The 57,433-nt window shown below is 73.3% G+C and carries 46 protein-coding genes; 14 read left to right on the top strand and 32 right to left on the bottom strand.

What is annotated here, in order from left to right; genetic code table 11:
• Positions 1-126: 126 nt before the first annotated feature.
• The 10 genes from AC1UE4_RS19825 to AC1UE4_RS19780 form a co-directional block, all read right to left on the bottom strand.
• Positions 127-1,533, bottom strand: a complete 1,407-nt coding sequence (locus AC1UE4_RS19825; RefSeq protein ID WP_482919037.1) for an FAD-binding oxidoreductase — start codon at positions 1,531-1,533, stop codon at positions 127-129.
• Between the two features lie 36 nt (positions 1,534-1,569).
• Positions 1,570-4,785 carry an ATP-binding protein gene (locus AC1UE4_RS19820; RefSeq protein WP_482919036.1) on the bottom strand — a complete coding sequence of 1,072 codons (3,216 nt, stop codon included), beginning with the start codon at positions 4,783-4,785 and terminating at the stop codon, positions 1,570-1,572.
• 31 nt (positions 4,786-4,816) lie between these two features.
• A complete protein-coding gene (locus tag AC1UE4_RS19815) occupies positions 4,817-6,748 on the bottom strand; it encodes an alpha-amylase family glycosyl hydrolase (RefSeq protein ID WP_482919035.1) in 1,932 nt (643 codons plus the stop codon).
• Positions 6,745-8,880 carry a glycogen debranching protein GlgX gene (glgX, locus tag AC1UE4_RS19810; protein WP_482919034.1) on the bottom strand — a complete coding sequence of 712 codons (2,136 nt, stop codon included), beginning with the start codon at positions 8,878-8,880 and terminating at the stop codon, positions 6,745-6,747. The genes AC1UE4_RS19815 and glgX overlap by 4 nt, the downstream gene beginning before the upstream one ends.
• The gene (gene treZ, locus AC1UE4_RS19805; RefSeq protein ID WP_482919033.1) at positions 8,877-10,604 is read right to left on the bottom strand and encodes a malto-oligosyltrehalose trehalohydrolase; all 1,728 of its coding nucleotides are present in this window, start codon (positions 10,602-10,604) and stop codon (positions 8,877-8,879) included. The genes glgX and treZ overlap by 4 nt, the downstream gene beginning before the upstream one ends.
• 509 nt (positions 10,605-11,113) lie before the next feature.
• Positions 11,114-11,776, bottom strand: coding sequence for a DUF459 domain-containing protein (locus AC1UE4_RS19800; RefSeq protein ID WP_482919032.1), 663 nt, complete (start codon positions 11,774-11,776; stop codon positions 11,114-11,116).
• Between the two features lie 17 nt (positions 11,777-11,793).
• A complete protein-coding gene (gene glgB, locus AC1UE4_RS19795) occupies positions 11,794-13,968 on the bottom strand; it encodes a 1,4-alpha-glucan branching protein GlgB (protein WP_482919031.1) in 2,175 nt (724 codons plus the stop codon).
• A complete protein-coding gene (locus AC1UE4_RS19790) occupies positions 13,965-15,356 on the bottom strand; it encodes a maltokinase N-terminal cap-like domain-containing protein (protein ID WP_482919030.1) in 1,392 nt (463 codons plus the stop codon). The genes glgB and AC1UE4_RS19790 overlap by 4 nt, the downstream gene beginning before the upstream one ends.
• A complete protein-coding gene (treS, locus tag AC1UE4_RS19785) occupies positions 15,357-17,072 on the bottom strand; it encodes a maltose alpha-D-glucosyltransferase (RefSeq protein WP_482919057.1) in 1,716 nt (571 codons plus the stop codon). It lies immediately after the preceding gene.
• On the bottom strand, positions 17,069-19,012 hold the full coding sequence (locus AC1UE4_RS19780) for an alpha-1,4-glucan--maltose-1-phosphate maltosyltransferase (protein ID WP_482919029.1): 1,944 nt from the start codon (positions 19,010-19,012) through the stop codon (positions 17,069-17,071). Before AC1UE4_RS19780 ends, treS begins: the two co-directional genes overlap by 4 nt.
• 109 nt (positions 19,013-19,121) lie before the next feature.
• Here AC1UE4_RS19780 and AC1UE4_RS19775 point away from each other — a divergent pair, with 109 nt between their 5' ends.
• Positions 19,122-20,345, top strand: coding sequence for a 4-alpha-glucanotransferase (locus AC1UE4_RS19775; protein ID WP_482919028.1), 1,224 nt, complete (start codon positions 19,122-19,124; stop codon positions 20,343-20,345).
• Here AC1UE4_RS19775 and AC1UE4_RS19770 read toward each other — a convergent pair.
• A complete protein-coding gene (locus AC1UE4_RS19770) occupies positions 20,342-21,934 on the bottom strand; it encodes a choice-of-anchor Q domain-containing protein (RefSeq protein WP_482919027.1) in 1,593 nt (530 codons plus the stop codon). The genes AC1UE4_RS19775 and AC1UE4_RS19770 overlap by 4 nt on opposite strands.
• A 223-nt stretch (positions 21,935-22,157) precedes the next feature.
• Between AC1UE4_RS19770 and AC1UE4_RS19765 the strand changes: the two genes are divergently transcribed.
• Positions 22,158-23,357 (top strand): acyl-CoA dehydrogenase family protein, encoded by a 1,200-nt coding sequence (locus tag AC1UE4_RS19765; protein WP_482919056.1) that lies wholly within the window; start codon positions 22,158-22,160, stop codon positions 23,355-23,357.
• 101 nt (positions 23,358-23,458) lie between these two features.
• Positions 23,459-24,019, top strand: coding sequence for a hypothetical protein (locus tag AC1UE4_RS19760; RefSeq protein ID WP_482919026.1), 561 nt, complete (start codon positions 23,459-23,461; stop codon positions 24,017-24,019).
• A 68-nt stretch (positions 24,020-24,087) separates the two neighbouring features.
• Here AC1UE4_RS19760 and AC1UE4_RS19755 read toward each other — a convergent pair whose 3' ends face one another.
• Genes AC1UE4_RS19755 through AC1UE4_RS19745 form a run of 3 tightly spaced genes read right to left on the bottom strand, consistent with a single transcriptional unit; the run spans position 24,088 to position 27,703 of the window.
• Positions 24,088-24,750, bottom strand: coding sequence for a GDSL-type esterase/lipase family protein (locus AC1UE4_RS19755; RefSeq protein ID WP_482919025.1), 663 nt, complete (start codon positions 24,748-24,750; stop codon positions 24,088-24,090).
• Positions 24,747-26,765 (bottom strand): ABC-F family ATP-binding cassette domain-containing protein, encoded by a 2,019-nt coding sequence (locus AC1UE4_RS19750; RefSeq protein WP_482919024.1) that lies wholly within the window; start codon positions 26,763-26,765, stop codon positions 24,747-24,749. The genes AC1UE4_RS19755 and AC1UE4_RS19750 overlap by 4 nt, the downstream gene beginning before the upstream one ends.
• Positions 26,766-26,770: 5 nt before the next feature.
• Positions 26,771-27,703 carry a DMT family transporter gene (locus tag AC1UE4_RS19745; RefSeq protein ID WP_482919023.1) on the bottom strand — a complete coding sequence of 311 codons (933 nt, stop codon included), beginning with the start codon at positions 27,701-27,703 and terminating at the stop codon, positions 26,771-26,773.
• 78 nt (positions 27,704-27,781) lie between these two features.
• Between AC1UE4_RS19745 and AC1UE4_RS19740 the strand changes: the two genes are divergently transcribed.
• Positions 27,782-28,102, top strand: a complete 321-nt coding sequence (locus tag AC1UE4_RS19740; RefSeq protein ID WP_482919022.1) for an ArsR/SmtB family transcription factor — start codon at positions 27,782-27,784, stop codon at positions 28,100-28,102.
• Positions 28,081-29,454 (top strand): alpha/beta hydrolase, encoded by a 1,374-nt coding sequence (locus tag AC1UE4_RS19735; RefSeq protein ID WP_482919021.1) that lies wholly within the window; start codon positions 28,081-28,083, stop codon positions 29,452-29,454. Before AC1UE4_RS19740 ends, AC1UE4_RS19735 begins: the two co-directional genes overlap by 22 nt.
• Here the strand turns inward: AC1UE4_RS19735 and AC1UE4_RS19730 are convergent.
• The 3 genes from AC1UE4_RS19730 to AC1UE4_RS19720 are packed head-to-tail and all read right to left on the bottom strand — an operon-like array spanning position 29,423 to position 35,717.
• Positions 29,423-32,188: a helix-turn-helix transcriptional regulator gene (locus tag AC1UE4_RS19730; RefSeq protein WP_482919020.1), complete on the bottom strand. Its 2,766-nt coding sequence runs from the start codon at positions 32,186-32,188 to the stop codon at positions 29,423-29,425. The genes AC1UE4_RS19735 and AC1UE4_RS19730 overlap by 32 nt on opposite strands.
• 31 nt (positions 32,189-32,219) lie before the next feature.
• Positions 32,220-34,964: an ATP-binding protein gene (locus AC1UE4_RS19725; protein WP_482919019.1), complete on the bottom strand. Its 2,745-nt coding sequence runs from the start codon at positions 34,962-34,964 to the stop codon at positions 32,220-32,222.
• A gap of 36 nt (positions 34,965-35,000) precedes the next feature.
• Positions 35,001-35,717: an enoyl-CoA hydratase/isomerase family protein gene (locus tag AC1UE4_RS19720; protein ID WP_482919018.1), complete on the bottom strand. Its 717-nt coding sequence runs from the start codon at positions 35,715-35,717 to the stop codon at positions 35,001-35,003.
• Between AC1UE4_RS19720 and AC1UE4_RS19715 the strand changes: the two genes are divergently transcribed.
• Genes AC1UE4_RS19715 through AC1UE4_RS19700 form a run of 4 tightly spaced genes read left to right on the top strand, consistent with a single transcriptional unit; the run spans position 35,711 to position 39,369 of the window.
• Entirely contained in the window at positions 35,711-35,971 is a 261-nt protein-coding gene (locus AC1UE4_RS19715) for a hypothetical protein (RefSeq protein ID WP_482919017.1), read from the top strand. The genes AC1UE4_RS19720 and AC1UE4_RS19715 overlap by 7 nt on opposite strands.
• 48 nt (positions 35,972-36,019) lie before the next feature.
• Positions 36,020-36,778 carry a crotonase/enoyl-CoA hydratase family protein gene (locus tag AC1UE4_RS19710; protein ID WP_482919016.1) on the top strand — a complete coding sequence of 253 codons (759 nt, stop codon included), beginning with the start codon at positions 36,020-36,022 and terminating at the stop codon, positions 36,776-36,778.
• An 8-nt stretch (positions 36,779-36,786) separates the two neighbouring features.
• Positions 36,787-38,781 (top strand): SDR family oxidoreductase, encoded by a 1,995-nt coding sequence (locus AC1UE4_RS19705; protein WP_482919015.1) that lies wholly within the window; start codon positions 36,787-36,789, stop codon positions 38,779-38,781.
• A gap of 12 nt (positions 38,782-38,793) precedes the next feature.
• Complete coding sequence (locus tag AC1UE4_RS19700; protein WP_482919014.1) at positions 38,794-39,369, top strand: hypothetical protein; 576 nt, start codon at positions 38,794-38,796, stop codon at positions 39,367-39,369.
• A gap of 3 nt (positions 39,370-39,372) precedes the next feature.
• Here the strand turns inward: AC1UE4_RS19700 and AC1UE4_RS19695 are convergent, their stop codons facing one another.
• Positions 39,373-39,576, bottom strand: coding sequence for a hypothetical protein (locus AC1UE4_RS19695; protein ID WP_482919013.1), 204 nt, complete (start codon positions 39,574-39,576; stop codon positions 39,373-39,375).
• 146 nt (positions 39,577-39,722) lie between these two features.
• On the opposite strand from AC1UE4_RS19695, the gene AC1UE4_RS19690 reads away from it, so the two are divergent.
• Positions 39,723-40,868, top strand: coding sequence for a Calx-beta domain-containing protein (locus AC1UE4_RS19690; protein ID WP_482919012.1), 1,146 nt, complete (start codon positions 39,723-39,725; stop codon positions 40,866-40,868).
• Between the two features lie 47 nt (positions 40,869-40,915).
• On the opposite strand, the gene AC1UE4_RS19685 is transcribed toward AC1UE4_RS19690, so the two are convergent.
• The 8 genes from AC1UE4_RS19685 to AC1UE4_RS19650 form a co-directional block, all read right to left on the bottom strand.
• Positions 40,916-41,932, bottom strand: a complete 1,017-nt coding sequence (locus AC1UE4_RS19685) for a hypothetical protein (protein WP_482919011.1) — start codon at positions 41,930-41,932, stop codon at positions 40,916-40,918.
• Between the two features lie 105 nt (positions 41,933-42,037).
• Entirely contained in the window at positions 42,038-42,955 is a 918-nt protein-coding gene (locus AC1UE4_RS19680) for a hypothetical protein (RefSeq protein ID WP_482919010.1), read from the bottom strand.
• Positions 42,956-42,975: 20 nt separating this feature from the next.
• Positions 42,976-43,545, bottom strand: a complete 570-nt coding sequence (locus tag AC1UE4_RS19675) for a ferritin-like domain-containing protein (RefSeq protein WP_482919009.1) — start codon at positions 43,543-43,545, stop codon at positions 42,976-42,978.
• Entirely contained in the window at positions 43,542-44,159 is a 618-nt protein-coding gene (locus AC1UE4_RS19670; RefSeq protein WP_482919008.1) for a ferritin-like domain-containing protein, read from the bottom strand. Before AC1UE4_RS19670 ends, AC1UE4_RS19675 begins: the two co-directional genes overlap by 4 nt.
• Positions 44,160-44,209: 50 nt before the next feature.
• Positions 44,210-46,309 carry a polyphosphate kinase 1 gene (gene ppk1, locus AC1UE4_RS19665; RefSeq protein ID WP_482919007.1) on the bottom strand — a complete coding sequence of 700 codons (2,100 nt, stop codon included), beginning with the start codon at positions 46,307-46,309 and terminating at the stop codon, positions 44,210-44,212.
• On the bottom strand, positions 46,306-46,821 hold the full coding sequence (locus AC1UE4_RS19660; protein ID WP_482919006.1) for a CHAD domain-containing protein: 516 nt from the start codon (positions 46,819-46,821) through the stop codon (positions 46,306-46,308). The genes ppk1 and AC1UE4_RS19660 overlap by 4 nt, the downstream gene beginning before the upstream one ends.
• Positions 46,818-47,339 (bottom strand): CHAD domain-containing protein, encoded by a 522-nt coding sequence (locus AC1UE4_RS19655; RefSeq protein ID WP_482919005.1) that lies wholly within the window; start codon positions 47,337-47,339, stop codon positions 46,818-46,820. The genes AC1UE4_RS19660 and AC1UE4_RS19655 overlap by 4 nt, the downstream gene beginning before the upstream one ends.
• Positions 47,340-48,212, bottom strand: a complete 873-nt coding sequence (locus tag AC1UE4_RS19650) for a Ppx/GppA phosphatase family protein (protein WP_482919004.1) — start codon at positions 48,210-48,212, stop codon at positions 47,340-47,342.
• A gap of 18 nt (positions 48,213-48,230) precedes the next feature.
• On the opposite strand from AC1UE4_RS19650, the gene AC1UE4_RS19645 reads away from it, so the two are divergent.
• Complete coding sequence (locus tag AC1UE4_RS19645) at positions 48,231-49,103, top strand: ABC transporter ATP-binding protein (protein WP_482919003.1); 873 nt, start codon at positions 48,231-48,233, stop codon at positions 49,101-49,103.
• On the top strand, positions 49,096-49,827 hold the full coding sequence (locus AC1UE4_RS19640; protein ID WP_482919002.1) for an ABC transporter permease: 732 nt from the start codon (positions 49,096-49,098) through the stop codon (positions 49,825-49,827). Before AC1UE4_RS19645 ends, AC1UE4_RS19640 begins: the two co-directional genes overlap by 8 nt.
• On the opposite strand, the gene AC1UE4_RS19635 is transcribed toward AC1UE4_RS19640, so the two are convergent.
• The 4 genes from AC1UE4_RS19635 to AC1UE4_RS19620 form a co-directional block, all read right to left on the bottom strand.
• Entirely contained in the window at positions 49,824-50,501 is a 678-nt protein-coding gene (locus AC1UE4_RS19635; RefSeq protein ID WP_482919001.1) for a hypothetical protein, read from the bottom strand. The two genes, AC1UE4_RS19640 and AC1UE4_RS19635, sit on opposite strands and share 4 nt — an antisense overlap.
• Positions 50,498-50,953 (bottom strand): RNA polymerase sigma factor, encoded by a 456-nt coding sequence (locus tag AC1UE4_RS19630; protein WP_482919000.1) that lies wholly within the window; start codon positions 50,951-50,953, stop codon positions 50,498-50,500. The genes AC1UE4_RS19635 and AC1UE4_RS19630 overlap by 4 nt, the downstream gene beginning before the upstream one ends.
• Before the next feature lie 62 nt (positions 50,954-51,015).
• On the bottom strand, positions 51,016-51,516 hold the full coding sequence (locus AC1UE4_RS19625) for a plastocyanin/azurin family copper-binding protein (RefSeq protein ID WP_482918999.1): 501 nt from the start codon (positions 51,514-51,516) through the stop codon (positions 51,016-51,018).
• 70 nt (positions 51,517-51,586) lie between these two features.
• Entirely contained in the window at positions 51,587-52,666 is a 1,080-nt protein-coding gene (locus AC1UE4_RS19620; RefSeq protein ID WP_482918998.1) for an NAD(P)/FAD-dependent oxidoreductase, read from the bottom strand.
• Positions 52,667-52,698: 32 nt separating this feature from the next.
• Here AC1UE4_RS19620 and AC1UE4_RS19615 point away from each other — a divergent pair, with 32 nt between their 5' ends.
• Complete coding sequence (locus AC1UE4_RS19615; protein ID WP_482918997.1) at positions 52,699-53,328, top strand: response regulator; 630 nt, start codon at positions 52,699-52,701, stop codon at positions 53,326-53,328.
• Here AC1UE4_RS19615 and AC1UE4_RS19610 read toward each other — a convergent pair.
• A complete protein-coding gene (locus tag AC1UE4_RS19610) occupies positions 53,325-54,911 on the bottom strand; it encodes a sensor histidine kinase (protein ID WP_482918996.1) in 1,587 nt (528 codons plus the stop codon). The two genes, AC1UE4_RS19615 and AC1UE4_RS19610, sit on opposite strands and share 4 nt — an antisense overlap.
• A 26-nt stretch (positions 54,912-54,937) precedes the next feature.
• Here AC1UE4_RS19610 and AC1UE4_RS19605 point away from each other — a divergent pair, with 26 nt between their 5' ends.
• Positions 54,938-56,206: an FAD-dependent oxidoreductase gene (locus AC1UE4_RS19605; RefSeq protein WP_482918995.1), complete on the top strand. Its 1,269-nt coding sequence runs from the start codon at positions 54,938-54,940 to the stop codon at positions 56,204-56,206.
• A gap of 4 nt (positions 56,207-56,210) precedes the next feature.
• On the opposite strand, the gene AC1UE4_RS19600 is transcribed toward AC1UE4_RS19605, so the two are convergent.
• Positions 56,211-57,356 carry an FAD-dependent oxidoreductase gene (locus AC1UE4_RS19600; protein WP_482918994.1) on the bottom strand — a complete coding sequence of 382 codons (1,146 nt, stop codon included), beginning with the start codon at positions 57,354-57,356 and terminating at the stop codon, positions 56,211-56,213.
• Positions 57,357-57,433: the final 77 nt, after the last annotated feature.

The raw sequence follows: 57,433 nt of genomic DNA, 5'->3' as shown, positions 1-57,433 counted from the left end.
CCCCCCCTCTCCTCTCCTCGCCCCCCCCCCCCCCCCCCCCCCCCCCCACCGCGCGGCGGCGTGGGGCGTCTTCGGTCTGCTGACCTCCGCCGCCACGGTCAGCGTCGTCGGCTGACCGCCTCCGGCCTACTCCGGGACGACGTTCTGGTTGAGGTGGAACAGGTTCGCCGGGTCGTAGCGTCGCTTGAGCCGCGTGAGCCGTTCGTAGTTCGCGTCGCCGTACGACGCGCGCAGACGGCTGTCGGCCGCGTCGCCCATGAAGTTCACGAACGACCCCGCCCGGCTGACCGGCGCGAGCGAGCCGATCGTGCGCCGCGCCCAGCGGACGTCGTCCTCGAACCCCTCGGGGTCCGGCCGGCGGGCGACGACGTTGACGACGAACTGCGCCGAGCGGTCGCCGAACGCGGCGTCCGCGCCGCCCCGGGCCATGGCGCCGCCGAGGTGCTGCACGTGGATCTCCGACATCGGCGACGTCACCCGCTCGTGCCGGAGGACGAGCTGGGCCAGCGCCGCGTCGTCGATCCGGTCGATGTACGCCGCGCGGAAGTAGTTCTGCACGCCGCGGGGGTAGAGCCCGTCGAGCAGCCCCTGAAGGCCCTCGTACGGCAGGACGCCGATGAGGTCGGCGACCGGGTCGCCGAGCGCCTTGAGCGGCGCGAGCGCCTCGTGCCCGGCCTCGTGCTCGCCGGCGTGCGCCACGACGACCGCCACGATCGGCTTGCCGTGCGCGGACTCGGGGAGGAACGGCGCCGGCGGCGCCGTCGTCAGGTTCACGAGCGTGCTCACGTCGTCGGGCAGCGTCTTCACCCAGTCGCGGTAGAACGCAAGGACCTCCTCGGCGCGGCGGCCGTCGAAGAAGATCGGGCCGCCGAGGACCATGGGCCCGACCGAGTGCAGGGCGAACTCGAGCGACGTGACGACGCCGAAGTTGCCGCCGCCGCCGCGCAGGCCCCACAGCAGCTCCGAGTTCTCGTCCTCGTCGCAGTGGACGTGCCGCCCATCCGCGGTGACGACGTCGGCGCCGATGAGGTTGTCGCAGGCGAGGCCGTGCTTGCGCACGAGCCAGCCGATCCCTCCGCCGAGCGTCAGCCCCGCCACGCCCGTCGACGAGATGAGCCCGCCCGTCGTCGCCAGCCCGAACGCCTGCGTCTCGTGGTCGAAGTCCGCCCACGTCGCGCCGCCCTCGGCGATGGCGGTGCGGCGGACGGGGTCGACGCGGACGGCGTTCATCGGCGACAGGTCGATGACGATGCCGCCGTCGGTGGTCGAGAAGCCCGGGATCGAGTGGCCGCCGCCGCGGACCGCGACGTCGAGGTGCTCGCTCGAGGCGAAGTCGACCGCGCGCATGACGTCGCCGACGCCGGCGCAGCGCACGATGAGCGCCGGGCGCGCGTCGTGGGCGCCGTTCCAGATCGCCCGCGCCTCGTCGTAGTCGGGGTCGCCCGGGCGGACGAGCCGCCCGCGCAGGCTCTGCTCCAGCTCGGCGAGCGTCGCGTCGCCGAACACGTGATGGGTGGTGGGTTCCGTGGCCATGGGCCTCGCTCCTCAGCGGTGGGATGAACGACGCGCTCAACGGTGGCGAGCCCGGCTTAGCGAGCTCTTAGCCAGAGCTTGCTCGACCTCGAGCGCCCGTTCGAGACCCCACCGATCGCCCAGCGCAGCGAGCCGGTCGCGGGCGCGTGCCAGCGCCGCCGCCGCCTCGGCCGGGTCGGCGGCGCGCAGCTCCGCGATCCGCAGATCCGTCCATCCAGCGCAGCGGAAGAGCCGCTGCTGCTCGGCGCGCACGCGGCTGTCCTCCAGCAGCCGCACCGCACGGTCCGTGTCGCCGGCATCGGCGGCGAGGTGCCCGAGGTTGAGGCGCATGCCCATCTGGCCGGGCGCGTCGTCGTGCTGCTCGAACTGCGCGAGCGCGTCGGCGATCAGCTGGCGGCCCGCCGCTTCGTCACCGGCTCGTGCGACCAGCATCCCGAGGCCGGCGAGCGCCATCCCGGTCCCGCGCCGGTCGCCCAGCTCACGCCGGAGCGCCAGCGCCTCCTCGAGGTGCGCGCGCCCCCGATCGACGTCGCCCAGCGCCGGCGCGAGGTTGCCCAGCCGGCTGAGCGCGAACGCGGCGCCCGCTCGATCCCCGACCGCGCGGAACTGCTCCAGGCTCTCGCAGAGCAGCACCTGGCTGCGGCGCCGGCGCCGCTGCGCCCGCGCGACGTCGGCCCGCGCCGCGAGCACGTACCCGATGCCGCGTTCCGCGTCGACCCGCCGGAACACCTGGACGGTCTCCTCGAGCAGCATCCGCGGCGCGCCGCCCGGCCCCTCCGGCGCGACGAAGAGCCCGTTCGTGTGCACGGGGAAGAACGCGTTCCCGCCCTCCGCGGGCAGCGCGCGGAGGTGGCCGAGGCTCTCGGTCAGCGCCGCGTCGGCCTCCGCGAACTCCCCGCGCGACAGCGCCAGCACGCCGACGGCGTGGAGGACCGCGGCGACGACCTCGCCGTCGCCGAGCGCTCCGGCCAGCGCGAAGCTCTCCGCGTACAGGCGCGCAGCGTGGTCGAGCTCGCCGCGCTGGTACTCGTAGATCCCGTGCTCGGCGAGCGCGTGGGCGACGGCGGTCCGGTCGCCGAGCCCGCGGAAGATCGCGACGCGCTCCGCACCGAGCGCGCCGATCCCGGCGGTCCGGCCGAGGCGGACGTCCAGGCCGCACTTCGCACGCAGCGCCTCCGCCCGCAGCTCCGTCGGGGCGGGCGCCGCCGCGATCGCCGCGTCGAGCCACCGGCTGCCCTCGGCGAAGTGCCCGCCCGCCATCCACATCGGCGCGACGCTCGTGGCGAGCGCCAGCGCGGCGGGCGGGTCGTGCAGCAGCGCCCAGTGCAGCGCCGCGCGCACGTTGTCGTGGTCGCGTTCGAGCACCGCCGGATGGTCCGGATCGGCCGTCCGCGCGGCGCGCAGGCACCACGCGAGATGGCGCGCGTCGAGTGCCGCCTCCTCCCCCGCCTCCGCCAGCCGCTCGCGCGCGAACTGGCGCATCGGCTCGAGCAGCCGGTAGCGATAGCCGCGGCCGCAGTCCTCGACGTTGACGAGCGACTTGTCGACCAGGCGCCCGAGCAGGTCCGCGACGTCGCGCTGCGGCAGGTCGGCGCCGGCCGGCACCCGCTCGGCCGCCTCCAGCGCGAACGTCCCGGCGAAGGGAGCGAGCCGGCGGAAGAGCACCTGCTCGGTCGCGGTCAGCAGGTCGTGGCTCCAAACGAGCGTCGCCCGAAGGGTCTGCTGGCGGTCCAGCGCGGAGTGCCGCCCAGCGGTGAGCACGGCGAGCGAGTCGTCGATGCGCTCGGCGATCTGGGCGGGCGAGAGCGCGTTGACCCGCGCGGCGGCGAGCTCCAGCGCCAGCGGCATCCCGTCGAGCCGGCGGCAGATGGTCGCGACGGCGTCCGCGTTGTCGGCGGTCAGCGCGAACCCGGTCTGCACGTCGCGGGCACGGTCGCGGAACAGCCGGACCGCCTCCGAGTCCGGGTGGTCGTCGCTCGGCAGCTCGAGCGACGGCACGCGCCAGGTGACCTCGCCGGAGGCGCGCAGCGGCTCGCGGCTCGTGGCGAGGATCCTCAGGCCCGGGCAGCTGCCGAGCAGCCGCTCGACCATGACGGCGGCGGACGCGAGCAGGTGCTCGCAGTTGTCGAGGACGAGCAGCGCGTCCCAGCCGGCCAGCTGCGCGACGAGGCCGTCGAGCGCAGGCCGCTGCGCCGGCGCCGTGAGGCCCAGCGCGGCGAGCGTCACGGTCGGCACCAGCGCCGCGTCCCGGAGCGCCGCGAGCTCGACGACCCACACGCCGTCGGGGTGGCCGGCGAGGCGCGCTCGCGCCGCCTCCACCGCGAGCCGCGTCTTGCCGGCGCCGCCCGCGCCCGTCAAGGTCACGAGCCGGTGGCTGTCGAGCAGCCGGCCGACCTCCCGCAGCTCGCGGCCGCGCCCCACGAAGCTCGTCAGCGCCGCGGTCAGGTTGCTCCGCGGCGGCGCGCCCTCGCGGTCGCGAGGCCCGCCGTCCGCCGGCTCGTCGCCGCCGCCCGTCAGGAGCGTGCGGTAGAGCGCCGCGGTCTGAGGGTCCGGCGCCGCGGCGAGCTCGTCGTCGAGCGCCCGCCGCAGCTGGTGGTACTGCGCGAGCGCCTGCTGGCGGTGGCCGTCCGCGGCATGCAACCGCATCAGCGCGCGGTGCGCCGGCTCGTGCAGCGGATCGGCCGCCACCGCCGCCTGCAGCGCGTCGACGGCGCCGGCCGGATCGCCGGCGCGCTCGTGCAGCGCGGCGACGTCGACGAGCAGCCGCAGGTGCGCTTCGGCGAGCTCGTTCCGCCGCGGGGCGACCCATGCCTCGAAGCGGTCCTCGGGCAGCAGCTCCCCGTGGTGGAGCCCCATCGCGGCGAGGTGGTCGCCGAGCGCGCCGGTCCCGTGCGCCCGCGCGACCGCGGCCTCGAAGGCGTCGACGTCGACCTCCACGGGGCCGTCGGGGCACAGCAGGACCATGCCTTCGCGCAAGGGGAGCACGCTCGCCGCGTCCGCGCCGGCCGCGGCCAGCGCCCGCCGCGCGACGTAGAGCGCCTGGTGGAGGTTGTTCGCCGCCGCCTCGGGCTCGCGCTCCGGCCACAGCAGGTCCATGACGCCTTCGCGGTGCAGCCGCCGCCCCGGCGAGAGCGCGAGGAGCTTGACCAGGCTCTTCGCCTTGCGCAGCCGCCACGCAGCGGCGGGCACCTCGGTGTCGCCCACGAAGGCGGCGAAGCTGCCGAACAGCCGGATCCGGAGCGCGGAGTCCATCGAGGCTCCGGGCCAGCGTACGACCCGCGTGTCAGCGCACGACGAACGCGTACGGGCGACCGCCAGTCAGGTCGCCGACGCGCACGGCCTTGCCCCACGGCACCTCGATGTGCGCCCCCCGGCCGGCCTCGCGCAGCACGACGACCACGAGCACCTCGCCGCCGCGCACGAACGCGCAGACGTCGTCGCCCGCGTCGACCGGTTCGTACGAACCGGTGAACGCGCTCGGTCGGTCGCGGCGGATCTGCAGCGCCTCGACGACGAGCGCGAGCTTCTCCGCGTCGCGGCTTCCGTCCGCCCCGCCGGAGCGGACCGCGTCGAGCATCTCGCGGCGGCGGTCCCAGTCGACGGCGCGGCGGTTGTCGGGATCGACGAGCGACAGCGTCACGAGCTCGTCGCCCTGGTAGATGTCGGGCACGCCGGGGACGGTGAGCTTCAGCGCGGTCTGGGCGAGCGCGGAGCGGTGTCCGGCCTCGGCGACCTTCTCGGCGAACTCCGAGAAGCCCGGCAGCGACGGGACCTCCAGGGCGAAGTCCGCGACCATCCGCTCGTAGTCCTCGTCGGGCTCGATCCAGTTCGAGCTCAGCTTGCCCTCGCGCAGCGCCTTCTCGAAGTAGCCGCGCACGCGGTCCTCCGCGATCGGGTGCGCGCCGAGCATCGTCTGGAAGACGAAGAGCTGCTCGTGCTCGGCCGGCACGCCGTCGCCCGTGCGCAGCCACGACCGCGCCAGCGACACGAACTCGTCGGCCATCTCCGACAGCGCGCCGATGCGGGCGCGCACGTCGCCCGACCGCTTCGTGTCGTGCGTCTGGGTGACGAGCAGGTTGCGCGGGAAGCGCTCGAGCCGCTCGCGGTTCGCGGCGTGGAACTGCTCGATCGTGATGCCGAACCGCGACGGGTCGCCGCCGACGTCGTTCAGCGCCAGCAGCCGCACGTGGCGATAGAACGCGGTGTCCTCGACGCCCTTCGCCATGACCGGCGGCGTCGTCTGCTGGAAGCGCGTGATCCACTCGCCGGGCTTGCCCTCGTAGAGGTCGGGATGGCCGGCGTGCTCGAGCGCCTCGCGGTCCTCGGGGGACGCGCCGCCGTCGTAGGTCCGGTACACCGGCAGGGACGAGAGCAGCTCCGGCGTCCCCTCGACCGGGTGGATCCGGTTCAGCCAGTCGACCTCGCGCGAGAACGTCCCGGTCGCCTGCTCGAGCTTCGCCGCCGCCGCCAGCTCGCCGAACGGCCGCGGGTCGAGCGACGTCAGCGCCTCCTCGCCGCGGCGGTCGACGAACAGCGCCTGCACGTCGTTGAGGAACTCGTAGCCGACGGTGCCGTCGACGGGCCAGCTGCGCAGGTGCTCGGGTGGGTGGGTCTCCAATCCGAGGATCTTCTCCACCCAGATGTGCTCGACGCCCGCGTCGGCCAGCTGCCGCAGGTAGCCCGCCGGATCCGCGAGCCCGTCGGGGTGGTCGATCCGCAGCCCGTCGACGAGTCCCTCGCGGACGAGGGCGAGCGCGAGCCGGTGCGTCTCCTCGAAGACCTCCGGGTCCTCCTGCCGCACGCCGGCGAGGTGGTCGATGTCGAAGAAGCGCCGGTAGAAGCCGGTCGGCTCCCCCGTGCGGTCGTCGATCTCGAGGTCGAAGAACTTGCGCCGCAGCTGCTCGTCGGCCCACCAGCGGTTGCGGTCGTCGGTGGCCATGTGGTTCGGGACGATGTCGAGCACGATCCCGAGCCCCGCCTCGCGGGCGGCGGTGACCAGCGCCTTGAACGCGGGCTCGCCCCCGAGCTCCTCGGAGATCGCCGTCGGGTCGACGACGTCGTAGCCGTGCGTCGAGCCGGTCCGCGCCTGGAACGACGGCGGCAGGTACAGGTGCGAGACGCCGAGGTCGGCGAGGTACGGCACGAGCTCGCGTGCCTCGGCGAAGCCGAGCCCCGGCCCCAGCTGGAGCCGGTAGGTGCAGCGCAGCTCCGTCACGCGATGCGCTTGAGGAGCAGGAGCGAACGCGACATGACGGCCACCGGGCCGCCCGCGTCCTGCTCCTTGCCGCGCTGGCGCTCCTCACGGTCGGCGGTCGTCAGGTCCACGACCCACCTCTTCCCATACCGGCCGTCCGGCAAGACGAAGTCGACGTCCTCGTGGTACGCGTTCAGCAGCAGCAGGAACGAGTCGTCGGCGATGTGCTCGCCGTACTTCGTCACCTCCTGCAGCTCCTCGCCGTTGATGAAGACGCCGAGCGCGTAGGCGTCCTCGCGCTCCCAGTCGGCCTGCGACATCGCCTCGCCGTCGGGGCGGAACCACCAGACGTCGGGCAGGCCGCTGCCCTCGATCTCCTCGCCGCGCAGGAAGCGCGTGCGGCGGAAGACCGGGTGCTCGCGGCGCAGCGCGATGAGCCGCCGGGTGAAGCCGAGGATGTCCTCGTGCTGATCGGGCAGCGACCAGTCGAACCACGAGATGTCGCTGTCCTGGCACCACGCGTTGTTGTTGCCGCCCTGCGTCCGGCCCATCTCGTCGCCGCCGAGCAGCATCGGCGTGCCCATCGAGAGGAACAGCGTCGCCAGGAAGTTGCGCTGCTGGCGGGCGCGCAGCGTGAGGATGTTGTGGTCCTCCGTGTCGCCCTCCTCGCCGCAGTTCCAGGACCGGTTGTCGTCGGTCCCGTCGCGGTTGTCCTCCTTGTTGGCCTCGTTGTGCTTGCCGTTGTAGGAGACGAGGTCGCGCAGCGTGAAGCCGTCGTGGGCGGTGACGAAGTTGATCGAGGCGAACGGGGTGCGGCCGTCGTCCTCGTAGAGGTCGCTCGACCCCGTGAAGCGCGCCGCGAAGTCGGCGACCGGCGCGTGCCCGCGCCAGAAGTCGCGCACCGCGTCGCGGTACATCCCGTTCCACTCCGTCCACAGCACCGGGAAGTTGCCGACCTGGTAGCCGCCGGGCCCCACGTCCCAGGGCTCGGCGATGAGCTTGACCTGCGACAGCACCGGGTCCTGGTGGATGACGTCGAAGAACGCGCTCAGGCGGTCGACGTCGTAGAGCTCGCGCGCCAGCGCGCTCGCCAGGTCGAAGCGGAAGCCGTCGACGTGGCACTCGGTGACGAAGTAGCGCAGCGAGTCCATGATCAGCCGCAGCACGCTCGGCACGCGGGCGTCGAGCGTGTTGCCCGTGCCCGTGTAGTCCATGTAGTGGCGCAGGTCGTCGGGGACGAGCCGGTAGTACGAGCGGTTGTCGACGCCCTTGAACGACAGCATCGGGCCGAGGTGGTTGCCCTCCGCGGTGTGGTTGTAGACCACGTCGAGGATCACCTCGATGCCGGCGCGATGCAGCGCCTTGACCATGCCCTTGAACTCGCGGACCTGCTCGCCGCGCGTGCCCGTCGCCGCGTAGCCGGCGTGCGGCGCGAGGTAGCCGATCGACGAGTAGCCCCAGTAGTTCGTGAGGCCCTTGTCGTGCAGGAACTCCTCGTCGGCGATGTGGTGGATCGGCAGCAGCTCGACCGCGGTGACGCCGAGGTCGAGCAGGTGCTGGATCGCCTCGGGCGACGCGAGGCCGGCGTACGTGCCGCGCAGGTCCTCGCGCACGTGCGGGTGGAGCTTCGTGAAGCCCTTGACGTGGACCTCGTAGATGACGGTCTCCGACCACGGCCGGTTCAGCCGCTCGTCGCCCTCCCAGTCGAAGCCCTGGTCGACGACGACGGACTTCGGGATCGCCGGCGCGCTGTCGCCTTCGCGGTCCGGGTCGAGGTCGGCGTCGCCGAGGTCCTCTCCTTCGAGCGGGACGTACGGCAGCGCGTTCGCCTTGTCCCACTCGATCGGGCCCTCGATCGCCTTCGCGTACGGGTCGATGAGCAGCTTCGCCGGGTTGAAGCGGTGCCCCTCGTGCGGCTCGTACGGGCCGTGCACGCGGTAGCCGTAGCGGCAGCCCGGGCCCACGCCGGGCAGGTAGCAGTGCCAGTTGTGCGCGGTCTGGCGCTGGACCTCGATCCGCTCCTCCCCGTCGTCGCCGTCGAAGAGGCAGAGCTCGACCTTCGTGGCGTTCTCGCTGAACAGCGAGAAGTTCGTGCCGCTGCCGTCCCACGTCGCGCCGAGCGGGAACGGCCGGCCGGGCCAGACCTCCCTCATCGGACGAGGGCGCCGGCCAGCGGCGGGAGGATCGCGTGCCCGTCCTCCAGACGGGCGCCGTCGTGGGTGGCGAGGACCAGCGTTCCGCCCCGCACCGGGACGCGCCGCTCCTCGCGCGCGAAGTTGCAGGCCAGCTCGGCGCCGCCGCGCGTGACGCGCAGCCAGCGGGCGTCCTCGTCGAACGCCGCGTCCTCGGTCTCCGCCCGGCCGAGCTCTGCGCGCGCGGCCAGCAGGTTCCCGTACAGGGCCCGGATCTGCGGGTCGACCTGCCGCGTGAGCTTCGAGCGCTCGAACGTGGCGGGGTCCTGCGGGTCGGGCACCTGCTCGCTGAACGAGGCGAACTGCGCGAACTCCCGCAGCCGGCCGTCGCGGGTCGCCTCCGCGATCTCCTCGTCGATGTGGTCGGAGAAGAACTGGAACGGCGCCGGCTCGCCGTGCTCCTCTCCCTGGAACAGCATGGGGGTGAACGGGGACAAGAGGACGCAGAAGCTAGCGAGCGGCTGCACGTCGGGCGGGAGCCGGTCGCCGAACGCGCGGTTGCCGACGTGGTCGTGGTTCTGCGTGAAGACGACGAACTGCCGCGGGTGCCGGTCGGGTGCCGGCGCGCCGTACCGGCGGCGGCGGTGCGGCGACCACGTGCCGTCGAAGACGTACGGCCGGCGGAACGCCTTCGCGAGCTGCGCGACCTCGCCGAACTCGCCGTAGTAGCCCTCGCGGTCGTCCGTCAGGAGCACGCGCAGCGCGTGGTGGAAGTCGTCGGCCCACTGGGCATCGTGGCCGAAGCCGCCCATCGCCGCGGGGCGGATGACCATCGGGTCGTTGAGCGCCGACTCGGCGATGACCACGGCACGCGGGTTCGCGGCGTGCACGCGCGCCGCCAGCTCGGTCAGCACGTGCAGCGCGCCGTCGTCGCGAATGGCGTGGATCGCGTCGAGCCGCAGCCCGTCGACGCCCATCTCCCCGACCCAGAAGCACGCGCTGCCGATCGTCCACTGGCGGACGGGGTCGCAGTCCTCGTCGTCGTAGTTGATCGCCTTGCCCCAGAACGTCTCGTGCTTGTCGGTGAAGTAGGGCCCGAAGGCCTCCATCGCCGCCACGCCCGAGGCGCCGAGGTGGTTGTAGACGACGTCGAGCACGACGGCGAGCCCCACGTCGTGCGCGGCGTCGATGAAACGCTTGAACGCCTCCGGCCCGCCGTAGGCGCTGTGCGCCGCCGAGAGGTAGACGCCGTCGTAGCCCCAGCCGTGCCGGCCGGGGAACTCGGCGACCGGCATGACCTCGACGGCGGTGACGCCGAGCTCCTTCAGCTCCTGCAGGTGCTCGATCGCCGCGTCGAACGTGCCCTCCCGTGTGAACGTGCCGACGTGCAGCTCGTAGAGGACGGCGTCGTCGAGGTCGAGGCCGGGCCCCGGCCCGGCGGTCGGCCCGACGTCGAGCACCCGCGACGGTCCTCGCAGCCCGTCCGGCTGCCACCGCGACGACGGGTCGGGCAGCTCGCGCTCGTCGTCGACCAGGAACGCGTAGTCGTCGCCGGCCCGACCGGGGACGACGGCCTCGTAGACGCCGAAGCCGACGGGCGTGAGCGGATGCTCGGTGCCGGCGAGCCGCAGCCGCGGAGCCTCCGCCCGCGGCGCCCACACACGCACCTCGACGGTCCCGTCGTCGCGGGGGAACGCCCCGAACGGGCGATCGAAGGGCAGGGGCTCTCGAGGCGGCACGACCATCCGGGGTGCCCGACCGCCCGCCTGCCTACACGCGACCGCCCCGATCTGTGTCCCGCGGCGGCCCGGGTCTTCCTCAGATCCGCCGTCTCCCGGCGCGGAGACCCGCCCCCTCACCTTCGTCGCTCGCGGTCGCGGGGGCGACGAAGGGGTGCTTCCGCGGTTGTGGTCGTGCGGTCCGTCGTCCGCGCGCCAGTGGGGTCAGCAACGTGCCACACCGCCCATCCGCACCGTCGTGCGGTTCGTTCGCGTCGCGCCCAGTGCGCCCCGGGCCCCAGCCGTCCCGGGCCCGGGCGTGTGCTCCCGGGGACGGTTTCGCGGCCGAAGGAAACGTGCACCGCCGCCCCCGCGGACGATCGCCGTGCACGAAACCTTCGCTATGCGAACGAAACGTGCACCGCGGCTGTTTCAGGGCATCGCGGTGCACGAACCTTTCGCTATGCGATCGAAACGTGCACCGTCCCCGCGAAATCGAGAGGCGGTGCACGAACGTTCCGCTCTCTCGGAGACGTCTACGACGGAGGCGGGGCGGGACTTCCGAGCACGCCGTCGCGGGTGAGGCGGGCGCGGATGACGCGGGCGGCGATCCGGCGGCCGTCGCGGCCGAGGTGGACGCCGTCGAGCTGCCGGAGGACGAGGCGGCGGCCGGCGTACGTGGCCGTGCGGCGGTAGCGGCCGTGGGGCGTGATGGCCGGGCGCAGGTCGATGACGCCGGGGCCCTCGGCACGGATCAGCGCGCGGTTGACGGCCGCGTTGAACCGCGCGAGCCCGCGGTCGGCCGGGCGCGGGAGCGTGAGCCAGTAGACCTGCGCGGCGCCGCCGCGCGCGTACGCCGCGTCCATCGTGCGCACGCGGTCGGCGTACGCCTCCACCCACGCGCGCGAGCAGCAGCCGACGAGCCGACCGCCGGCGCGCAGCGGGTAGATGTCGCCCGCGCCGATCGAGACGACCGTCGCGCGCGGCGCGATCGTCTTCGCCTGCAGCCGGGCCATCGTCACCCATCCGAAGACGAACGACTTCGTCACGCCCGTCCCCGGCCACGACTCCACCTTCACCGCCGCCGGCGCCAGCGCGTTCGCCACCACCGGCGCCATGACGTACATCGTCGAGTCGCCCGTCAGGAGGATCGGCCCGTCGTCCGCCCGCGCGCCGCCCGGCGCCGCGCATGCCGCCACCGCGACGGCGACCGCGATCAGTCGGGCACGAGGTACACGACGCCCAGCGGCGGGATCGTGAGCTCGGCGGACTGGGGTTGGTTGTGCCATGGGACGTCCTGGGTCTCCACGCCGCCGTAGTTGCCGACGTTGCCGCCGCCGTAGCACTCGGCGTCGGTGTTGAGCGCCTCACGCCAGCGGCCCGCGCGGGGAAGGCCGAGACGGTAGCCCTCGCGCGGCACCGGCGAGAGGTTCATGACGCACACGACGATCCCCTGGCCGTCCTTGCCGACCCGGGCGAACGCGAAGACGTTGTTGTCGGCGTCGTTGGGCTCGAGCCACCAGAACGCCTCGTGGTCGAAGTCGCGCTCCCACAGCGCGGGGATGTCGCGGTAGACGCGGTTGAGGTCGCGGACGAGCGACTGCACTCCGAGATGGCCCTCGTTCTCGAGCAGATGCCAGTCCAGCGACTGGCCGAACTGCCACTCCTGCTCCTGCGCGAACTCGCCGCCCTGGAAGAGCAGCTTCTTGCCGGGGTGCGCCCACATGAAGCCGTACAGCGAGCGGAGGTTCGCCAGCTGCTGCCAGCGGTCGCCCGGCATCTTCTGCAGCAGCGAGCCCTTGCCGTGCACGACCTCGTCATGCGACAGCGGCAGCACGAAGTTCTCCGTGAAGGCGTAGACGAGGCTGAACGTCAGCTGGTGGTGGCTGTACTTCCGGTAGACGGGGTCCTTCTGGAAGTACTCCAGCGTGTCGTGCATCCAGCCCATGTTCCACTTGAAGCCGAAGCCCAGGCCGCCGAGGTGGACCGGCCGCGACACGCCCGGCCACGCCGTCGACTCCTCCGCCACGGACGCGATCCCGGGCTCGCGGGCGTGGAGCAGCTCGTTCATCTCCTTGAGGAACTCGACCGCCTCGAGGTTCTCCCGCCCGCCGTGCACGTTCGGGACCCACTCGCCCTCCTTGCGCGAGTAGTCGAGGTAGAGCATCGACGCGACGGCATCGACGCGCAGCCCGTCGGCGTGGTACTCGGCCGACCAGTAGAGCGCGTTGGCGAGCAGGAAGTTCTTGACCTCGTGCCGGCCGAAGTTGAAGACGAGCGTGCCCCAGTCGGGGTGTGCGCCCTGGCGCGGGTCCTCGTGCTCGAACAGCGCGGTGCCGTCGAAGCGCGCGAGCGCGAACTCGTCGCGCGGGAAGTGCGCGGGCACCCAGTCGAGCAGGACGCCGATCCCGCGCTGGTGCATCGTGTCGACGAAGCGCTTGAAGTCGTCGGGGTCGCCGAACCGCGGCGTGGGCGCGTAGTAGCCGGTGACCTGGTAGCCCCACGAGCCGGGGAACGGGTGGGCCATGATCGGCATGAGCTCGACGTGCGTGAAGCCCAGGTCGACGACGTAGTCGGCGAGCTGGTCGGCGAGCTCGCCGTACGAGAGCAGCCGGTCCGGCTCGGACGGGTCGCGCCGCCACGAGCCGAGGTGCACCTCGTAGACGCTCATCGGCTGGTCCCACGGGCCGTGCGCGCGGCGCTGCTCGAGCCACGCGTCGTCGCCCCACTCGTAGGTCGACCGGTAGACGACCGACGCCGTCTCCGGCGGCATCTCCGTGGCGAACGCGAACGGGTCCGCGCGCAGCTGGAGGTCGCCCGCCGGCGTGCGGATCTCGTACTTGTAGCGCTGGCCCGTCGCCACGCCGGGGACGAACAGCTCCCAGATCCCGGACGGGCCCATCGACCGCATCGGGTGCAGCCGGCCGTCCCAGCCGTTGAAGTCGCCGACGACGCTGACCGAGCGCGCGGCCGGCGCCCAGACGGCGAACGACGTGCCGGTGACGCCGTCGACCTCGCGCACGTGCGCGCCGAGCGTCTCGTAGAGCTCCTGGTGGCGGCCCTCGCCGACGAGGTGGAGGTCGAGCTCGCCGATGGTGGGCGCGAAGCGGTACGGGTCCTGGACCGGGAACGACCCGCCGTCCGGGTAGTCGACCTGCAGCTCGTAGTCGAGCGGCAGCGAGACGCCGTCGATCTCGCCCTCGAAGATCCCGTCGGCGGCCTTGGCCTGGTGCAGCTCGACGGGCGCGCCGCCGCCCGCGACGTGGACGAGCACGCGCTCGGCTCCGGGCCGGTAGGCGCGCACGACGGCGCCCCCGTTGTGCGGGTGGGCGCCGAGGAAGGCGTGGGGCTCGGCGTGGTCGCGGGAGATGATGCGTTCGGCGTCGGTCATGTGGTGGCGCCCTCCAGGATCCGGGCGATGCCTGCGACCGGGATGCGTACCCAGTCCGGCCGGTTGTTCAGCTCGTAGCGCAGCTCGTAGACCGCCTTCTCGAGCTCGAAGATCGCGAGCATCCGCTCGACGTTGGCCTGCCCGTGCGGCAGCAGGCGCGAGTCGACGGTCGCCATGTAGGCGTCGAGGAACGCGGACCGCGCACGGTCCTCCCAGCCCTCGGGCGCAGGGACGCCGCGCTGCAGCTCGGTCGCCGACGCGGCGTACGCGAACGACCGCAGCATGCCCGCGACGTCGCGCAGCGGCGAGCGCTTCTGCCGCCGCTGCGGCAGCGTCCGCGCGGGCTCGCCCTCGAAGTCGAGGATCACCCAGCCGCGCTCGCTCAGCAGGCACTGGCCGAGGTGGAAGTCGCCGTGCGTGCGGATGACGCGCCCGCCGGCGGCAGCATGAGCCAGGCCGCGCAGCTGCTCGCGCACCTCCTGCCCGCGGCCGGCGATCGGCTCCAGCGACTCATCGTTCTCGGGCAGGTCGCGGAAGATCCGCTCGATGTCCTCGTCGACGGTGGCGAGCAGCAGCGACAGGAACTCGGCGCTCGGCTCCTCGGGCGCGAACGTCGGGTCGGAGGGGTCGGCTCCGAGGACGCTGTGCAGCTCGGCCGTGATCTCGCCCAGGCGGCCCAGCTCGCCGAGGAACGCCTCGCCGCCGTCGTCGCCGAAGGCGTCGAGCACGAGCTCCCACCCGTCGCGGCCGCCGGACAGGAACTCCTGCATGACGCCGACGGTCGCGTCGACCAGGCGGCCCGTGTGCTGGTACCAGCCGGCGAGGCGCGCGATGTGCTCGAAGCCGTGCTCGGTGAGGAACCGGAGCATCTCGAGCTCCGGGTTCGGGCCCGGCTCGATGCGCCGGTAGATCTTCATGATCAGCCGGTCGCCGAAGACGATCGACGAGTTGGACTGCTCGACGCCGACCGGGCGCACGTCGCCGAGATCGGCGGTCTCGGGCAGCGCCTCGCTAGAGGAGAACGTCCACGCGCCCTCGCCGTGCTCGAGCACGGTCCCCTCGCGCATCGCGGCGGCGAGCCGCAGCGAGCACGCCGGGTCGATGGCGCCGTCGTACATGACGCGGTCGCCGACGGTCGCGATGACGCCCTCCGACCAGCCCTCGTCGACGTGGCGGAACCCGAGCGGCAGGTGGTACAGCTCGTGCGTGCCGGCCTGGAAGCGGACTTCGACGAGCGCGAGGCCCAGCTGCGGCTCGGGATCGAGCTCCAGCGGCATCGTCTCCAGCAGGTTCACCGACGCGACCTCGCGCGACTTCGACGCGAACCAGCGCTGGTCCACGAGCCAGGCGCGCAGCGCCTCGGGTTCGACGGCCGGCAGGGTCGTCATCTAGTCCCCTCCCTCCGGCTTCTCGAGCAGGAACCAGTAGAAGCCGCGCGGCGCCAGCGTCAGCAGGTACGGCAGCTGGCCGATGCGCGGGAAGCGCGTGCGTCCGAACATCTCGATGGGTTGGTACCCGTCGTACCACGAGAGATCCAGCTCGACTGCCTGCGCGGACGCCGCGAGGTTGTGCACGCACAGCGCGACGTCGTCCTCGTACGTGCGGATGTGGGCGAAGATCCGGTGGTTCTCCGGGACGAGCGCCTCGAAGCTGCCGAGGCCGAACACCGGGTGCTCCTTGCGCAGCGCGATGAGCCGGCGCATCCAGCGCAGCAGCGACGTCGGCGTGCGCAGCTGGGCCTCCACGTTGACCGCCTGGTAGCCGTAGACCGGGTCCATGAGCGGCGGCGCGTAGAGCTGCGCGAAGTCCGCGCGGCTGAAGCCGCCGTTTCGGTCCCCCGTCCACTGCATCGGCGTGCGCACGCCGTCGCGGTCGCCGAGGTAGACGTTGTCGCCCATCGCGATCTCGTCGCCGTAGTAGAGGACCGGCGAGCCGCGGAGGCTGAAGAGGATCGCGTGCATGAGCTCGATCTCGTCGCGGCCGCCCTCCAGCAGCGGCGCGAGCCGCCGCCGGATGCCGACGTTGATCTTCATGCGCGGGTCCTTCGCGTACTCCGCGTACATGTAGTCGCGCTCCTCGTCGGTGACCATCTCGAGCGTCAGCTCGTCGTGGTTGCGCAGGAAGAGGCCCCACTGGCAGTTCTGCGGGATGTGCGGCGTCTGGCGGAGGATCTCGAGCATCGGCGTGGCCTCCTCGCGGCGCAGCGCCATGAACATGCGCGGCATCACCGGGAAGTGGAACGCCATGTGGCACTCGTCGCCGTCGCCGAAGTAGTCGACGACGTCGGCCGGCCACTGGTTCGCCTCGGCGAGCAGGACGCGATCGGGGTACTCCTCGTCGACCGTCGCGCGGACCTTCTTCAGGAACACGTGCGTCTCGTCGAGGTTCTCGCAGTTCGTCCCCTCGCGCTCGTACAGGTACGGGACGGCGTCGAGGCGGAAGCCGTCGAGGCCGAGGTCGAGCCAGAAGCGCAGCGCCTCGAGCATCGCCTCGTGGACGGCCGGGTTGTCGTAGTTGAGGTCCGGCTGGTGGCTGAAGAAGCGGTGCCAGTAGTAGGCGCCGGCCTCCTCGTCCCACGTCCAGTTCGACGTCTCCGTGTCGGTGAAGATGATCCGCGCGTCCTCGTACTTGTGCACGGTGTCCGACCACACGTACCAGTCGCGTTCCGGGCTGCCCGCCGGCGCCTTGCGCGCGCGCTGGAACCACGGGTGGTCGCTCGACGTGTGGTTCATGACGAGGTCGGCGATGACACGTAGGCCGCGCTCGTGCGCCGCCTGGATGAACTCGCGGACGTCGTCGATCGTCCCGTAGTCCGGGTGGATGTCCGTGTAGTCGGCGATGTCGTAGCCGCCGTCGCGCAGCGGCGACTTGTACATCGGCAGCAGCCAGATGCAGTCGATGCCGAGCCACTGCAGGTAGTCCAGCTTCTCGATCAGGCCGCGGAAGTCGCCCGACCCGTCGCCGTTGCCGTCGAAGAAGCCGCGCAGGTGGATCTCGTAGAAGACCGCCGTCTTGAACCAGTTCGGCTCGGCCTCGAACCAGTGGCCGGGCTGAGCCGCGGCGGCCTGCACCGCCGGAGCATCGATCTGGTCGGTCACGTTCAGGGGCCCTCGATCCGGAAGATGTGCGCCTGCTTCATCGGCGGCTCGAGCCGCACGTAGTTGCCGCCGACGTGCCACCCGAAGCGGTCGTCGCTGAGGAGGTCGTGCGCGACGAACGCGAAGGGCAGTCCGAGGTTGTCGGGCACGTCGATCATCCCCTCCTGCGCGTTGTGCGGATCGAGGTTCACGACGCAGATGACCGTGTTGCCGTGCGCGCGCTTGGCGTAGGCGATGAGGCCGTCGTTGTGCGTGTCGAGGAAGGTGATGTTGTCGAGGTAGTGCAGAGCGGGGTTGCTGCGCCGGATCTCGTTGACCGTGCGCACGAACGGCAAGAGCGGCCCGTCGAGCTCGCGCTGCTTGGCCTCGTACTTCTCCGAGTCGAGGTACTCCTCCGAGCCGGGCTTGACCGGCACGTTCTCGAAGTGCTCGTACCCCGAGTAGATCCCGTAGGTCGGGCTGAGCGTCGCCGCGAGCACGAGCCGTGTCGCGAACGCCGGGGGCCCGCCGTGCTGGAGGTACTCGTGGAGGATGTCCGGCGTGTTGGCGAAGAGGTTCGGCCGCACCGTCTCGCGCTGGATCGGGGTGAGCAGCTCGCCGATGAACTGCTCGAGCTCCCACCGCGAGTTCTTCCACGTGAAGTAGGTGTAGGACTGCGTGAAGCCCGCCTTCGCGAGGCCGACGAGCCGCGCACGCCGCGTGAACGCCTCGGCCAGGAAGATGACGTCCGGGAAGTCGGCGGTGATCTCCCTGATCAGCCACTCCCAGAAGCCGAGCGCCTTCGTGTGCGGGTTGTCGACGCGGAACACGCGGACGCCGTGGTCGACCCAGTGGCGGACGACGTCGTACAGCGCCGCCCACAGGCCCTTCCAGTCGTCCGTGTCCCAGTTGACGTTGTAGATGTCCTGGTAGCGCTTGGGCGGGTTCTCCGCGTACTTGAGCGTCCCGTCCGGGCGGCGGTTGAACCAGTCCGGGTGGTCCTTCAGCCACGGATGGTCGGGGGAGCACTGGATCGCGAAGTCGAGCGCGATGTCCATGTCGAGCTCCTTCGCCCGCGCCGTGAGGCGGTCGAAGTCCTCGAGCGTCCCGAGCTCCGCGTGGATCGCGTCGTGCCCGCCGGTCTCGTCGCCGATCGCCCACGGGCTGCCGGGATCGTCCGGACCCGCGACGAGCGCGTTGTTGCGGCCCTTGCGGTTGCGGTGGCCGATCGGGTGGATCGGCGGCAGGTAGATGACGTCGAAGCCGAGCTCCTTGAGCGCGGGCAGCTGCTCCTCCACGCCTTGGAAGCCGCCCCAGCTTCGCGGGAAGAGCTCGTACCAGGCGCTGAAGCGCGCGCGCTCGCGATCGACGATGAGCTCGAGCGGCTTGGCCAGCTCGCCCTTGCCCTCGCGATCCGGCCAGCGCTCCACCGCGCCGATCAGCTGGGCGTCGAGCGCGACGGCGTGCTTCTCGTGCTGCGCGACGTCGTCGCTGCGCAGCTGCTCGAGCGCGTTCTCGATGAGCCGCTTGTCGGCCGCGTCCTTGACGCGCGGCAGCGCGTGCTCGAGCAGCTGGACGCCCTCGAGCACCTCGGAGGTCAGCTCCTCCTGGCCGGCGGCGACCTTGCGGGCGAGCTCGTCGGCCCAGGTCGCGAAGACGTCGGTCCACGCCTCGATCGTGTACTGCCAGCGGCCGATGCGGTCCAGGCGGAACGTCGCCGCCCAGCGGTCGCCGTCCTCGTGGGCGTCGACGCGGTGCATCGGCGCGCGCGACCACTGGCGGTCGTGGGGCGCCTTGTAGCGGACGTCGGCGCGGAGCAGGTCGTGGCCGTCACGCCAGACGTCGGCGGAGACCTCGAGCGTGTCGCCGATCACCCGCTTGGCGGGGAACCGGCCGCAATCGATCACCGGCCACGGGTTCTCGATCCGGATCCGTGGCGGTGCGGACTTGAAGGAGGGGACGGGCACTCTTCGGTTCCCCCTCTCCGGTTGACCGCCGGGCATAACGCGATTTCTACGTCGCTCCGCTTCGTGGTCACCTTTTCGCAACCTTTACTGGCGGGCATGCTGGTTCGCCGTGCCCCTTCCGCGCACCGCCGGCGTCCAGCTGCATCCGACCTCCCTGCCGTCCGGCCGGCTGGGCCCGGAGGCGTACGCGTTCGTCGACTGGCTCGTCGAGGCGGGGCAGTCGTGGTGGCAGATGCTGCCGCTCGGGCCGCCGGACGAGCATCGCTCGCCGTACAAGGCGCACTCGGCCTTCGCGGCGTGGCCGGGGCTGCTCTCCGACCGGGACGCTCCCGTCTCGCCGTCGGAGGAGCGGGCGTTCGTCGAGCGCGAGGCGGCGTGGATCTCCGACTGGGCCGCCTACGCCGGCGACGACGCGATCGCCGACCAGGTGCGCTTCGACCGCGAGTGGGGCGCGCTGCGCCGGTACGCGAACGAGCGCGGCGTCCGGCTGATCGGCGACATCCCGATCTACATCGCGCCGGGGTCGGCCGACCACGTCGCGCACCCGGAGCTGTTCCGCGACGGCATCGTCGCGGGCGCGCCGCCGGACGCCTACAGCGACGAGGGCCAGCTGTGGGGGAACCCGATCTACGACTGGCCGGCGCTGCGGCGGCGCGGCTACCGCTGGTGGATCGAGCGCTTCGCCCGCAACGCGGAGCTCTTCGACCTCTCGCGCATCGACCACTTCCGCGGGTTCGTCGCGTACTGGGGCGTCCCGGCCGATGCGGAGACCGCGCGCGAGGGGACGTGGAAGCGCGGCCCGGGACGCGCGCCGTTCGACGCCGCGCGAGCGGCGCTGGGCGCGCTGCCGTTCATCGCGGAGGATCTCGGCGTGATCACGCCGCCGGTCGACGCGCTGCGCGACGCGCTCGGCCTGCCGGGGATGGTCGTCATGCAGTTCGGGTTCGACCCGGACCCGAAGAGCGTTCACCGCATCGAGAACCACGCCGAGGACCGCGTCGCGTACACCGGCACGCACGACGCCGACACCCTGCGCGGGTGGTACGAGTCGCTCGACGCCGAGCGGCTCGCGCGCGTGGAGGCGACGCTGGCCGACCGCGGCCTCACCGGCGACGCCCCGTGGTGGGAGCTCCTGCGCCTCACCTTCTCCTCCCCCGCCCGCCTGGCGATGGTCCAGGCGCAGGACGTCCTCGAGCTCGGCTCCGAGGGCCGCATGAACGTCCCGGGCCGCGAGGGCGGCAACTGGGGCTGGCGCCTCTCCGAGGGCCAGCTCACCGCAGAGCACGCGCGCAAGCTCCGCGCGGCGACCGAAGAAGCCGGCCGGCTGCCCTAGCCGCGGCGCTTCTTGCGCGGCTTGCGGTCGAGCGTCACGCCGACCTTCCGGCCGAGCGCGACCTTCGAGCCGGCCTTGACGGTCTGGCTCTTCACGACCAGCTTGGATCGCTTCAGCCGCTTCGCGCGCTTCGTCGTCCTCACCTTGCCGAGCTTGCAACCGGCCTTCGTCAGCGCCTTGCGCGCCGCCGCGAGCGTCTTGCCCTTCAGCCGCGGGACCGTGCACCTCTTCGTCGCGGGCGTGACGGGCGGGGGCTGCGTGGCGGGCGGCGTGGTCGTGGTCGCCGGCGGCGTCGCCGGGGGCTGCTCGGTGACGACGGGCGGGTCGGGCGAGTCGTACTCGAACGCACCCATGTCCGGCGCCGCGCCGTCGGGCCGCGCGCGGCCGTCGAAGTCGGTGGTCCCGCCCGGCACCGCCGCACCGGCGTCGATCGCGGGCGAGCCGCTCTGCAGGTGGAGGTCGCTCGCGCTGACGAAGAGCGGATCGCCGCTCTGGTTGCCGCCCTTGTCCGTCACGCCGTCGCCGGCCGACGGCCGGTAGTTCGTGTGATCGGCCTCGAGGATGCCGCCCGCGCACGGCATCGTGAAGCCGGGCCCGCACGACGGCGCGCCCCCGGCATCGGCCTGGATGTCGCGCCCGACGGCGCGGACGATGCTGTTGGTGACCGTCGCGCGGCCGGGGGGCGACACGAAGACCTCCGCGGACACGCGCATCCCGGTCGAGGTGCTGCCGGTCATGACCATCGTCACGCCCCGCACGGTCATGGTGCCGCCCCCGTAGATGCCGACGGCGTTGTTGACGGCGCTCGTCATCACCGAGTCCTCGATGAGCGCCGTCCCGCCGCTGCTGAGGAAGGAGACGGCGTTCGACAGGCGCGCATGCCGGAGGACGAACGAGGGCGATGAGTTGATGATCAGGGCTCCGCCCACCCCTGTGCCGGTGAGGTCGGCGCCGTCGATCGTCGTCGTCCCCGTCGCGCTGATGAACGACGCCCCGGTTCCGGTGACGCCGCGGAGCGTCGCCGTCGCCCCCGCCCACACCTGCGCGCAGACGGCAGCCGACTGCGGGGCGAGCACGAGCCCCGTCGCGGTGACCTTGCCGTAGACGTTCATGCACGTCGCGCTGCCCTGCACGCGGACGTCCTCGAGCGCCACGCTGCCGGCGCCCGCGGCGCCGGAGGTCCCGATGCGCAGCGCCTCGGAGCCCGCGTCGCCCTGCCGCACGTCGACGTGCCGGAGCGTCGTGCCGGTGACGCTCGACTGCAGCCAGAACGTGTAGGAGCCCGGCGACGTGTTCGTGATGACCGGCCGCGCGCCGTCGGGGGCGCCGAAGATCGTCACGTTCGACTTGCCGCCGAAGGTCAGCTGCTCGTTGTAGGTGCCGGGCTGGATCCGGACGGTGTCGCCGCTGGCGGCAGCGGTCAACGCGGCGGCGATGGTCGTCTTCTTGTGGGTCGCGTCGAACGCCGCCGGGCACGGCGAGGCAGGAGCCGCGCCGTTCTGCGCGCACCAGTCGGCCCCTTGGGCGGTCGCCGGCACGGCGATCGAGGCCCCCGCGACGGCGAGGATGAGGGCCGCTCTTCGATGCATCGGCCGATCCTCTCCCGTGCGGTGTGTCGATTGCAACGTGGATGTTCGTTGACTCGTGAGTCAAGAACGGGCCCATTCGACATCGATCGGTGTCATATTGGGTGGCATGGAGTCGAGCACCGCCGTCACGCACACCGATCCCGACGCCGTCCCGACGGACGCCACCGCGGCCGCCGAGGCGGCTGCCGCGAGCCCGGAGACCAGCGGCGAGACGCCGTTCTCCATGGACCTCAACCAGGACCAGAAGGACATCAAGGAGTGGGTCCACGGCTTCGCCGAGGGCGTCGTCCGCCCCGCCGCGTCCGAGTGGGACGAGCGCGAGGAGACGCCCTGGCCGGTCATCAAGGAGGCCGCGCAGATCGGGCTGTACGGCTTCGAGGCCGTCGCCCAGTTCTGGAGCGACCCGACCGGCCTGACGTTCCCGATCGTCAACGAGGAGCTCTTCTGGGGCGACGCCGGCATCGGGATGGCGATCATGGGCACGACGCTCGCGGTCGCGGGGATCTTCAGCTCCGGCACGCCCGAGCAGATGGGCGAGTGGGTCCCGCAGTGCTTCGGCACGCCGGACGATCCCGCCGTCGGCTCGTTCTGCGTGTCCGAGCCGAACGCCGGCTCGGACGTCTCGTCGCTGCGCACGACCGCGAAGTACGACGAGGCCAAGGACGAGTGGGTCCTCAACGGCCAGAAGGCGTGGGCGACCAACGGCGGCATCGCCGCGGTCCACGTCGTCGTCGCGTCGGTCGACCGCGAGCTCGGCTCACGCGGCCAGGCCGCCTTCGTCATCCCGCCGAACACGCCCGGCCTGACGATGGGCGCGAAGGTCAAGAAGCACGGCCTGCGCGCGTCGCACACCGCCGACGTCTACCTCGACGACGTCCGCGTCCCCGGCCGCTGCCTCCTCGGCGGCAAGGAGAAGCTGGACGAGCGCATCGCCCGCGCCCGCGAGGGCACGAGCGCCAAGCGCCAGGCCGCGATGCAGACGTTCGAGGCCTCGCGCCCGACCGTCGGCGCGCAGGCCGTCGGCATCGCGCGCGCCGCGTACGAGTACGCGCTCGACTACGCCAAGGAGCGCGAGCAGTTCGGCAAGAAGATCATCGAGAACCAGGCGATCGCGTTCGCGCTGGCCGACATGAAGATGGAGATCGACGCCGCGCGGCTGCTCGTGTGGCGCGCGTCGTGGATGGGCCGCACCGGCAAGCCGTTCCACAACGCCGAGGGCTCGATGTCGAAGCTGAAGGCCGGCGAGGTCGCGGTGTGGGCGACCGAGCGCGCGATCCAGATCCTCGGCGGCAACGGCTACACGCGGGAGTTCCCGGTGGAGCGGATGCACCGCGACTCGAAGATCTACACGATCTTCGAGGGCACGTCGGAGATCCAGCGGCTCGTCGTCGCGCGCGCGATCTCCGGCATGAAGATCGGCTAGGTGGAGCCGTAGCCGGCGCGCTCGAGATCCGGGGGCCCGGAGAGGGCCTCCTCGACGAGCCCCTCGGGCTCTCGGCGCGCGGGCTCGGCGGAGAGGGCGCGGTGGCGAGGCCCGCCGGCGAAGAGGTGCCTCCGGCGGAGCGGCCCGCCGTCCTCTGGCGCGCGCGTCTTCGCGACGACGAGGGCCGGGTGTGGCGGGCGAACGCCCTCCGCGCGGAGGACCTTTGGCGGAACTGGGGACCGGCGAAGCCGGGCCCGGAGGTCGCGGCGCTCCGCTCGCTGCGGCCGGTCGCGATCGACGTCCGAGTCGAGGCGGCCGACGGGCGGGCGGCGACGCGGACGGTGACGCGGCGGCTCCTTGCGCAGGACGTGAAGGTGCGGCGGTGGCGGGACCTGAAGGCGACGCTCTTCCTGCCGGCCGAGCCGCGCGCCACCCTCGTCACCGCCCAAGACCTCGCGGCGCCGCTGCTCGCCTCCCGCGGCGCGATCGTCCTCCTCACCGGCGACGCCTCCGATGTCGCGCTGGAGCGGCTCGCCGCGGTGCCCGGCGCCGGCGAGCCGAAGATCGTCTCCCCTCCCCTCCCGCCCGGCATCCCGTCCGTTGAAGAGGACCACGCCGCGCGACAAGCGGCGTGGGTGGAGATCGTCGCGACGATCGGCTAGCGGCGCGAGGCGCGGCCTCGAGATCGGTCTTCCGCGGCGCGCGAGGCGCGGCGTCGCGAGACGGTTCTTCAGCCGCGCGCGCGGAGGCGGCGCAGGGCGATCACCGCTCGCTCTCTCACCGCGCGCTTGCCGTAGTGCCAGGCGTACCAGCCGTCGGGCTTCGGCGGGGCGACGACGGTCTCCGACGGGAGCGGCGCGGCGAGGGCGCGGGCGGCGCGGTCGGCGATCTCGATCTGGCCGGTCGCCGTTGCGTGGACCTTGTCGGCCCAGACCCAGCCGGGGCGCGAGAAGTCACGCAGGTCGGCGACGGCGGCGCCGTGGGCGGTGGCGAGGCGCTCGATGATCGCGTTCGCCTCCTCCACCTTCGCGCCGGCCGGCGGCAGGCCGAGGCCGAGCGGGATGGTCAGCGTGAGGACGCGCGCGCACCGCTCGGTGAGGGCGACGAGGATCGAGTGGAGGTCGCGTTCGTACGCCGCCGCGTCCCAGCCGGCCGCGCGGACGTCGTTGACGCCGACGTAGATGCAGCCGACGTCGAACCGGTCGTCGCCGAGCCGCGGCAACTGCCAGCGGACGACGTCGAACGCCGTCGCGCCGTTGACGGCGTAGCGCGTGAACGGCAGGCCCATCGCCTCCGCCAGCCACTGCGCCCACGACTGCGAGCCCAATCCCGACTGCATCCCGCCGTGTCCGTAGGTGATCGAGTCGCCGAGCGCGACCAGCCCGCGCGTCACGCGCCGACCTTCGCGGCGTGCTCCTCCCACGCCGCGTACGCCGCCTCGACCGCGCGCTTCGCCGCGGTGTGCCGCGCCTCCGACTTCGCGGACTCGTACGACGTCGCCCAGCGCGCCGGATCGGACAGCTCGTCCTCGAGCGCGACCAGCGCCGCCTCGGCCTCCTCGACCGCCTTCTGAAGCCGCGCCTCCTCCTTGAGCGCGTTCTTCGACGGACCGGAGGGGCGCGGCTTGCCCTTCTCCTCCTTGATCTTGGGCGCGGGCGCGGCGGCGGAGACATCGGTCGGGGCGCGCGGAGAGGACTCAGGAAGGTTGAGGGCGCGGCCGTCGGCGGTGCGGGCGTTGGGGTCGGCGGGCGGGCGGGCGTCTTGGGGGGCGGCGCCGCCGTTGGGGTCCTCGCCGCGCGCGCGGCGGTCGTCGCGGACGCGCTGGACCTCCATCCAGCCGCCGTCGTAGGAGCGCAGCTTGCCGCCCTCGACGGCGATCGCGCGCGTCCCGACCGCCTCGAGCAGGGCGCGGTCGTGGGACACGAGGAGCACGGCGCCCTCGAAGCCGAGCAGCGCGTCCTCCAGCGCCTCGCGCGACTCGAGGTCGAGGTGGTTCGTGGGCTCGTCGAGGATGAGGACGTTCGATCCGCTCGCGACGAGGATCGCCAGCGACACGCGCCGGCGCTCGCCGCCGCTCAGACCGGCCAGCGGCTTCTCGGCCTCCTCGCCGCTGAACAGGAACCGCCCGAGCAGCGCGCGCGCCTTGTTCGGCGTCAGCTTCGTCGCCCGCTGGACCGCCTCGATCACCGACCCGGTCTCGCCCAGCTCCTCGGCGTGCTGCGACAGGTAGCCGACCTTCACGTTGTGCCCGACGGACAGCCGCCCGCCGTCCAACGGGACCTCGCCGGTCAGCGCCCGCACGAGCGTCGTCTTGCCCGTCCCGTTCGCACCGACCAGCGACACGTGCTCGCCGCGCTCCAGCCACATCGACGCGTCGTGCAGCAGCACCTTCACGGGATCGGAGCCGACCTGCAGGTGCCCGTCGATCAGCTCGAACACGACGCGCCCGGACCGCTCCGCCTTGCCGAACGACAGCGACATCTCGCGCGTGTCGCGCGGATCGCGCTCGATCCGCTCGATCTTGTCCAGCGCCTTGACCCGCGACTGCGCCTGGCGCGCCTTCGACGCCTTCGCGCGGAAGCGCTCGATGAACCGCTCCATCCGCTCGATCTCGGCCCGCTGCTTGTCGATCGCGCGCCCGAGGGCGAGCTCGCGCGCCGCCGCCTCCCTGCGCCACTGGTGCCACGTGCCGGGGAAGAACCGCGACCGGCCGGCCTCGATCTCGAGCACGGCGGTGCCGACCGACTCGAGGAACCAGCGGTCGTGGGCGACCATCACGATCGCCGCGTCGAGCTGCTTGAGCTCCGCCTCCAGCCACTCGAGCGAGTCGATGTCGAGGTGGTTCGTCGGCTCGTCGAGCAGCAGCAGGTCCGGCTGCGACGCCAGCGCGCGCCCGAGCGACGCGCGCGTGAGCTGGCCGCCGGAGAACGTCGAGAGCTGGCGGTCGAGGTCGGCCTCGCCGAAGCCGAGGTTGCGCAGGACATGCGTCGCGCGGTCGCGCCACGTGTACCCGCCGCGGTGCTCGAACTCGGCCTGCCGGCGCGCGTAGCGGTCGTAGAGCGACTGCTCGGTCGACCCGGCCGCCATCTCCTCCTCCATGCGCCGCAGGTCGTCCTCCATCGCGACGAGGTCCTTCGCCCCGCTCACGACGTAGTCGCGCAGGGTGATCGCGCGCTCGCGCGGCGGCCGCTGGTCGTGCAGCGCGACCCGCGCGCCCTTCTGGAACACGATCTCGCCGCCGTCGATCGACGTCTCCCCCGCGAGCATCCGCAGGAGGGTCGTCTTGCCCGCCCCGTTGCGCCCGGCGATCGTCAGCCGGTCACGGCGCTCGAGCTTGAGCGACACGCCGCGCAGGAGCGGCTCCCCCACCATGTCCTTGGCGAGGTCGGAGGCGATGAGGACGGCCACATCGCTCAGCGTAGGGCGGTCGTGGCGAGCCGTGCACGGACCGCGGGAGCGGCCGCCCGGCGCGCCAGCACGTTCGCCGCGACGAGGGCGGCGAGCGTCAGCCCGGCACCCGCCAGCTCGGCCGGCTGGGGCTCGGTCCCGCGCACCGCGGCGATCACGAACGCGGTCACGGGCACCAGGTTCATGAAGAGCGCCGCGTTCGACGCACCGAGGCGCCGGACGCCCTCGTTCCACGCCGTCACCGCGACGAGCGCGCCGAGCGCCGCGACGTACACGAGCTGCGGCACGATCGCGCCGAGGTCGCCGGGCGACGGCATCGTCGCGTCGTCGAGCAGGTCGAGCACGAGCGCGATCGCCACGATCACCAGCGTGCCCGCCGCGGCGGTGAGCGCCGTGAAGCGCAGCGGCGACCAGCCGGGCAGCTCGGCGGCGCCCAGCGTGTACCGCGTCCAGCAGATCACGCCGATCAGGACCATCAGCTCGCCGCCGCCCACGCCGCCGTCGAGCAGGACGGACGGGTGGCCCTTCGTGATCACGAGGCCAACGCCCAGGAACGCGGCGACCACGCACGCGAGCAGGCTTCCCGACGGCCGCGCGCCGGTCAGCGCCCACCGCATGAGGATCGTCACGGCGGGCGCGCTGGCGACGACGAGCGCCGCGTGCTCGGGCGTCGTGTGCCCGAGCGCCGCGAACGCCAGCAGGTTGAAGCCGGCGAACCCGGCGGCTCCGAGCAGCAGCACCTTGCGGCCCTGCCCGTCGAGCCGCAGCGAGCGCCGCCCTTCGACGAGGGCGAGGATCGCGAGGAACGCCGCGCTCGCGATCAGGTAGCGGACGGCGGTGAGGTGGACCGCGTCGACGCGGTCCAGTGCGGTCGCGGCGATCGGGAACATCCCGCCCCAGAGGAGCGCGGCGGTCAGAGAGGGAGCGAAGGAGGGCATCAGCGGCGAAGTTCGATCGAAGTCGAACAAGACCGTACCAGGTTGTTCGATGACTGTCGAACTAGTACCCTCCGGGGCGTGACCACCACGCTCGAGCATCCCATGGCGACGGAGCTGGATCTCACGACGATCCTCCAGGCGCTCGGCGATCCCGTGCGCATTCAGATCGTCCGCGCGCTCGCCGCCGACGGCGAGCGCGTGTGCGGCTCGTTCGAACTCGGGATCAGCAAGGCGACGCGGTCGCACCACTTCCGCGTCCTGCGCGAGGCGGGGATCACGAGCACCCGCATGGAGGGGACGCAGCGTCACGTCTCGCTGCGCCGCGAGGACCTGGAAGCGCGGTTCCCCGGTCTGCTCGAGGCCGTAGGGTGCGCCGCATGTCCCGCACCGTCGCGCTGATCGCGACCACCCTCGCGGCGCTCGCCGCCGCCGCCCCCGCCTTCGCCGCCGAGACGACCGTCGCCGTCAAGGGCGTCCCGGCCGCCGGCCCCGCGAAGTACGACAAGACGTTCGTCACGAAGATCGGCCCGTCAAGCGCGAAGACGGTGCTCGTCCTCATGCCGGGCTACTCGGGCGGCGCCGGCGACTTCACGTTCGTCGGCCGCGACATCGTCAAGCGCGTGCCGGGGGTGCAGGTGTGGGCGGTCGACCGGCGCTCGCAGGCGCTCGAGGACACCTCGATGTTCACGAAGGGCGTCACCGGCGAGGCGTCGCTGCAGCAGGTCTACGACTACTACCTCGGCTGGATCACGAACCCGCCGGGACCATCGCCCCACTTCACGCCGCCGGATCCCAAGTCGCTGAAGTTCGCCTACGACTGGGGCCTGCCGACGGCGATCGGCGACCTGCGCAAGGTGATCCTCAGCGCGAAGCGGCAGGGCAAGCGCGTGATCCTCGGCGGCCACTCGCTCGGCGCGTCGATGACCGCCATCTACGCGGCGTGGGACTTCAACGGGCGCCCCGGCTACAAGGACGTCGACGGGCTCGTGCTCATCGACGGCGGCGTGCTCGGCACGTTCGATCGGGTGTCCTCGATGGCCGACCTCGACAAGCGGCTCGACGCGATCCGCGAGCAGCCGTTCGCCGACCTCGTCGGCCTCGGACAGCCCTGGGCGCAGGGCGTGTTCGCGGCGCTCGGCGGGGTGTACGCCGTGAAGGACCCGACGGGCGTGTCGCCGTTCTGGAACTTCGAGCTGCTGCCGAAGGTCTTCCGCCCCGACTTCCCCGTGACGAACCGCGCGCTGCTCGGGTACGCGTTCGACCACTCCACGTCGCCGAAGTCCCTCGCGCTCATCCACCTTCGCGCCGGCGAGCTGGCCCCGAGCGGCGATCCGCGCGACTGGCTGGACGGCGAGGTCTCCCCCATCGCCCGCGTCGCCGAGTTCTGGGCGGCGAGCCCCGTCAACGGCGTCGAGTGGTACTTCCCGCAGCGGCTGTCGATCGACGTCGACGCGGCGAACGAGCTCAAGCGCACCGCGGTCGCGCGCAAGCTCAAGCTGCGCACGACGCACCTGGCGCAGGTGAACGTGCCGCTCTACGCGTTCGAGACCGACCTGACGAACGGCCGCGTGATCCGCGGCGCCAAGCGCTTCATCGCGAAGTCGAAGGTGCCCGCGAAGCGGTCCGTGCTCGTCGCCCGCGGCGGCACGACGAGCCACCTCGACCCGCTGACCGCGGCGCCGGAGACGAACGACTTCCTGAAGACCGTCGCGCCGTGGCTCAAGCAGGTTCGGCGTCGAGCTGGCCGCTGAGCAGCGCGCTCAGCTCGGTCCGCGACCGCAGCTCGAGCTTCTTGTAGATCTGGCCGAGGTGGTGCTCGACCGTCTTCGAGCTGACGAACAGGCGCGCGGCCGCCTCCTTATTGGTGGCGCCGCGCGCGACGATCATCGCCACCTGCAGCTCATGCGGGCTGAGCACGTCGGCGACCGACACGGTCTCGCGCGCCGAGGCCGCGCCGCTCGCGCGCAGCTCGTTGCGCGCCCGCTCCGCCCACGGCCTCGCCCCCAGCCGCTCGAACGTCTCGAGCGCCAAGCGCAGCGGCCCGCGCGCCTGGGCGCGCTGCTTGGCCCGGCGCAGCCGCTCGCCGATCGCGAGCTCGGTGCGCGCGCGCTCGAACGGCGTCTGCGACGACGCGTGGTGCAAGAGCGCGGCGTCGAAGTGCGCCGCCGCCTCGTCGCCCTCGGCCAGGAGGCCGCGCGAGCGCTCGAGCTGCGCCTGGTGGACCGCGGGATGGCCCGGCGTGACGAGCTCCTCGAGCACGGCGAGCTCCTCGCGCGCGCGGTCGAGCTCGCCCGCCCGCACGTGCACGTCGATGAGCTCGACGGTCCAGAACAGGTCGCCCGGCGACGGCAGCCCGATCGTGCGCAGGTCCTCGCGCGCCTGCGCGTACTCGGCGACCGCGTCCTCGAAGCGGCCCTCGGCGGCGTGCACGGCGCCGAGCGCGGCGCGCGCGTACGGCCCGAAGACGAGCGACTCGGTCTCCAGCGCGATCCGCATCGACTCCGCGGCGTGCCGGCGCGCGTCGTCGAAGCGCCCGAGCCCGGCCTCGATCTCGGCGAGCATCTGCGTGGCGTAGGACAGCGCGCTCGCCTGGCCGGTCTCGAGCGACGCGCGCATCGCCTCCTCGGCGTCGGCGTAGGCGCCCGTCCAGCGGCCGCGGCGGAACCCGACCTGGGCGCGGATGCAGAGCGGGTAGGCGAGCCGCGCCAGCGCGCCCTCGGATCGCGCCGCGTCGCACAGCCGGTCGAGCACGCGCTGGCTGAAGTCGAAGCGCTCGTGCCACATCGCCGCGTGCGCGCCCGAGGCGAACCCCTCCATGACGCCCGGCGGCGGCTCCATCTCCACGAGCATCGTCTCGTGCGCGGCCAGGACCTCGGCCGACCGTCCCGGGTCGCCCGCCGCGGTCAGCGCCTGGGCGACGAGGACGTCGGCGATGCCCTCGAGCAGCTCGATGCCCTCGACGAGCCGCTTGCCGTCCTCGGCGTGGCGCATGACGTCCTCGGCCGTGCCGGTCAGGAGGTGGCCGAGCGACGCCTCGAAGAGCATCGCGGCCGCCAGCGCCGGGATCTCCTCGCGGACGAGCTCGGCCGCGCTCGCCATCGCCTCTGCGCCCACCGCGGGGCGGCCGGAGCGGATCTGGACGTGCGCGCGGATGCGCTCGAGCCCCGTGCGCAGCAGCGGGTCGTCGGCGAGCGGCAGCCCGGACTCCGCCTCCGACTCGGCCTGCTCCAGCTCGCCGGCGGCGACGTGGTCGATCGCGGCCTCGAGGATGCGGCGCGCACGCTCGCCGCGCTCGGGCGTGAGGTCGGCCGCGCGCGTGAACGCGCGGGCGGCGGCCGAGTGCCCACCGCGGCGGCGCGCGTCGTTGGCGGCGTCCTCGAGGTCGCGCGCCACGTTCTCGTCCGCCGCGCTGATGCCCGCCGCCATGTGCCACGCCCGCGACGGCGTCCCGGGATCGGCGGTGTCGGCGAGCGCGCGGTGCGCGAGCCGGCGATCCGGCGGCGCCGCCGCGTGGTAGGCGGTCGCCCGCAGCAGCGGATGGCGGAAGCGCACACGGCCCGCGTCGACCGCGAGGATCTGCGCGGCCTCGGCGGCGTCGAGCGCCTGCTCGGAGACGCCGAGCGAGGCGATCGCCGCGCGCACGTGCAGCAGGTCCTCGCCGCCGTCGGCCGCGGCGGCCACGAGGAGCGCGGTCCGCGTCTCCTCCGGCAGCCCCTCGAGCTGAGCGCGGAACGCCGCCTCGAGCGACATGCTCGCCGGCAGCACCGGCGGCAGCGCGACGCGACCGGTCAGCTGGTCGTCGGTGAGCGACCGCGGCAGCTCGACGAGCGCCAGCGGGTTGCCCGCTGCCTGGTCGACGAGTCCCGCGGCGACGTTGCCGGCGAGGCGGTCGCCGTGCGTGCGGTGCAGCAGCTCGGTCGACTCGGCCGTCCCGAGCGCGCCGACGTGCAGCCGCTCGAGGCCGGCGGTGTCGACGTCCCGTCCGGACCCGTCGCGCGCGGCGAGCAGCATCGCGATGCCCTCGGCCTGCAGCCGCCGGGCGGCGAACACGATCGCCTCGACCGACGGCGCGTCGAGCCACTGCACGTCGTCGACGAGGCACAGCAGCGGCCGCTCCTCCGCCGCCGCGCCGAGCAGCCCGAGCAGCGCCGCCGGGACGGCGAACCGCGCGGGCGTGCCGGTCGACTCCAGCGCTAGCGCCTGGCCCAGCGCCATCGACTGCGCCTCAGGCAGCCGCTCGCGCAGCTCGAGGATCGGGCTCAGCAGGTCCCACAGCCCGGCGAACGGGATCTCGGACTCCGTCTCGACGCCGCGCGCCGACAGGACGGTCATGCGCTTCGAGGCGATCTCGCGCGCGTGCATGAGCAGCGTCGTCTTGCCGATGCCGGGGTCGCCATGCAGCAGCAGCACCCCGCCGCCCCCGGCCCCGGCGTCGGCGACCAGGCGCTCGATGCGCTGCCGCTCCGCCTCCCTGCCGATGAGCACGCCGGGCACGCTACCGAGCCGTCAAGACCGCTTACGCGGCGCTCGACAGCAGGGCCGTGAGCTCCGTGCGCGACCGCAGCTGGAGCTTGCGGTAGATCGCGCCGAGGTGGTGCTCGACCGTCTTCGGGGACAGGAACAGCGCGGCGGCGGCCTCCTTGTTCGTCGCGCCGCCGGCGACCACCATCGCGACCTGCATCTCGTGCGGGGTGAGCACCTCGGCGATCGGCGCGCCCTCGCGGCGGGCCGTGACGCCGGTGCCGCGCAGCTCGTCGCGGGCGCGGTCGGCCCACGGCTTCGCGCCGAGCCGCTCGAACGTCTCGAGCGCCGCGCGCAGCTGCGGCTTGGCCTCCTCGCGCCCGACCGACCGGCGCATCCGCTCGCCGTAGGCGAGCTGCGTGCGCGCCAGCTCGAACGGGTTCGTCGCCTTCTGGTGCGCCTCGATCGCCGCCTCGAAGCGCTCGACCGCCTCGTCGTCCGGGGCGAGGATCGCGCGCGCCCGCGCCATCTGGGCCAGCGTGATCGCCGGCTGGTACGGGCCGAGCATCTCGGTGAGGCGCTCGAGCTCGAGCTCGCCGCCCTCGCGGTCGCCGGTGCGCACGAACGCCTCGACGAGGTCGGGGCTGTGGAGGTCCTGGCCCGGCAGCGTCATGCCCATCCGCATCGCGAAGTCGCGGGCGTCCTCGAAGTGCTTGAGCGCCTTCTCCCAGTCGCCGTCCGCGATCGCCGCCTGCGCGAGGCCGACCGTGATGTACGTGAGGAAGATCCGGACCTCGGACTCCTCGAGGATCCGCATCCCGCGCTCGGCGTAGCGGCGCGCGTCGTCGGTGCGCCCGTACGCGGCCTCGATGTGCGTGCGCACGGCCAGCGCGTAGGCGAGCATCGTGTCCTGGCCCGTGTCGCTCGCGGCGCGCGCGGCCTCGTCGGCATCGGCGCGGGCGCGGGCCCAGCGGCCGAGGCGGTAGTTCAGCTGCGCGCGAACGCCGAGCGGGTAGGCGAGCTGGGCGAGCGCGCCCTCCTCGCGCGAGCGGTCGATGATCGCGGCGAGGATCCGCTCCGCCCGCTGGTTGTGCTCGAGCCACATCGCGCCGTGGGCGGCGAGCACGATGAGGTCCGACGCGCCGGGCGGCGGGATGAGCGTGACGAGCGCATCCTCGCGCAGCTCGAGGATCGCCTCGGCGGCGGCGGCCTCGCCGGTGGAGAGCAGCGTCTGCGCGACGACGGCGTCGGCGAGCGTCTCGAGCACCGCCTCGCCGCGCGCGAGGTCGCGGGCGCGCTCGCCGAGGCGCACGGCGTCGACGACCGGGCCGATCGTCATGCGCGCCAGGCCCGCCTCGAGCAGCATCACCGACGCGGCGGCGGGGACGGCCTGCGCGACGACGTCGGCGGCGGCGACCATCTCCTTCAGCCCGGACTCGGGGCGCCCGGAGCGGATCCGCACCGACGCCTGGATGCGCTGCAGCAGCGCCTGCATCATCGGGTCGGCCTCGAGCGTCAGGCCCTCGGCGGTGAGCGCCTCCGCGCGGTCGAACTCGCCAGCCGCCTGGCTGTCGATCGCGGCCTCCATCAGGCGGCGCGCGCGCTCCCCCGGCCCGGGCGTCAGCTCTGCTGCGCGGGCGAAGGCGCGGGCGGCGGACGCGTGGCCGCCGCGGCGGCGGGCGTCGTTGGCGGCGGCCTCGAGGTCGCGCGCGACGTCCTCGTCGGCGGTGACGACGGCGGCGGCCAGGTGCCAGGCGCGCGCGGGCGAGCCCTCCGGCGCGCCCTCGGCCAGCGCCCGGTGCGCGGCGCGGCGGGCCGGCGCCGTGGCGAGGTGGTAGGCGGCGGCGCGCAGCAGCGGATGGCGGAAGCGCAGGCGGCCCGTCTCCATGACGACGAGCCCGGCGGCCTCGGCCGGGTCGAGCGCCTTCTCCGGCAGGTCGAGGCGGCCGAGCGCGGCGACGACGTGGTTGAGATCCTCGTCGGCGGCGGCCGCGATGACGAGCAGCGCGGTGCGCGTGTCGTCGGGCAGCTCGGCGAGGCGCAGGCGGAACGCGGCCTCGACCGACTGGCCGGCGGGCAGCACGGGGGGCAGCGCCTCACGGCCGGCGAGCTGGTCGTCGCTGAGCGCACCGGGCAGCTCGAGCAGCGCGAGCGGGTTGCCGCCCGCGGCCGCGACGAGGTCGCCCGCGACGGCGCCGCGGATGCGCCCGTTGTGCGCCTCGTGCAGCAGTTCGGCGGCGTCGCCGTCGCTCAAGGGCTCGGGCCATACCTCGTCGAGGCCCGTGGCGTCGATCTCGCGGCCGGAGCCCTCGCGGACGGTCAGCAGCATCGCGACGCCCTCGTCGCGCAGGCGCCGCGCGACGAAGACGATCGCCTCGAGCGACGGTGCGTCGACCCACTGCGCGTCGTCGATGAGGCAGAGCACCGGCGCGTCCTCGGCGGCGGTGCCGAGCAGGCCGAGCAGCGCGGCCGGGACGGCGAACCGCGCCGGCGTCCCGCCCTCCTCCAGCGCGAGCGCCTGGCCGAGCGCCAGCGACTGCGCGGGCGGCAGCCGGTCGCGCTTGGCGAGCACCGGGCCGGTGAGGTCGGCGAGGCCGAAGTACGGCAGCTCGGACTCGGCCTCGAGGCCGCGGACGGTCAGGACCGTGAAGTCCGAGGCGAGCGAGCGGGCGTGCTCGAGCAGCGCCGTCTTGCCGATCCCGGGCTCGCCGCGGATGAGCACGGCGCAGCTGCGCCCGGCGCGGGCGTCGGCGATGAGCCGCTCAATGCGGTCGATCTCACGGGCGCGCCCGACGAGCATCCGCCGCGGAGTCTATGGCTTCGGTCCGACCCGGAGTCAGGACCGCCGGGGCAGCCCCGAGCCGTGCTGCTGGAAGTCGACGAGCAGCTCGTTCTCGTACTCCACGCGGTCCGCCGTGTGCTCCAGCTCGCGGAACATCCGCTTGAGCCGGCGCAGTCCGTCCGGCGGGTACGCCGCGATCTCCCGGGCGAGCGCCAGCGCGACGCCCTCGGCCTCGTCCGCCGGCGCGGTGCGGTGCAACAGGCCGAGCGCCGCGGCCTCGTCCATCCCGAGGACGCGGCCGGTGAAGATGATCTCCTTCGCGCGCGCCACGCCGACGAGCGGGACGAGCCGCGCCGGGCCGACCGGCACGCCGAGCTTCGCCCCCGCCCACGCCATCTTCAGGTTGTCGCCGCCGACGCGCAGGTCGCAGCCCGCGGCGAGCTCGGCGCCCGCCCCGACGACGTTGCCGACGCACACCGCCACGGTCGGCACCGGGAACGCCTCGACGGCCGCGTACATGCGGGCGAACTGCTCCATCCGGGCGACCCCGCCGGCGTGGTCGAGGTCCTCCCCCACGTCGGCGCCCGCGGACAGCGCCTTCGTGTCCGTCGTGGAGAAGACGAGGGCGCGGATCCCCTCGTCGGCGGCGAGGCGATCGAGCTGCTCGAGCAGCGCCGCCAGCAGCGCGGAGTCCATCGCGTTGCGGCGCTCGGGACGGTCGAGGCGGAGGACCGCGACGCCGTCCTCTTGGGTATGTTGGAGGGGTGGCACGCACGGCGATCCTGACACTCGCGATCCTGCTCATGACGGCAGCCCCCTCCTTCGCCCACGACGGCGGCGAGGGCTGGTACGGCGTGACGAACGACAAGGTCGTCACGAACGCGGGCTTCATCATCATCGGCGGGATCCCGCTGCTCATCCTCCTGCTCTCGCTGGCGATGTGGAGGCTGGACAAGCGCAAGGAGCGCCGCAAGGCCGCCGCCAAGGGCCGCGCCAAGTCGCCCCAGTGGACCGGCGGCTGGTAGCCGCCCCGCTGCGCCGCTCCTGATCCAAGCCTCATCTAGGGTCGGCCGATGGTTCGCTACGAGCGCATCGGCGCCGCCTCCGTCCTGACGATCGACCGGCCCGAGCGGCGCAACGCCGTGGACGGGCCGACGGCGGAGGAGCTGAAGGCGGGCTACGACCGGTTCGTCGCCGACGACGACGCGCGGGTGCTCGTGATCACCGGCGCGGGCGGGCTCGCGTTCTGCGCGGGAGCGGATCTCAAGGCGCTCGACACGCTGGCGCCGCGGCTGCAGGACCCCGGCGGGCCGCTCGGCTTCAGCCGCGTCACCTCGCCGAAGCCGACGATCGCCGCGATCGACGGCTGGTGCCTCGCCGGCGGCCTCGAGCTGGCGTTGTGGTGCGACCTGCGCATCGCGGGCGAGACGGCGAAGCTCGGCTTCCCCGAGCGGCGCTGGGGCGTCCCGCTGATCGACGGCGGCACGCAGCGGCTGCCGCGGATCGTCGGCCAGGGCCGCGCGCTCGACCTCGTCCTCACCGGCCGGATCATCGACGTCGCCGAGGCGCTCGACTGGGGGCTCGTCACCGAGTGCGTCCCCACGCGCGAGCCGCTCGCACGGGCGCTCGAGATCGCCGAGGGCCTGGCGCAGTTCCCGCAGCAGACGATGCTCGCCGACCGCGCGGCGGCGCTCGCGTCGTTCGGCCATCCGCTCGAGGCCGGGCTCGCCATCGAGGCGGCCGCGGGCCTGCCCACGCTGCAGGCCGCGCTCGAGGGCGCGCAGCGCTTCGCCGGCGGCGAAGGGCGCGGCGGCGCTGGCAGCGGTGTATAAGGGTCGCCATGGCCTACTTCGTGACCGGCGCCACCGGGTTCATCGGGCGTCACCTCGTCGAGCAACTGCTGAAGCGCGACGGCGAGATCAACGTGCTCGTCCGTTCCGGCTCGACCGAGAAGCTCGACGAGCTCGTGGCGAAGTGGGCGGCGACGGACCCGAACGCGCGGGAGCGGATCAAGCCCGTCGTCGGCGACCTGAGCGAGCCGCGGCTCGGCGTGTCCGACGCGGACCTCGACCGCCTGAAGGGGAACGTCGACCACTTCTTCCATCTCGCCGCGATCTACGACATGACCGCGGACGACGAGCGCAACGAGAAGCTCAACGTGGACGGCACGCGCCACGCGGTCGAGCTCGCGAACCTCGTCGGGGCGGGGATCCTGCACCACACCTCGTCGATCGCCGCGGCCGGCAACTTCAAGGGCCTCTTCCGCGAGGACCACTTCGACGAGGGCCAGGAGCTGCCCTCGGCGTACCACCGCACGAAGTTCGAGTCCGAGAAGATCGCGCGCGACGAGGCCGAGGTGCCGTGGCGCGTCTACCGCCCGGCGATCGTCGTGGGCCACTCGCAGACCGGCGAGATGGACAAGATCGACGGCCCGTACTACTTCTTCAAGCTCATCCAGAAGCTGCGCGGGTGGCTGCCGCAGTGGTTCCCGCTCGCCGGGCCGGAGCTGGGCTGGACGAACATCGTCCCGGTCGACTACGTCGCCGCGGCGATGGACCACATCGCCCACCAGCCCGACCTCGACGGCCAGGCGTTCCACCTCACGAACCCGCGCCGCCAGCGCTCGGGCGAGGTCATCAACCTCTTCGCCGAGGCCGCCCACGCGCCGCAGCTGCAGCTGCGCGTCGACCGGCGGATCCTGGCGAACCTGCCGAAGGGCACGTTCTCGCTGCTCATGAAGGCGCCGCCGCTGAAGGACGTCCGCAAGACACTGCTCGCCGACTTCGGGATCCCGGAGGAGATCATCGAGCACACCGGCCTGCGGCCCGACTTCGACACGCGCGACACCGAGCGCGCGCTGAAGGGCTCGGGCATCGAGGTGCCGGAGCTCGAGAGCTACGCGTACCGCCTCTGGGATTACTGGGAGCGCAACCTCGACCCGGACCTCTTCAAGGACCGCTCGTTCGAGGGCGCCGTCAACGGCAAGCGCGTCGTCATCACCGGCGCGTCATCGGGCATCGGCAAGGCCGCCGCGCTGAAGATCGCGAAGGCGGGCGGCATCCCGCTGCTGGTCGCGCGCGGTACGGAGAAGCTCGAGGAGGTCAAGAAGGAGATCGAGGCGGCAGGCGGCACGGCGTACGTCTACAGCGCCGACCTCGGCGAGTACGAGTCGATCGACCGGCTCGTCGAGCAGATCCGCGACGAGCACCCCGTCATCGACGTCCTCGTCAACAACGCCGGGCGCTCCATCCGCCGCTCGATCGCGCTGAGCTACGACCGCTTCCACGACTTCGAGCGGACGATGCAGCTCAACTACTTCGGCGCCATCCGGCTGACGATGGGGCTGCTGCCGCACATGGTCGAGCGCAAGAGCGGCCACATCATCCAGATCAGCTCGATCGGGGCGCAGACGAACCCGCCCCGGTTCAGCGCGTACATCGCGTCGAAGGCCGCGCTCGACGCGTGGACGCGCATCGTGGGCACCGAGACCATCGGCGACAACGTCCACTTCACGACGATCCACATGCAGCTCGTGCGGACGCCGATGATCGCGCCGACGAAGATCTACGACGCGTTCCCGACGATCACGCCCGACGAGGCCGCCGACCTCATCTGCGAGGCGATCCGGGTCAAGCCGAAGACGATCAACACGCGGCTCGGCACGTTCGGCGAGGTCGCCTACGCGCTGGCGCCGAAGGCCGTCGACCAGATCCTCCACACCGCCTACAAGGTCTTCCCCGACTCGGCCGCCGCCTCCGGCAAGAAGGACGACAAGGAGAAGGCGTCCATGGAGCAGATCGCCATGGCCAACCTCATGAAGGGCGTGCACTGGTAGGCGGCACGCCCGATGCTCCGCGTCGCCCCGCTCGCCGCTGTGCTGGCCGTCGCGTGCGGCGGCGCCGGTGAGCGGGTCACGACCCGGGCGGACGACTCGCCCGTCCGGACGGTGCCGCTGCTCACCGACGGGACGGGCGACGAGGGGATCCGCGTCGCGCCCGGCGTTCCGCGCGAGGCGACGGGACCGGTCGCGCCGCGCGCCGCGCACGTCGTGCGGGCCTGGGCGGCCGACGAGCTGCGCGGGCGGACCGGCGCCGCGGCTGCCCGGTTCGCGGTGCCGGCGCGCGTCCAGAACGCGGGCGCGGTCGAGGTGCTGCGCACGCGCGGCGCGGTGCGGGCGTGGAACGCGAAGCTGCCGTGCGGCGCGGTGCTGCTCGAGCTGGGTGGGGCGCGGGGCTACGCGATCGCCGAGTTCCGGCTCATCCACCGCCGCGGCGCGGACTGCGGGTCGAGCTTCGGCAGGCACGCGCGCGTCGCGTTCCGCGTCGAGGACGGTCGCATCACCGCGTGGCACCTGCTGCCGAACGTCGCGTCCGGACCGCGGCCGGAGCCGGGCGAGACCTCGCCCGGCGGATCGCCGGCCTAGCGCCTAGACCCAGCCGGCGTCGGCGAGCAGCTCCTTGAGCCGCGCGCGCTGCGCCCGCGGCTCGCCGTTCGGCCGCTCGGCGATCCCGAGCCAGAAGAGCGTGTCGATGGGATCGAGCCCGAGCGCCCGCATCACCGCGCGCGACAGCACGACGACGGCGAGAGCGCCCAGGAGCACGAGACCGAGGCCGACGACCGCAGCGAGCATCGAACCCGGAGTTCGACCCCGAGCCGCCGGGGTCCTCCCCGGCGGTCCATCGGGGTACCGGGAGCCGGTGCTTCGGGGGGTGGCGGCGGCCAAGACCGGGGTGACACCCGACGCCATGGGCACCCCGGCGCGGAGAGCATCGCCCCATGCTCCGCTCCTCGCTGCTGCTCGCCGCCCTGGCCGCCCTCGCGCTCACCGCATCGGCCGGCGCCGCGACGCCGGTGCTCAAGGCGCCCCGGTCCGCCACGGTGACCGAAGGGAAGGCGCTGCGCATCGCCGTCTCGCTGCCGAAGCCTGCGGCCAAGCGCACGGTCGTGCGCTGGTCGCTGAACGGCGCCGCCGACTTCCTCCGCACGAAGGGCGCGCTCGTGATCGCCAAGGGCCGGCGCGGCGCGAAGCTTCGCCTCGTCACGAAGCAGGACGCGGTCCACGAGGGCACCGAGCCGTTCAGGCTGAAGCTCGGGAAGCGCACGGTGAAGATCTCGGTGGTAGACGACGATCCGGCGCCGGCCACGCCGGGCGCCGCGACGCCCGCGCCCACGCCGCTGCCGAGTGGGGACACGACGCCCGCGCCCGAGCCCGCGGCGCCCGCGGTCGCGCTGCCGACCGTGTCGGTCAAGGACCTCTCGCGCGGCGAGTCGCTCGTCGACAAGCAGCAGCCCGAGGTCGTCCTGAGCTTCCCCGCGCCGACCGACGTCGTCGTCCACTACGAGTCGGTCGACGGCACCGCGAAGGCGGGCGCCGACTTCACGAAGCTCGCCGGCGACCTCACCATCAAGGCCGGCGCGACCTCGGCCCTGCTGCCGCTGCAGGTCACGAGCGACACGATCGACGAGGACGACGGCGAGAGCTTCACCGTCGTGCTGTCCGCCCCGCAGGGCGCCACGCTCGGCGACGCGGAGGGCACCGTGACGATCCTCGACGACGACGCGAAGCCGGCGCTGACCGTCAGCGACGGCACGCCGCGACTGGAGAACGCGACCACGATGCCGTTCACGCTGACGCTCAACCGCGCGTCGATCCACACGATCACCGTGCAGGTCGCCGCGTCGGGCATCACCGCGACCGGCGGCGCGTCCTGCGCGACGCCCGGCGTCGACTTCGTCGCCTTCTCCGCCCTCACGGTGACGTTCGCGCCCGGCGAGACGTCGAAGACCGTCAACGTGATGATCTGCGAGGACGCCGTCAGCGAGGCCGACGAGACGCTGAAGCTGGTGGCGTCGAACCTCTCCTCCTTCGCGACGATGAGCGACGCGCAGGGGAACGGCACCATCCAGCAGGACGAGGACTGATGCACGGCGGCGGACCGCCCCGTCCCGGGGCGGTCCGCCGCGTCAGCTCAGTCCTTCGGACCCGGCGAGGTGCTCGTCGGGATGTCGAGGAACTGCACGCTGTAGTGGACGGCGAACGTCGTCCCGCCGGTGACGCCCGTGACCGTGCACGAGGCGGGCAGGAGGTTCGTCGACGTCGCGTCCGGCTTCGCCGTGTCGGTCCGCAGGACTCCGCCGGGGATGTTCTTGAGCGGCAGGTTCGTGACGGTCCCGGTCGGGGTCACGATCGAGGCGCCGGGCAGCGTGCCGAAGATGCCGGGCGGGTCGGTGGCTCCGACGCACGGAACGCGGTTGCCGTTGTCGGCGTTGCGCACCATCACGAAGCCGCCGGCCTGGCCGGCCGTCTCGGCGGCATCGTCGCCGTCGGCCTCGGCCGAGCGGATCGCGGCGCGGAGGTCGATCGTCAGCGTGTCGCCCGGAGTGCCGGTGCCCGCGGTCGCGACGACGACCGCGTCGTCGGCCGCAGAGATGGGGTTGCCGTCATCGGGGATGTCCGCGCTCGTGACCGGGCTGCCGGCGGCGAGCGTCGGCGCCGACGTGCCGCCGACGAAGATGCCGGCCCGGCCGTACTCGACGGCCCCGTAGGCGTCGCCGAGCTTCGTCAGGCCCGGCGCGATCTGGCCGGTCACCGCGTCGGAGAGCTGCTTGAGCCCCGGCGCGATCTGGTTCTGCACGACGTCCGCGAGCGTCTTGAGGCCAGGCGCGATCTCGTTCTGCACGGCGGCGCCGAGCTTCGTCAGGTTGTCGACGATCTGCGGCGCGGCGGCGAGGACGCCGGCGAGGCCGCCTTCGGCGGTGCCGAGCCGCTTGACGGCGGCGGCCAGGTCGGCCGCGACCTTCCCGGCGTTCTTCTGAGCGAGATTGGCGCGGCGCTTGGCCGATGCCGCGTTGTTGATCGCCTTGTTGGCCTTCTTGTTGACCGACTTGAGCGTCGGCGGGCCGGCGGCACCCGCAGTGGGCGCGGCCGCAGCGGCGACCAGGCAGGCGGCGGCCGCGACGAGCAGCAGCGTCCGGAACTTGGACAAGACCCTTCCTCCTCCGTGGGGGATGCGTGCGACGCGACGGGACCGCGTCCGCGCGACGCTATCCGCGGCCGGAGACCTCGTGCAACCCCGCGGTCAACGACGCACTCAGGAAGCTGGATCGGACGTCGTCGTCGGATCGATGCAGGAGAAGCTCACCGAGAAGGGGTCTCCCGCGTTCACCGAGATCGACGACGTGAAGTCCTGCGTCTTGTCGGCGTCGGCGCCCGACGTCTTCAGGCCGAACGGCCACCCGCTGTTCGCCGGGTCGGCGCTCGTGAGCGTCGACCGCAGCGGCGCTCGCGCGAACGGCTGCCCGCCCATCGCGAAGTCGCCGGGCGTCGTCGACATGGCGCGTCCCGCCGTGACGGCGATCGAGCAGAAGCCGGCCGGGTCGTCGAAGCCGGTCCCGTCGCTCTCGGCGCTGCGGATGCCCCACCGCAGGGCGACATGGCCGGGGGCGACCGCGAGGAACTGCTGGCTGACCATCGCCTGCTGGGCGGTGTCGGGGATGTCGGGCGTCTCGAGGAACGCGCCGCTCTGCGTGACGACTCCCCCGCCCGCCCCGGTGTTGTCGAGCAGCACCTGGGCGAAGCCGTGCTCGGTCGCGCTGACGTAGGTGTTGAGCCGCGTCACAGCCGGCACGACCTGCTTGCTCAGCGCGTCGGACAGCGCCTGGATCCCCGGCACCAGCTGCTTCTGCACGGCGTCGGCGAGCGTCTTCAACCCCGGCGCGATGTCGTTCTGGATCGTCGCGCCGAGGGCGGTCAGGACCGAGACGATCTGCGGCGTGGCGCCGACGACGGCCTCGGCGTTGGTCAGCCGCTGCAGCGCCGCGGCGAGGCCCTTCGCGTTCGCGCTCGCCGACTTCTTCGCCGCGGCCGCGTCCTTGGCCGCCTTCGCCGCCTGCTTCTTGACCGCCGCCACGTTCGGCGTCTTGGCCGCCGCGACCGCCTCCGGGGCCGTGACGCCGATCAACGCGCACGCGACCAGCGCGGCTGGAAGCACCCTCCGTAGCAGCTCCACGGGATGACGCTACAGGAGCGTCAGTCCAGCGTGAAGGGGCCGATCGCCTGCTGGACCGCGCCCTGGATGGACGCCTTGTCCAGCGGGAGCGGCGCCGGGGGCTTGTCGCGCGCCAGGCGCACGAGCGCGGACTGGCGCGCCTCCACTTGGGCGATGCTCGCGAACGCCGCGACGTAGTCGGCCGACTGGAACTGCGGGGCCGCGCCGTTCATCGCGCTCACCGCCGTGTCCTCGATCGTGTTCGCCAGCTTGAGGAACGCGGCTTCGCTGCGCAGCGCGTCGCCGAAGTCGGTCCGGACGCGGTCGCGCGGCTTGCCGCCCGCCTCCGCGACCGTCGCGCGCAGCGCGTCGACGTGCTCGACCTCCTGGTCGCGCAGCTCGGTGACGAGCCTCCGCACGTCCTCGGACAGGTCGGGGACGTCCTGCAGCGCGTCGCGGTACAGCGAGGACTGCACGTACTCCAGCGTGAGGATGTAGTTGAGGATGTCGAGGTCGGCCTTGACGACCTGCGCCGACGCCCGCTGGGGCAGCAGCAGGCCGCCGGCCGCGAGCGCGAGCAACGACGCCCGCGTGATGCGCAGCTCGCTCACGACGCGTACCGCTTGAGCCGGTCGCGGACGTCCTGCATCGACATCGGCTCGGCGAACGCGCCGTCGGGGAACGCGCCCTCCAGCCGCCCGGTGCCGAGCGAGAAGCCGCGGCCGGCCAGCCGGTTCGTCGCCGCCGCCTGCCGCCCCTCGACGGAGTGGATGGCCAGCAGGGAGGCGAGCAAGTTCTTGTCCTGGATGCGGTTGATCTGCCCGAGGTACGCGGCGGCCGAGAGGTTCTCGAGCGTCGCCCCGGTGGCCAGCACCTCGTCCGCGCCCGCGGCGAACGTGTCGCCGAACGCGGTCGTGACGGGCTCGGCGTCGGCGCCGAGCCGCCGCGCGTAGCGCTCGAGCGTGTCGACGTGCTCGCGCTCGTTGCGCGCGATGTCGGAGGCGAGCGTCTTCGCGTCCGTGTCGTCGAGGGCGCCGCGCTGGACGACCTCGCTCCAGAACGCGCTCTCGATCCGCTCCAGCCGCAGCAGGTACTTGACGATCTCGCGGTCGGCGGCCGTCCGTTCCTCGCGCTGCTCCTCCTGCTCGTCCTTTCCGCAGGCGGCAGCGACCGTGCCGGAGGCGGCAGCGGCGGACACGCCGAGGAAGGCCCTGCGCGAGAGCATCGGCACGGCATCATGCCCGCCGCCGCGGACGGGCGCGCCGCGACTCCCGGTCAGCCGCTCGTGAGCGCCTCGGCGGCGCTGCCGGCGTGGCCGATCATGAGCTCGCGCTGGACCGAGCGGGGCTCCTCCCCCGGGGTCCGCCGGCGCCACGATCCGTCGTCGCTCAGCACCCAGGCGTTCGAGTCGTCGGCCAGCGAGCGCTCGACGACGTCGAGGAGGTCGCTCTTCAGCTGGTCGTCCTCGACCGGCACGACCAGCTCGACGCGGGTGTCGAGGTTGCGCGGCATGAGGTCGGCCGAGCCGATGAGCACGCGCGTCTCGCCGTCGCGCTCGAACGTGAAGATCCGGGAGTGCTCGAGGAACCGGCCCACTACGGAGACGACCTCGATGCGGTCCGAGACGCCCTCGACGCCGGGCCGCAGGCAGCAGATGCCGCGGATGTTGAGCTGCACGTCGACGCCGGCCTGCGACGCGCGGTACAGCGCGCGGATGCAGCGCCGGTCGACGAGCGAGTTCATCTTCATCCGGATCCGCCCGGTGCCGCCGTTCTCGACCGCCGCGATCACCTGCTCGATCTCCTCGATGATCCCGTCGCGCAGGTGCGTCGGCGCGATGAGCGCCTTGTGGTAGCGCCGCGGGCGGGCGTAGCCCGTGAGGAAGTTGAACATGTCGGCGACGTCGGCCCCGAGCTGCTCGTCGCACGTGAACAGCCCGACGTCGGTGTACAGGCGCGCCGTCTTCGGGTGGTAGTTGCCCGTCCCGATGTGCATGTAGTGGCGCACGCCGTCGCCCTCGCGGCGGATGACGAGCACGCACTTCGCGTGCGTCTTCAGCGACGGATGGCCGTAGACGACGTGGGCGCCGGACTGCTCGAGCGCGCGGGCCCAGGTGATGTTCGCCTGCTCGTCGAAGCGCGCCTTCAGCTCCACGAGGCAGACCGCCTGCTTGCCGCGCTCGGTCGCGCGGATGAGGTTCGGGACGAGCGGCGTGTCGTCGCTCGTGCGGTAGATCGTGAGCTTGATCGCGAGCACGTCCGGATCGGCGACGGCCTGCTCGACGAACCGCTCGACCGACGTGGAGAACGAGTCGTACGGGTGGTGCACGAGGATGTCGCGCTCGCGCATCGCGGCCATGATGTTCACGTCGCCGTCGTCGCCCTGCAGCCGCGGCTGGGTGACCGGCGTCCACGGCGGGTCCTTGAGGTCGTTGAAGCCCTGCAGGCCGGCGAGCTGCATGAGGTCGCCGGCGTCGAGCACGCCCTCGACCTCGTAGACCTGCCGCTCCTCCACCTCGAGCGCCTCGACGATCCGCTCGCGCAGCTCATCCGGCATGCCCGGCGCGATCTCGAGCCGCACGACCTCGCCGAAGCGGCGCCGGCGCAGCTCGGTCTCGACGGCCTCGAGCAGGTCGTCCGCCTCGTCGGAGATCTCGAAGTCGGCGTCGCGCGTGACGCGGAAGAACCCGTGGCCGATGATCTCCATGCCGGGGAAGAGCGACTCGAGGTTCGACGCGATGACCTCCTCGAGCGAGACGAACGTCGTCGCGCTGTCGCCGACCTCGAGGAAGCGGTCGATCATCTCCTTCGGGACCTTCACCCGCGCGAACGTGCGCTGCGCGCTCTGAGGGTCGCGCAGCAGGACGCCGAGCGACAGGGAGAGGTTCGAGATGTAGGGGAACGGGCGGCCGAGCCCGACCGCCAGCGGCGTCAGGACGGGGAAGATCTGGCGGCGGTAGCGCTCGGCGAGCTGCTCGCGCTCGTCGGCGTCGAGCTCGTCCATCGAGACGATCCGGATGCCGTGGCGCGCGAGGGCCGGCAGGAGCTCGGCACGGATGACGCGATCCTGGCGGGCGTCGAGGTCGGTGACGCGGGCGCGGATGGCCGCGAGGACCTCGCTCGGGCGACGGCCGTCGGCCCCGCGCTCGGTCAGGCCGGCGTCGATCTGGTCGTGCACGCCGGCGACGCGGATCATGAAGAACTCGTCGAGGTTCGACGTGTAGATCGCGCAGAACTTCACGCGCTCGAGCAGCGGGATGCGGTCGTCCTCGGCGAGCTCGAGCACGCGGCAGTTGAAGTCGAGCCACGACAGCTCGCGGTTGAAGTACAGGTCGCTCGAGGCGAGGTCCGGTGCCGCGGTGGTGTCGACCGTCACGGGCGTTCTCCGATCGCGTACTCGAGGCGGGCCCGGAAGCCGCCCCGCTCCAGGTCGGTCCACAGCGCGAGGAACTCGGTGTAGAGCTTCCGGCGCCGCGCGCGCGTGCGGACCACGAAGTCGTGCAGGCCGCGCCACGCCTCGGCGTGCGGGCCGCTGCCGCCGTTCTCCTCCACGTCGGCGACGTCGGTCTCCTCGAGCTCCTCGAGCAGCGCGCGCAGCCGCGGCACGAGCACGTCGCAGTCGTGGATCTCGCCCAGCAGGTCCTGCAGCTCCTTCGCCCGCTTGGCGGCGGTCGGCGCGTACGGGCCGAAGCACGGCGCGGTGACCTCGAGGACGTACCGCAGCCGCTTGGCGGCGATGCGCATGTCGTGCAGCGGCTCCACGGCGGCGGGATCGAGGACCTCGGGGACGAACGAGCACAGCTCGTCGAGCCGCACGGCCACGATGCGCTGCGCGTTGTCGGCGAGCGCGCCGTCGCAGTCGAGCTTCTTGACCTTGCGCGCCTTCACGCCGCCTCCTCCTGCGACGGAGGAGCAGGCTCCTCGGCCGCGAGCAGGACCTCGTCGACGCCCGCCAGCGCCACCAGCTTGCCCTGGAGCCCGCTCAACGCGGCGTGCTCGAGCGCCCAGGCGAGCGTCTCGTTGCCGGCGGCCTGCTCGGCGCGCAGCCGATCGGCGAAGACCTCGAGGCCGGCGCGGTCGGGCTCGCCCATCTCCTGCTCGATCTTCTCGAGCGCCTCGAGCTGGACGTCGGGGTCGCGCCGCTCCCCCAGCGCGTCGGCGAGCGCCTTGACCTCGGCCAGCACGTCGCGGTGCTCGTCGCGCGGGAAGCAATCGGCGAAGATCTCGAGCACGGCGCGCAGGCGGCGCGTCGCGACCCGCATGTCGTGCACGCGCTCGATGTCGGACGTGTCGAGGACGCCGTCGGCCTGCTCGAAGACCTCGCGCCCGCGGACGGAGACCGTCAGCCGCGCCGCCTCCGCGAAGGTCATGTCCGGCGTGAGCGGGATGTCGGCGGCCTTGGCCATCTACGCGGCTTCCTGCCCGAGCATCTCGGAAAGCAGCACGCCCTCGCGCAGGCCGCCCTTGGCGATCTGCAGCGGCGCGCCCAGCGTCCGGGCCGCGCCGGCCAGCAGCAGGATCCCCGCCGGCAGCAGGCGCACGCGCTCGGGATGCAGCTCGAAGCGGCGGGCGATCTCGCCGCGGTCGTGCTCGCACAGCACGCGGATCCCGCGCTCCAGCGTCTCGTGGTCGAGGACGCCGCCGATCAGGCGGCGCAGCGACGTCGCGCTGCCGCCGACGGCGTAGGCGACGCGCGGCTTGGGCGTCTTGAGCCCCTCGAAGACGCCCTCGACGTGCAGGCGGACGCGGTCGAGCTCGGCCGGCGTCGGCGGGTCGGACTCGAGGTAGGCGTCGGCGAGGAAGCCGGATCCGACGCGGAACGACTCGGCCCACGAGACGCCGCCGCCCATCGTGCCGCAGACGAGCTCGGTCGAGCCGCCGCCGACGTCGACGACGCCGACCTCCCCCACCGGCGCGTGCGACAGCGACCGGGTGGCGCCGAGGAACGCGTAGTGCGCCTCGTCGCCGCCGCTGAGGACGTCGATCTCGATGCCGGCGGCGCGCGTCACGGCCGCCAGGAGCTCGTCGCGGTTGGCCGCCTGGCGGATGGCGTGGGTGCCGACCGCGCGGATGCGCTTGACCCCGATCTCGCGCGCGATCTTCACCTGCGTGGCCACCGTCTCGGCGACCTCGTCGACCTTCTCGGCCGGGATCTCGCCCTTCGCGCCGAGGCGCGTGAACGCTCGCTGCTGCATGACCTCACGCAGGCCGCCCTCGGTGCATTCGGCGACGAGCAGGCGCGTGGTGTTCGAGCCGATGTCGATGCACGCGCAGAGCACCCCCGTACTGTAAGTGCAGTGGACGCACCCGCGATCCTCGTTCGAGATCTTCACAAGTCCTACGGGCCCGTAGAAGCGGTCCGCGGGATCGACTTCGAGGTCGCGCGCGGCGAGGTGTTCGGGCTCCTCGGGCCCAACGGAGCCGGGAAGACCACGACAGTCGAGATCCTGGAGGGATACCGCCAGCGGACGCGCGGCATCGTGTCCGTCCTCGGCCACGACCCCGGTCAGCGGCCCCGCGACCTCCGGCTGCGCGTGGGCATCGTCTTGCAGGGCGGCGGCGTGTACCGCCACCTGTCGGTCCGCGAGCTGCTGACCCACTGGGCGCACCTCTACCCGCGGCCGCGCGACGTCGACGAGGTGCTCGGCCTGGCCGGGCTGACTGAGCAGGCCGACGTCCGGACCCGCCGGTTGTCGGGCGGGCAGCTGCGGCGCCTGGACTTCGCGCTCGCGCTGATCGGCGACCCCGAGCTGATCTTCCTCGACGAGCCGACGACCGGGTTCGACCCGGCCGCTCGGCGGGCGGCGTGGCAGACGGTGCGGTCGCTGGCGGAGCTCGGCAAGACCGTGCTGCTGACCACGCACTACCTCGACGAGGCGCAGGCGCTGTGCGACCGCGTCGCGATCGTCAAGGACGGGCGGATCGTCGCCGAGGGCGCGCCCGCCGAGCTCGGCGTCGCCGCCACCTACCGCGTCACCTGGCGCGATCCGGTGAGCGGCGAGCTGGAGTCGCGCCAGACCGAGGATCCGACGGCGCTGCTGCACCAGCTCACGAGCGCGGCGCTGGCGCGCGGCGAGGCGGTCCGCGACCTCTCGGTCACGCGCCCGAGCCTCGAGGACGTCTACCTCGACCTCACCGCCGAGGAGCTGCCGGAGGCGTCGCGTGCTTGAGCTCACCTGGCGGCAGTACCGCCTCGAGCGCCGGATGTTCTGGCGCAACCCGAGCGCCGCCTTCTTCAACTTCCTGCTGCCGCTGCTGTTCCTCGCGCTGTTCGGCGCGATCTTCGCCGGCAACCAGGAGGACCTCGACGTCATCGTGCCCGGGATCGCCGGGATGAGCATCGTGTCGACGACGTTCGTCGCGATCGCGCACAACCTCGTCTTCCTCCGCGAGCAGGGCGTGCTGAAGCGCCTGCGCGGCACGCCGCTGCCCGCCCCCGCGTACTTCGGCGCGCTCGCCGGGCACGCGGTGACGAACGCCTCGATCCAGCTCGTCATCGTCATCGTCGCCGGGCGCGCCTTCTTCGGCGTCGGCTGGCCGGTCGACTGGCTGCAGCTGGGCGTCTTCGCCGTCGCCGGCGTCGCGTGCTTCTCGCTGCTCGGCGCGGCGCTCGCCCACGCGATCCCGAACTTCGACAGCGCGCCCGCCTACATCAACGCCGTCTTCCTGCCGCTCATCGCGATCAGCGGCGTCTTCTACGACGCCGACACCGCGCCCGCGTTCCTGCGCGACATCGCCGAGGCGCTCCCCCTGACGCACGTCATCGACGGCCTCTCGGGCGCGATGGTCACCGGCGCCTCCCAGTGGTCCGACCTCGTCGTCATCGCCCTGTGGACCGCGGCGGGAGCGTTCCTCGCCGTCCGCGGCTTCAGCTGGGACGCCAGGCGCGACTAGCCGTACGCCCCCGCGCGCTCTCCCGAGCGAGCGAACGCGAGAAGGCGCTCGGCGTCCGCGTTCGCGGAGACGAGGATGCAGGTGCGGCCGTCGCGCTCCCACGTGACGATCGTGGCGTCGCCGTCGCGGCTCACCGTGTAGTGATCGTCGCCGAGGCCGTCGAGCCGGTCGTCGACGATCGCGTACGCCGCGACGCGGCCGTCGCGGGCGTAGGTGACCGTCACCATCTTGCGCCCGTCGATCGTCGCGTTGCGCAGGCCGACCGGCCGCCAGCCGCCGGTCTTCTGCTTCCCCGGGAACCAGACGGGACCGACCCACGCATCGAGCATCCCGTCGGCGCGCGTGGCCGGCGCGGCGGAGACCGGCGCCCGCAACGCGATCCGCGCTGCCTGGTCGACCGTGACGTCGTCGCCGCCGGCGATCGACACGAGCCCGAACACGAGCGCCGCGAGCACGACGGTCGCGGCCGCGCCGAAGATCGGCCACGAGGCGATGCCGCGGCCACGGAGGCCGTCGCCGGCGAGCTGGCGCCGCTCCTTGCCGGGCGGCGCCTCGAGCCGCGTCTCCGCCACGCGCGCCCGGAGGGACTGCGGCGCGCGCACGCCCGCCGCCGTCGCCCGCAGGCGCTCGGCGAGGCGCTCCTGTTCCGGCGTCGCCCCCTCGTCGTGCCTCACCGGTCCGCTCCCTCGCCGCCGAGCTCCCTCGCGACGCCCTTGCGGGCGCGATGCAGGCGCGTCGTCAGCGTCGCCTCGCGGACCCGGAGGTTCCTCGCCGCCTCGCGGTAGGAGAGGCCGGCGAGGTCGACCGCGACGAGCGCGTCGCGGAAGTCCTCGGGCAGCGCGGCGATGGCGGTGAAGAGCGCTCGGACGTCGACCGGATGATCGGCGGCGGCGAGCGTCATCTCCTCCAGCGGCGCCGTCCTCACGCGGCGCGACGCCGTCCGCAGGCGGCTCGCGTGCGTGTTGCGCAGCGCACGCAGGAGGTAGCCGAGGTCGTCGTCGTTGCGCAGCCAGCGGGGCTTGCTGAGCACGCGGGCGTAGGTCTCCTGCACGAGGTCCTCCGCTTCGTGGGGCGAGCCGCACAGGGCCCACGCCGCCCGGTACAGGCGGTCGAGGTGGTCGCCCAACCCCGCGGGGTCCAGGCGCCGCGGTCCTGCTCGGGACGGCGATGCACCCACTGAGCGCGAGCCTACTTGACGGTCAGCGTCCCCTTCATGCCCGCTTCCTCGTGGCCCGGGACGGGGCAGTAGAACGTGTAGGTCCCCTTCTTCAGGGACACCGTGACGGTCGAGACGCCGCCCTGCTCGACGGTCTTCCCGTCCTTGTCGACTCCGTTGCCCTCGACGGCGACCGCGTGCGGCACGCTCGACGGGTTGTCCATCGTCAGCGTGACCTTCCCCGCCTTCGCATCGAGGGAGGTCTTGTCGAACTTCAGCGCCCCGCCGGGGTCGGCCGAGAGCTTCAGGTCCTGACCGCCGCCACCGGACGACGAGGCGGAGGACGACGACGAGGACGTCGACGTGTCGGCCGGCGGGGCGTACGCGCCGCCCTTGCTGGCGGAGCTCTCCGTCGTCGTCCCGGACGACGACGAGGAGGAGTCGTTCGACGACTCGTCGTCGCTCCCGCAGGCCGCGAAGCCGAGCACCGCGACGACCGCAAGTGGAGCGAACAGGCGTGAGGCAGAGGGCATGGCTCGAAGTCCTTCCAACGGGTTCACACCCCCCAAGACGCCGCCCGTCCGGAAACCTTCCCGCGCCGCCCTACTTCCCGTCGAGCTCCTCGAGGAACGCGGGGAGGCGGACGCCGGCGACGCGATGGGGCGGGTGCCAGAGCGGCTCTCGGGAGGCCCGGGAGACGCCGGAGTGGAGGTCGTGCTCGAGCCAGAGGGCGCCGTCTCCGGTGGGAAGGGCGCCGCGGACGCAGGGCTGGAGCGGCTCGGGGGTCACGTCCGCGCCCGCGGCCGCCGCGATCGACGTCGCGGCGGTGGCGGCCTGCTGGCACGCGAGGCCGCCCTGGCGGATCGGGAAGCTCGTGCCGTCGCCGGCCGCCCAGACGGCCTCGACGCCCTGGACCGCCCCGAACGGGTCGACCGGGAGGAAGCCGTCGGGATCGTGCGGCAGGCCCTCGACGCGCGGCCCGCGGACCCACGGCAGCGCGACGACGGCATCGGCCGGCAGCCGCCGGTCGCCGGTCAGGGCGAGCTCGCCGGGGTCGGCGTCCTCGACCACGCCGGTGATGACCTGCACGCCCGCTCGCGCGAGCTCCTCGGCCACGACGGCCGACGCCTCCTCGCCGAAGACGCTCACCGGCTTGGACTCCGGCGTCACGACCATCGCCTCGGCCCCCACGGCGGCCGCCCGCAAGGCGACCTCGTAGGCCGGCAGCGACCAGGCGGTGCCGACGGGGATCGTCACGGCGAGCCGTCGCGCGGCGCCGCGGTGGGCCAGATCCAGGACCGCATCGACGGCGGGCACGTCGATCGCCGACCCGAAGACGACGGCGTTGTCGAGCGACATGACACGGCGCGCCCCGATCGCCACGAGCAGCGCGTCGTAGGGCACCTCGTCGCCCTGGCGCAGCAGCAGCCGGCGGCGCTCGGGGTCGACGCCGGTCATGGCGTCCCGCACCAGCGAGACGCCCAGCCGGCTCATGACCTGATCGATCGGGTGGCGGTCGACGCCGCCCATCGTCCAGGGGGCGTCGCCGAGCGGCTGATGGAGCACCTCATGGGCCGGACCGACCACGGTGACGCGCACCTCGTCGCGCGCCAGTTCGCGCAATCCGAGGACCGCCTCGATCCCCGCGAGGCCTGCTCCGGCGATGACGACATCGAACGGCATCCCCCGATCATGGTGAACTACCGGTCGGCACGATGTCCGATGAGCCCCTCACAGTCGTCCTCGCCGACGACCACACCGTGGTCCGCGCCGGCCTGCGCCTACTGCTCTCGCAGGCCGGGATGGAGGTCGTCGCCGAGGCCGGCGACGTCGACAACGCCCTGCGCTACGTGCTCGGTCACAAGCCGGACGTGCTCGTGCTCGACCTCAACATGCCCGGCGAGCCGAGCCTCCCGGCCATCCCCCGCTTCCTCGAGGCCTCGCCGAACACGCACATCGTCGTCCTGACGATGCAGCAGGAGCCGCAGTTCGCCCGCGAGGCGCTGAAGGCGGGCGCGACGGCGTACGTGCTCAAGGAAGCCGCCGACGACGAGCTCGTGCAGGCGATCCAGGCGGCGCGCGCCGGGCAGACGTACGTCAACCCCTCGCTCGGCGCCCGGCTGGCGACGATGCCGTCCGGGCCGCCCGGCGGCCTGAGCGAGCGCGAGGTCGACATCCTGCGGCTCATCGCGCTCGGCCACACGAACACCGAGATCGCCGAGCAGCTCTACCTCAGCGTCCGCACCGTCGAGACGCATCGCGCGCACATCCAGCAGAAGCTGGGGCGCACCACGCGCGCCGAGCTCGTCCGCTACGCGCTCGACAACGGCCTCGTCGACCGCTAGGCGACCGGCAGCGACGCCGTCACGACGGTCCCGCCGTCGGCCGACGAGGCCACGTCCAGCGACCCGCCGGCCAGCGCGGCACGCTCGCGCATCCCGAGCAGCCCGAACCCCGCCGTCGCCGCACCGGGGTCGAACCCGCGGCCGTCGTCGGCGACCGACAGCGTCACGCGCCCGTCGGCCGTGCCCACCTCGATCGCCACGTGCGACGCCGCTGCATGCTTGGCGACGTTGGTCAGCGCCTCCTGCGCAAGCCGGTAGACCGTCGTCTCCACCTCGTGATCGAGCGGGCCGAGCGACGACGCGTCGACCGCGATCTCGAGCCCGTTCCCCGGCCCGACGCGCTGCGCCAGCGCCTCGAGGGCCGGCCCCAGCCCGAGCTGATCCAGCGCCGCCGGCCGCAGGTCGCTGATGATGGCCCGCAGGTTCTGGACCTCGCCGGCGATCTGCTCGACCGCGGCTCGCATCGCCTCGCGCAGCGCCTCGGCGTCGTCGGACCGCGACGCGGCCGCCAGCCCGACGCGCAGCGCGGCCAGGCCCTGGAGCGTCTCGTCGTGCAGCTCGCGCGCCCAGCGCGCCCGCTCGTCCTCGGCCGCGCGGATCGCGTGCCGCAGCCGGTCGCGCTCGACCGTCTGGGCAGTCGCCACCGCGGTGGCTGCGCTCGCCGCGAAGGCGTTCAGCAGCTGCTCGTCCTCGGGCCCGAACGCCCCGCCCTCGCCGACACGGCCGACGGCGCCGAGCACGCCCAGCGTCCGCGCCCGGTACGTGAGCGGGACGAGCAGCTCCTCCGCGGTCCGCTCCGCGCGGCCCGTGTGCACGACGCGCTCGATCAGCGCGCGCTCCGTGGAGCCCTCGCCCTCGGCCTCCCCCGCCCGCGCAACGACCTGCAGCTGGTCGCCGTCGAGCAGCGCGATGCCGATCCGCCGCGCGCCGACGAGCGCCCGGCCGCGCTTGGCGATCAGCTCGAGGACCCGCTCGATCCGCGTCTCGCCGCCGACCGCCCGCGCGATCGCCGTCGTCGCCTCCAGCCCGCGGACCGCGCGCTCCAGCTCCGCCCGCCGCCGGTCCGCGGACTCGTACAGCCGGGCGTTCTCGATCGCGATCGCCGCCCAGTCGGCCAGCGTCAGCACCGACAGCTCGTCGGTGTCGTCGAACGCCGCGCCGCCCTCCTTCTCGGTGAGGTAGAGGTTGCCCCACGCCTCGCCGCGGATGATCACGGGGACGCCCAGGAACGCGCCCATGTCCGGGTGGCCGGGCGGGAACCCGTACGACCGCGGGTGCGCGGTGACGTCGGGCAGCCGCAGCGGATGCGGATCCTCGATCAGCAGGCCGAGCACGCCGCGGCCGCGCGGGAGGTCGCCGATCGCGCGGTGCGCCGCGGGATCGATGCCGCTCGTCAGGAACTGCGCGAGCTCCGTCCGGGTGTCGTCGAGGATCCCGAGGGCGGCGTAGCGGGCGCCCGTCAGCTCCCGCGCGGTCGCCAGCACGCCGTCGAGGACGGTGCCGAGATCCAGCGAGGCCGTCAGCGCCCGCCCGGCCTCGAGGAGCCGTTGGAGGCGCTCCGCATCCAGCTGGGCGTTGGTCATCGCGTCGAGCAAGGTACCTTCCGCCCATGGCCGACACGGTGCTGATCGCGGGTGGAGGCGTCGCCGGACTGGAGGCCGCGCTGGCACTGCGCGAGCTCGCCGGCGACCGGGTGGCGACGACGGTGCTGACGCCCGAGGAGACGTTCGAGGTCAAGGCGCTGTCGGTGCGCGAGCCGTTCGCGCTGCCGCGGGCGCACCGTCACCGGCTCGACGACGTGGCCCGCGACGTCGGCTTCGAGCTGCGCCGCGGCGCGCTCGGATCGGTCGACCCGGACCGTCGCGTCGTCATCGACGCGGACGGCGCGGAGCACGGCTACGACCACCTGCTCGTCGCGATCGGCGCGCGCTGGGCGCGCGCGATCCCCCACGCCGTGACGTTCACCGGCCCCGGCGACGACGGCGTGCACGGCGTGCTCGAGGACATGGAGGGCGGCTACGCGAAGCGGATCGCGTTCGTCGCCCCGTCCGCCGCGACGTGGCCGCTGCCGCTCTACGAGCTCGCGCTCCTGACCGCCGAGCGTGCCGCCTCCGTCGGCCTGGACGACGTGCAGGTCACCGTCGTGACGCCCGAGGACGCGCCGCTGGCGCTCTTCGGCCCGCAGGCGAGCGACGCCGTCGGCGAGCTGCTGCGCGAGCGCGGCATCGAGGTGCTCACCTCGTCCATCGTGGAGCCGAGCTCGCGCGTCCCCGCCCTCGGGCTCGGCCCCGGCCACGACCGCGTGCCGGTCGACCGGGTCGTCGCGCTGCCGGTCATGGAGGGCCCCGCGGTCCCCGGCCTGCCCGTCGACGCCGGCGGCTTCGTGCCGATCGACGACCGCGCGCGCGTCGTCGGCGACGGCGGCCCGCTCGACGGCGTCTACGCCGCCGGCGACGGCACCGACTTCGCGATCAAGCAGGGCGGCATCGCGGCCCAGCAGGCCGATGCGGCCGCCGAGGCGATCGCCGCCGCGGCCGGCGCCGACGTCACGCCGCACGGCTTCCGGCCCGTCCTGCGCGGGATCCTGCTCACCGACACCGGCCCGCGCTGGCTGCGCGCGAACGTCGGCGACGAGCAGGACCGGTCCGAGCTGGCCGAGCACGCGCTCTGGTGGCCCCCGACGAAGATCGCGGGCCAGCACCTCGGCCCCTACCTGTGGGAGCGCGAGGAGGGTGAGCCGCTGCGGGCGCCGCACGAGGGCGTCGACGTCGAACGGCCGCTCGACGAACACGCCCTGCCCCGGCCGCGGCGCCGGCTGGCGCTGAGCGCCGACGGCCCCGAGGGCCACCTCGAGCTGCTCGAGCTGCCGCCCGAGTAGGCGCTCAGGCAGCGTGGGCGGCTGCGGCGTGCCCGGCCATCCACGGGCTGACGTGGCGGCCGAACATGGTCGTCGCCGGCCACCACAGCGGCTCGCTCGAGACCTCAGACGTTCCGGGCACCGGCCGCCCCGCCGCGTCCAGCTCGGCCCGCAGGTACATCGGCGAGGGGGCGCCGAAGACCCGGGCGCGGACGATCAGCTCGGGCGCCGGGAGCGGCACGGGCGCCCCCGCTCGGGCGGCGATGGCGAGCGCCGCGGCTTCCGCCTGCTGCGTCGCCAAGCCGCCCTGCTTGATCGGGAACGAGGTCATGTCGCCGGCGGCGTGGACGCCGTCGAGGCCGGCGATGCGGCCGCACGGGTCGGTCGTCACGAAGCCGCCGAAGTTGGCGGGGATCCCGCTGACGCGCCGGCCGGCGAGGGCCGGCGCCGCGAGGACCCGGTCGGCGTCGATCGTGCTCCCGTCCGCGAGGCGCAGGCCGCGCTGGTCGACGAGCCGCGGGGAGACGCCGGTGACGACGCGGACGCCGCGGTCGCGGAGCACGTCGGCGACGGCGGCGCTGGCGCGGTCGCCGAAGGCCGACAGCGGCGCGCGTTCGTTCAGGACGAGCGTCACCTCCGTGCCGGCCCCCGCCTCCTCCACCTCGGCGGCGGCGAGCAGCGCCAGCTCGACCATGGGCAGCGACCAGCTCACGCCGGGTGGCACGGTCAGCGCGAGCGACTCGACCTCGCCGGCGCGCAGGTCGGTGACGAGCCGCTCGAGGTGCGCGCCGTCGCGCTGGTCGCGGACGGTCAGCGCCCCCGGAACGGCGGCACGGGCGCGGGCGCCGAGCGCCAGGACGAGCGCGTCGTACTCGCGCACGCCGTCCGAGCCGAGCCGGACCCTGTGGGCATCCGGGAAGACGGCGTCGACGCGATCGATGGTCAAGGTGGCGCCGGTCTCCCCGGCGAGGGCGCCGAAGTCGAAGCGGTCGATGGGCGCGGCGGTGAACGGGGCGACGGTCGCGGCGGGGCGGAACGGCATCACCGGGTCGGGCACGACGAGCTCGAGGTCGACGCGGTCGCCGGCGTGCGGACGCAGCGCGAGCAGCGCCTCGGCAGCGGCGAAGCCGCCACCGGCGACGAGGACGCGGAGCGGGCGGCGGAAGGGCATGCCAGGAGGATCGTCACCCGCGGGGGTCCGTCCATCCGGAGCCGTCCGTCCACGCGTTGCGGGTTCCTACGGAGTCG

The sequence above is a fragment of the Parviterribacter kavangonensis genome, from assembly GCF_056863335.1.
This window is presented reverse-complemented; position numbering and strand designations above follow the sequence as displayed.

Coding starts and splice junctions, on each gene's coding strand:
- AC1UE4_RS19825 (WP_482919037.1), bottom strand. CDS start 1,533: ATGGCCACGGAACCCACCACCCATCACGTGTTCGGCGACGCGACGCTC.
- AC1UE4_RS19820 (WP_482919036.1), bottom strand. CDS start 4,785: ATGGACTCCGCGCTCCGGATCCGGCTGTTCGGCAGCTTCGCCGCCTTC.
- glgX (WP_482919034.1), bottom strand. CDS start 8,880: ATGAGGGAGGTCTGGCCCGGCCGGCCGTTCCCGCTCGGCGCGACGTGG.
- treZ (WP_482919033.1), bottom strand. CDS start 10,604: ATGGTCGTGCCGCCTCGAGAGCCCCTGCCCTTCGATCGCCCGTTCGGG.
- glgB (WP_482919031.1), bottom strand. CDS start 13,968: ATGACCGACGCCGAACGCATCATCTCCCGCGACCACGCCGAGCCCCAC.
- AC1UE4_RS19790 (WP_482919030.1), bottom strand. CDS start 15,356: ATGACGACCCTGCCGGCCGTCGAACCCGAGGCGCTGCGCGCCTGGCTC.
- AC1UE4_RS19770 (WP_482919027.1), bottom strand. CDS start 21,934: ATGCATCGAAGAGCGGCCCTCATCCTCGCCGTCGCGGGGGCCTCGATC.
- AC1UE4_RS19765 (WP_482919056.1), top strand. CDS start 22,158: ATGGACCTCAACCAGGACCAGAAGGACATCAAGGAGTGGGTCCACGGC.
- AC1UE4_RS19745 (WP_482919023.1), bottom strand. CDS start 27,703: ATGCCCTCCTTCGCTCCCTCTCTGACCGCCGCGCTCCTCTGGGGCGGG.
- AC1UE4_RS19735 (WP_482919021.1), top strand. CDS start 28,081: ATGTCCCGCACCGTCGCGCTGATCGCGACCACCCTCGCGGCGCTCGCC.
- AC1UE4_RS19725 (WP_482919019.1), bottom strand. CDS start 34,964: ATGCTCGTCGGGCGCGCCCGTGAGATCGACCGCATTGAGCGGCTCATC.
- AC1UE4_RS19710 (WP_482919016.1), top strand. CDS start 36,020: ATGGTTCGCTACGAGCGCATCGGCGCCGCCTCCGTCCTGACGATCGAC.
- AC1UE4_RS19705 (WP_482919015.1), top strand. CDS start 36,787: ATGGCCTACTTCGTGACCGGCGCCACCGGGTTCATCGGGCGTCACCTC.
- AC1UE4_RS19700 (WP_482919014.1), top strand. CDS start 38,794: ATGCTCCGCGTCGCCCCGCTCGCCGCTGTGCTGGCCGTCGCGTGCGGC.
- AC1UE4_RS19695 (WP_482919013.1), bottom strand. CDS start 39,576: ATGCTCGCTGCGGTCGTCGGCCTCGGTCTCGTGCTCCTGGGCGCTCTC.
- AC1UE4_RS19690 (WP_482919012.1), top strand. CDS start 39,723: ATGCTCCGCTCCTCGCTGCTGCTCGCCGCCCTGGCCGCCCTCGCGCTC.
- AC1UE4_RS19670 (WP_482919008.1), bottom strand. CDS start 44,159: ATGCTCTCGCGCAGGGCCTTCCTCGGCGTGTCCGCCGCTGCCGCCTCC.
- AC1UE4_RS19655 (WP_482919005.1), bottom strand. CDS start 47,339: ATGGCCAAGGCCGCCGACATCCCGCTCACGCCGGACATGACCTTCGCG.
- AC1UE4_RS19625 (WP_482918999.1), bottom strand. CDS start 51,516: ATGCCCTCTGCCTCACGCCTGTTCGCTCCACTTGCGGTCGTCGCGGTG.
- AC1UE4_RS19620 (WP_482918998.1), bottom strand. CDS start 52,666: ATGCCGTTCGATGTCGTCATCGCCGGAGCAGGCCTCGCGGGGATCGAG.
- AC1UE4_RS19615 (WP_482918997.1), top strand. CDS start 52,699: ATGTCCGATGAGCCCCTCACAGTCGTCCTCGCCGACGACCACACCGTG.
- AC1UE4_RS19610 (WP_482918996.1), bottom strand. CDS start 54,911: ATGACCAACGCCCAGCTGGATGCGGAGCGCCTCCAACGGCTCCTCGAG.
- AC1UE4_RS19605 (WP_482918995.1), top strand. CDS start 54,938: ATGGCCGACACGGTGCTGATCGCGGGTGGAGGCGTCGCCGGACTGGAG.
- AC1UE4_RS19600 (WP_482918994.1), bottom strand. CDS start 57,356: ATGCCCTTCCGCCGCCCGCTCCGCGTCCTCGTCGCCGGTGGCGGCTTC.